General features: G+C 40.6%; 31 protein-coding genes and 1 pseudogene. 6 read left to right on the plus strand and 26 right to left on the minus strand.

Features of this window, described 5'->3' with window-relative positions:
* Positions 1-422: 422 nt before the first annotated feature.
* From ACLL8Z_RS10845 to ACLL8Z_RS10880, 8 genes are all read right to left on the minus strand, one after another.
* The gene (locus ACLL8Z_RS10845) at positions 423-2,234 is read right to left on the minus strand and encodes a serine hydrolase domain-containing protein (RefSeq protein WP_411274806.1); all 1,812 of its coding nucleotides are present in this window, start codon (positions 2,232-2,234) and stop codon (positions 423-425) included.
* Between the two features lie 25 nt (positions 2,235-2,259).
* The gene (locus ACLL8Z_RS10850) at positions 2,260-2,358 is read right to left on the minus strand and encodes a hypothetical protein (RefSeq protein ID WP_411274835.1); all 99 of its coding nucleotides are present in this window, start codon (positions 2,356-2,358) and stop codon (positions 2,260-2,262) included.
* A gap of 248 nt (positions 2,359-2,606) precedes the next feature.
* Positions 2,607-2,768: a hypothetical protein gene (locus ACLL8Z_RS10855; RefSeq protein WP_411274807.1), complete on the minus strand. Its 162-nt coding sequence runs from the start codon at positions 2,766-2,768 to the stop codon at positions 2,607-2,609.
* Between the two features lie 463 nt (positions 2,769-3,231).
* A complete protein-coding gene (locus tag ACLL8Z_RS10860; RefSeq protein WP_411274808.1) occupies positions 3,232-4,317 on the minus strand; it encodes a hypothetical protein in 1,086 nt (361 codons plus the stop codon).
* A 109-nt stretch (positions 4,318-4,426) separates the two neighbouring features.
* Positions 4,427-5,512, minus strand: coding sequence for a Gfo/Idh/MocA family protein (locus ACLL8Z_RS10865; protein WP_411274809.1), 1,086 nt, complete (start codon positions 5,510-5,512; stop codon positions 4,427-4,429).
* Between the two features lie 234 nt (positions 5,513-5,746).
* Complete coding sequence (locus ACLL8Z_RS10870) at positions 5,747-6,802, minus strand: dihydrodipicolinate synthase family protein (protein WP_411274810.1); 1,056 nt, start codon at positions 6,800-6,802, stop codon at positions 5,747-5,749.
* A gap of 21 nt (positions 6,803-6,823) precedes the next feature.
* Positions 6,824-7,840: an NAD-dependent epimerase/dehydratase family protein gene (locus ACLL8Z_RS10875; RefSeq protein ID WP_411274811.1), complete on the minus strand. Its 1,017-nt coding sequence runs from the start codon at positions 7,838-7,840 to the stop codon at positions 6,824-6,826.
* Positions 7,841-7,923: 83 nt separating this feature from the next.
* Positions 7,924-8,688, minus strand: coding sequence for a DUF1080 domain-containing protein (locus ACLL8Z_RS10880; protein WP_411274812.1), 765 nt, complete (start codon positions 8,686-8,688; stop codon positions 7,924-7,926).
* 171 nt (positions 8,689-8,859) lie between these two features.
* On the opposite strand from ACLL8Z_RS10880, the gene ACLL8Z_RS10885 reads away from it, so the two are divergent.
* The gene (locus tag ACLL8Z_RS10885) at positions 8,860-10,425 is read left to right on the plus strand and encodes an aminotransferase class V-fold PLP-dependent enzyme (protein ID WP_411274813.1); all 1,566 of its coding nucleotides are present in this window, start codon (positions 8,860-8,862) and stop codon (positions 10,423-10,425) included.
* Between the two features lie 83 nt (positions 10,426-10,508).
* Here ACLL8Z_RS10885 and ACLL8Z_RS10890 read toward each other — a convergent pair whose 3' ends face one another.
* Complete coding sequence (locus tag ACLL8Z_RS10890; RefSeq protein WP_411274814.1) at positions 10,509-11,057, minus strand: RidA family protein; 549 nt, start codon at positions 11,055-11,057, stop codon at positions 10,509-10,511.
* A gap of 185 nt (positions 11,058-11,242) precedes the next feature.
* Here ACLL8Z_RS10890 and ACLL8Z_RS10895 point away from each other — a divergent pair, with 185 nt between their 5' ends.
* The 3 genes from ACLL8Z_RS10895 to ACLL8Z_RS10905 all read left to right on the plus strand — a co-directional run bounded on the left by ACLL8Z_RS10895 (position 11,243) and on the right by ACLL8Z_RS10905 (position 14,014).
* Positions 11,243-11,614 (plus strand): BlaI/MecI/CopY family transcriptional regulator, encoded by a 372-nt coding sequence (locus ACLL8Z_RS10895; protein WP_411274815.1) that lies wholly within the window; start codon positions 11,243-11,245, stop codon positions 11,612-11,614.
* Complete coding sequence (locus ACLL8Z_RS10900) at positions 11,611-12,936, plus strand: M56 family metallopeptidase (protein WP_411274816.1); 1,326 nt, start codon at positions 11,611-11,613, stop codon at positions 12,934-12,936. Before ACLL8Z_RS10895 ends, ACLL8Z_RS10900 begins: the two co-directional genes overlap by 4 nt.
* 160 nt (positions 12,937-13,096) lie before the next feature.
* Positions 13,097-14,014: a sugar phosphate isomerase/epimerase family protein gene (locus ACLL8Z_RS10905; protein ID WP_411274817.1), complete on the plus strand. Its 918-nt coding sequence runs from the start codon at positions 13,097-13,099 to the stop codon at positions 14,012-14,014.
* Between the two features lie 63 nt (positions 14,015-14,077).
* On the opposite strand, the gene ACLL8Z_RS10910 is transcribed toward ACLL8Z_RS10905, so the two are convergent.
* On the minus strand, positions 14,078-15,205 hold the full coding sequence (locus ACLL8Z_RS10910) for a GAF domain-containing protein (RefSeq protein WP_411274818.1): 1,128 nt from the start codon (positions 15,203-15,205) through the stop codon (positions 14,078-14,080).
* Positions 15,206-15,336: 131 nt separating this feature from the next.
* Between ACLL8Z_RS10910 and ACLL8Z_RS10915 the strand changes: the two genes are divergently transcribed.
* A complete protein-coding gene (locus tag ACLL8Z_RS10915) occupies positions 15,337-15,699 on the plus strand; it encodes a response regulator transcription factor (RefSeq protein ID WP_411274819.1) in 363 nt (120 codons plus the stop codon).
* A gap of 95 nt (positions 15,700-15,794) precedes the next feature.
* Here ACLL8Z_RS10915 and ACLL8Z_RS10920 read toward each other — a convergent pair whose 3' ends face one another.
* A complete protein-coding gene (locus ACLL8Z_RS10920; protein WP_411274820.1) occupies positions 15,795-16,619 on the minus strand; it encodes a murein L,D-transpeptidase catalytic domain family protein in 825 nt (274 codons plus the stop codon).
* 114 nt (positions 16,620-16,733) lie between these two features.
* Positions 16,734-17,143, minus strand: a pseudogene (locus ACLL8Z_RS10925) (heavy metal translocating P-type ATPase); the annotation flags it as partial.
* Between the two features lie 84 nt (positions 17,144-17,227).
* Between ACLL8Z_RS10925 and ACLL8Z_RS10930 the strand changes: the two are divergent.
* Positions 17,228-18,115, plus strand: a complete 888-nt coding sequence (locus ACLL8Z_RS10930) for a dienelactone hydrolase family protein (protein WP_411274821.1) — start codon at positions 17,228-17,230, stop codon at positions 18,113-18,115.
* Positions 18,116-18,191: 76 nt separating this feature from the next.
* Here the strand turns inward: ACLL8Z_RS10930 and ACLL8Z_RS10935 are convergent, their stop codons facing one another.
* The 14 genes from ACLL8Z_RS10935 to ACLL8Z_RS11000 form a co-directional block, all read right to left on the minus strand.
* Positions 18,192-19,583 (minus strand): amidohydrolase/deacetylase family metallohydrolase, encoded by a 1,392-nt coding sequence (locus tag ACLL8Z_RS10935; protein WP_411274822.1) that lies wholly within the window; start codon positions 19,581-19,583, stop codon positions 18,192-18,194.
* Between the two features lie 216 nt (positions 19,584-19,799).
* Positions 19,800-20,006: a heavy-metal-associated domain-containing protein gene (locus ACLL8Z_RS10940; RefSeq protein ID WP_411274823.1), complete on the minus strand. Its 207-nt coding sequence runs from the start codon at positions 20,004-20,006 to the stop codon at positions 19,800-19,802.
* Positions 20,007-20,034: 28 nt separating this feature from the next.
* On the minus strand, positions 20,035-22,305 hold the full coding sequence (locus ACLL8Z_RS10945; RefSeq protein ID WP_411274824.1) for a heavy metal translocating P-type ATPase: 2,271 nt from the start codon (positions 22,303-22,305) through the stop codon (positions 20,035-20,037).
* A 99-nt stretch (positions 22,306-22,404) separates the two neighbouring features.
* Entirely contained in the window at positions 22,405-22,980 is a 576-nt protein-coding gene (locus ACLL8Z_RS10950) for a helix-turn-helix domain-containing protein (RefSeq protein WP_411274825.1), read from the minus strand.
* 42 nt (positions 22,981-23,022) lie between these two features.
* On the minus strand, positions 23,023-24,015 hold the full coding sequence (locus ACLL8Z_RS10955) for an FAD:protein FMN transferase (RefSeq protein WP_411274826.1): 993 nt from the start codon (positions 24,013-24,015) through the stop codon (positions 23,023-23,025).
* Position 24,016: 1 nt separating this feature from the next.
* On the minus strand, positions 24,017-26,212 hold the full coding sequence (locus ACLL8Z_RS10960; protein ID WP_411274827.1) for a PepSY domain-containing protein: 2,196 nt from the start codon (positions 26,210-26,212) through the stop codon (positions 24,017-24,019).
* A 6-nt stretch (positions 26,213-26,218) separates the two neighbouring features.
* Positions 26,219-26,710, minus strand: a complete 492-nt coding sequence (locus ACLL8Z_RS10965) for a DUF2271 domain-containing protein (RefSeq protein WP_411274828.1) — start codon at positions 26,708-26,710, stop codon at positions 26,219-26,221.
* Between the two features lie 2 nt (positions 26,711-26,712).
* Positions 26,713-28,185 carry an ankyrin repeat domain-containing protein gene (locus ACLL8Z_RS10970; protein WP_411274829.1) on the minus strand — a complete coding sequence of 491 codons (1,473 nt, stop codon included), beginning with the start codon at positions 28,183-28,185 and terminating at the stop codon, positions 26,713-26,715.
* A gap of 403 nt (positions 28,186-28,588) precedes the next feature.
* Positions 28,589-31,987, minus strand: coding sequence for an MBG domain-containing protein (locus ACLL8Z_RS10975; RefSeq protein WP_411274836.1), 3,399 nt, complete (start codon positions 31,985-31,987; stop codon positions 28,589-28,591).
* Between the two features lie 583 nt (positions 31,988-32,570).
* A complete protein-coding gene (locus ACLL8Z_RS10980) occupies positions 32,571-33,605 on the minus strand; it encodes a response regulator (protein ID WP_411274830.1) in 1,035 nt (344 codons plus the stop codon).
* A 62-nt stretch (positions 33,606-33,667) separates the two neighbouring features.
* Positions 33,668-34,030 (minus strand): response regulator, encoded by a 363-nt coding sequence (locus ACLL8Z_RS10985; protein WP_411274831.1) that lies wholly within the window; start codon positions 34,028-34,030, stop codon positions 33,668-33,670.
* 75 nt (positions 34,031-34,105) lie between these two features.
* Complete coding sequence (locus tag ACLL8Z_RS10990; protein WP_411274832.1) at positions 34,106-35,377, minus strand: sensor histidine kinase; 1,272 nt, start codon at positions 35,375-35,377, stop codon at positions 34,106-34,108.
* A gap of 20 nt (positions 35,378-35,397) precedes the next feature.
* The gene (locus tag ACLL8Z_RS10995) at positions 35,398-40,974 is read right to left on the minus strand and encodes a PAS domain S-box protein (RefSeq protein WP_411274833.1); all 5,577 of its coding nucleotides are present in this window, start codon (positions 40,972-40,974) and stop codon (positions 35,398-35,400) included.
* A 334-nt stretch (positions 40,975-41,308) separates the two neighbouring features.
* Positions 41,309-42,619 (minus strand): cation:proton antiporter (locus ACLL8Z_RS11000; protein WP_411274834.1); only part of this gene is annotated, 1,311 nt, incomplete at its 5' end.

Here is a 42,619-nt window from a genome sequence, read left to right on the forward strand (position 1 = left end):
AGTATCGAAGTTAACATCCAGAGCAGATGGCTGACTAACTGAAAAAGACAATACATCAGATAAAGTGATGTTTGCATTAGCATTTTGTGCAAACGAAGTATTGCTGATTATTGATACAGTAATGAATGCGATTAGGAATAATATTTTTTTCATGTTGCTACTTTTAGATTTAATTCTGTTTCTATAAGATATACTCAGACAAACCGAGTACCAGATACGGAAACCCTCTCAAACAGCTTAAAGCAAGTATATTTACAAATATGTTGCAAAATGAGATGGGATGGTATTGCCCAAGTGGGGAATTATATACTCGTAATAAAACAGTTCTATCCTCATACCTGAAAAATTCAAGGAGCATCTATCGAGATTCTTCTCTCATGGTCAATTAACTCTCGGCAAGGGCAATCTCTACACCCTTATCGTTAATATTTAGGGGCTTCGCTCGGATCGTTTTGCACAGCCTTATATATTACATCCTGTATACGGCTCCTTATATTAAGCTGATAAAGTTTATCGGTAATCTTTGGATGCACCCTATTAGACAGAAAAATATAGATCAGGTTATATTTTGGATCTACCCATACGCATATTCCTGTAAAACCAGTATGTCCATACGTTCCCGGCGAAGCCAACTTCGATGGGTAAACTTTTGTTGTGTCGGGATCCTGCATATCAAAACCCAAAGCTCTTCGGCTAACCGCAGAATGTTTGGAAGTAAAAAGTGTAACAGTTGCAGGTTTGAAGTAACGATCGCCACCATAAGTGCCATTATTCAGCATCATTTGGTAAAGGATACCCAAATCGTTAGCACTTGAAAATAGGCCGGCATGGCCTGAAACACCCCCCAATAAGGAAGCCCCCGGATCATGCACGTAACCATGTAAAAGAGATTTGCGGAAATTATCTTCATCTTCAGTAGGCACAATCTGTTCCTTTTCAAACCGATTTCTGGGCGAAAAGCCTGCTGTATACATTCCCAATGGCTTATAAAATTGATCCTGTACATATTTATCGATGGGGGTACCTGATTGCCATTCGACAATTTCCTTCATCACATACATGTTCATATCTGTATAAGTGTATGAACCGCGGTTTCTCAATGGAGCCTTTAAAAACGCTGGCCAAAACATCTCTCTGAAATATCCGGGTTTAAAAAAATAATTATCAGCAACTTTCACAGGATAGGCCTTCGATGAATCGGCGCTATATTCTTCAGGTTTTAGCTTAAGATAAAATGAAACGGGCGTAACACCTGATTGGTGAGCAAGCAGCTCTTTGATTTGAAGATCTTCTTTGTTAGATTTTCTTGCATTGGGAATATAGTCACCGATGGTTTTATTAAGGGAGATTTTACCCTGCTCGTAAAGTTTCATAGTCGATATGGTAGTCGCAGAAACTTTAGTTAACGAGGCAAGGTCGAATATGTCAGACAACCTGGTTTTCTCATTTCCCTCGTAGGTATGCGATCCGTAAGCTTTATTAAATATTACATTACCATCTTTAATCACCATTACTACTGCACTTGGTGTGGCTTTCTCCCGAATAGCCTCAGCCGCAATCAAATCAATACTATCAAGATCAGCTGATTTTAAACCCACTGCTTCAGGTGAGGAGTACCTTAGCCGTGTTTTTTCAGTCGAGTATCCTGCCCCAACTTTATATTTGGCACTTATGGTTTGCTTCAGGGTACCCTTTGCAGCAATTCCGCCAAAAATTAATTGTGCAGAATTGTTTGCAGCTTCCGCATCCGTTGCGGTATTCCAGATCACGGGTCCAGTGGCAAAGTCAAGCTTTTTAAGTGAGCTAAGCTCGCCGAAACCCGCAATTATAATACTTTTTCTCAACTGATTCTCCGTAATAAACCGGATTATTTCAGGGTCATTCAGTGACAGGCTGGTGACCTGAATGATCAGGGTGTTATAAAATTTTAGATGATCCCCGGCAAGGTTGTCCAGGTTCAAAGAATCTGTTCTAAAGGATGAAGTTTCGTAGCGTTTCACGTCAGCGTATTTTCTTACAAGACTGTCGAAGATTGTTGAAAATTCTAATCCAGTGTTAACACTTGCAATTTTGCGATCAGCGAGACCACGAAGGGGAATCACGCCAGTATTATTATGGAATAAAAGAATAGAAGGGTTTGAAGGGGAAGCCGGTCGGGTTTGGCTATATGAAAACCTTCCACTTGCAAAAAATGTCACGATAAATAAAATTATTTTAATTACGAATTTGTTCATTTAATATAAGTTAGGTTATGTAGTTTCAAGGATAAATAAGATACTTCTTGCGCATTTCTTTATACGCCAACAGTCCGGGTTCCCAGCTTTTGCGGATAGCAGCTTCAGAAACTCCGGCAACAATTTATTCTTTGAGATTTTTAGTCCCTGCAAGACGGTCAAAATATGGCCGAAAGAAATCATCTTTTTCCGGGTATTTTCTGGCAAGCGAATAAAGTTAATTATTAATCAAAAGAATAAGGCAATGAATAAAAAAGGAATTTTAACGAGCTTCAATTAAATGGAAGCTTTAAAACATCGGCCGTAAGTGATTGATAAAACATGATGAAGCCGGATATTCAACAGTAGCTGTTACCGATAAAAGTTTAAGTTTTAAAAGGGTTTCACATCTTTGTGCTGCTCAGGCGGCAAGTCTGACCTATCAACAGTTTCTTCAAAATTCTTTTGATCTTTTTGGTTCCTTTTGATTAGAACAATAATTATGACAATAGCGATAATTAAAATCAGGCCTACTATAAGATAGTTAAATTCCATATTGTTCCGATTAAACTGTTCAGACTGATGAAAGATTGGATTTATAAAGTTAAGCTATAAAACTGACTCTGCACTATTGTTAAATTTAGAATTCTCAACCTGATCGTAATAAAAGCACCTATGGTTAGCAGGTGATTTACAAGTGATATTAACTAACCAAAACTAATTATTTTAAACCTTAGCAAAGATAAATCTCTTAGAACTATTAACAACTAAAATTATATCAAGCTGGTGTGATGGTTATGTTAAAATCATTGCATCATAGCGACATACTAGTTTCTATCGCCTTTTAGCCCAACAAAAAAGCTCCTGCAGGCTGTTTCCTACTGATAAGTAAAATGGCTTATATCTGTATGATCTGAGGAGAAAACAAGACGATAATTTTTTTTTATTATTTGTATGAATTATGAAAAATTTATAAATTTATTTGGTTTAAGTAAAAAAGTGATTCGCTTCTATTTCCTCAATTCTGCACTAGTTTTAGTTCGGCTTCAATCTTCCTGTTCCAAAACTCCTGGAGTATAGCAGAGGTTCCGTGGGATGTCTGATCATCATACTCCTGCTGAATCTTATTCATTTCCCGATAGAATTCCAGGTATTCGAAATTGACGATGCCCTGATAGTTATCGGGAGTAAGTTTCTCTGAAAGAAGTTTTTTCTCAAATCTTTCGGCAACAATCTTAACCAGGTCAAAATGCCTCTGTTCATGTTTCAGGCTATAATTGCCCATTGTGCCAGCACCAACCCAAGAAGCACTTTTGACGACAAAAACCTTCATGACTAGTTCGACTTTAAGAACACCATTTTCTATTTTAGAGCGCTGGTCATATCCAAAAGAAGGGAAAACCGAGGCTGCAAACCGGCCACCAGAACGTTTTTCCTGAAAGTCATCCCATATCAGCGGACGTAAGGGATGATAATATACTGTATCCTGATGTTGCTCCAGGTAATCGCTGAAGCTTAATTCGATGGTATGTGAAAAAGCTGGATTTGTACTGGCTTCCGTATTGATCCAGCTATTAATGAATGTCAGACTATTGCCGAGGACATTCTGTAAAGTAGCATCCACAGTATTTAAATTGTTGAGCAGACGAGTATATCTTGCAGTACTTCTATATTGTGTAAGAGGAACTGATCCACTTTCCTTCTCAAGATCGAACAATAATATCAGGCTTATCTCGCCTTTAACACGATCGATCCCTGTCAGGTTCTCCTTTACATTGCACACTTTAATCCGAATACTCAATGGCCGCGAAGAAGTATCTCTCGCTAAGCTATCAGTTAGAATTTTTGAAATTCCTTTTAATGTTCCGCTCTGAAATGGGATTTTATGCATTATTGATAATTCATTCGAACGAAATAATAATGTGCCGATAGAATCCGGACCCGCCCGCTCATCGAATATCGAACTAACATGAAATACGCCCGGCAAAAGCGCATTTTTCCTCGTAGAATTTGTTGGTAATTGTATTGTGACCTGGGCTTTTGTTTCCGCTAGGAATACTGCCAGGTATCCTAACATAATCAACGCTACCAGGGTCTTTTTCACGTAAATTGAACGACAAGTTTAGAAACTTTTTGTTAGTTATGATAGTAGAATAAATCAATCAGGCAGACATTACGAGTAATTACATTTACGATTGTATTGATATAATTAACTAAAGAAGCGAAACGACATTCCCAGTCCTTACAGACTCGTCGCATGCAAATGCTATACGCAAACTGTTTATCGCATCCTGAACATGATCTTCAAGATCCAGATCCTCTTGTATGGCTCTTAGAAAATATCGCTGCTCACGGTTACACAGTTCCTGGTGGTCAGGTTCATCGGAAAGATCAATCCAGGTGTCTTCTTTTACAAAGTTATTTTCATTATCAAGAGTAGAATGATGAAATCGGAGTGATTCAGTTTTTGTATGTGCTTCAACTGAATCTGATTTCCCCGATGCCCCTGCGTCCTTCGCAACAATAGAAACTGAACCTTTCGGTCCAATTACATCCTTCACAAAAAAGGCCGTTTCACTCATCATTGGCCCCCAGCCTGCTTCGTACCAGCCAACTGAACCATCTTCAAAGCGTATCTGAAGTTGACCGTAGTTGTAATTTCCTACAGGTATATCTTCCGTAAGGCGCGCTCCTATAGCGCATACCTGGATGGGCTTTGAGCGTGTCATCTGGCACATTACGTCGATATAGTGAACACCGCAATCGACGATAGGGCTAAGGCTTTTCATCAGGTTACGGTGCACATTCCACATATTGCCATGACTTTGCTGATTCAAATTCATTCTCATCACTAATGGCTTCCCAAGTTCCTGACTAAGTTCTACAAAAGTTTTCCATGATGGGTGATGCCGGAGAATGTAACCAATAACAAGTTTCTTACCTGCTTTTTTTGCGGCTTCAGCAACTCGAATGGAGCCTTCGACTGAATCTGCGACAGGCTTTTCAATGAATACGTGGCAGCCCTGTTCGAATGATCGGATAGCAAATTCTTCGTGGGTATCGGGGTACGTTGAAATGCAAACGGCGTCAGGCTTTGTTTTAACAAGCGCTTCTGCGAAGTCATCAAATAGTTCATACTTGTTGTCCAGCGCATTATTCAATACGCTTTTACTTTCACCAGGCGATACCAGTCCGCAGATTTCGAACCCATCTATTCCATGGAACGCTTTTGCATGGGAAGCGCCCATGTTTCCGCAACCAACTACCAGTATTCTTAATTGTTTTGATGTTTCAGACATAATTTAATATCATTATCAATTTTTACAAGTTTTTTATTGACTAAATCATCTCATTGCGCCAAAAAAATTGCGGAGAAATAATTTCAATAAATTTAGTTCAATTGCGATAAAATTCCGCATTCTCTTTCATAAGAATATCGATGACGCATTGCCATTGGATTCCGAATGAACCTTTTAACAAAATCTCATCTGCTCATCCCCTACTTCGGACTAAATAGTTCAGATACTATTCTTTTAGGGAGTAAGTAGTGCTTTGATAAAATAATCGTCCGTTAGTTCAGGATAGGCATTACATACCCTATCGATCTCTTCCATTTGTCCCGGAGATAATTCTTCGCCTGGATTGAGACACCATCGCCCTTCCAATAAACCTTGTCTGCGTAGCACTTCATGAATACCTGGAATACAGCCATGAAAACCATGTGCTGGATCAAAGATCGCGGCGTTCATATCGGTTACGTCAATGCCTTTTGTAAGAAGTTTGGCGGCGCCCTTATAATCTGTGGTTTTGCAAGACTTTATTTCTTGAAGGAGTTCAACGGCTTTTTTTGTCCATACAGCCCAATGGCCGAGCAAACCGCCTACGAATTCCTTACTTACTACTTTACCGTCTACTTCAAAGCTGTATTTAGTCAGAAGATCTGCGACAATATTATCATCATTACCGGTATACAGATCAATTTGCTGAGCCCGACTCGACGAACAAACAGCTCTCACTACATCCAGAGTTTGATATCTGTTAAAAGCTGCAACCTTAATCGCCTCAATGTTGGGAATCTCTGCAAACTCTCTCCAAAACTCATAAGTAAATATTCGGCCTCCCACAGATGGTTGTAAATAGAAGCCGATAACAGGGATCATTGCAGCGATGTGTCTAACTCGCTCAAGTATTTCTTTTTCTGTCCAACCCTGTAAGCCACCCATGCTCAGCAAACCCAAATCGTATCCATATTTTAAGGCCAACTCGACCTCCGCACTAGCTTGATTAGTTGGACCACAAATTCCTGCAACCTTTATAAAGGGTCTTTCTAGTTTGGCCTGGTCGATCTCCTCTGAAGCGACCTGTAAAACAGTCTCCAAGAGGTTGATTGCTGGATTTCTAATTTCAAATTGTGTAGAATGGACCCCAACGGCAACGCCACCAGCGCCCGAGGCCATATAATATCGCGTCAGGCCCCTCTGGCGTTCTTCATCAAATTGCCTTGATCCATTCAATGCTAAAGGGTGAGCTGGAATAACTGTGCCGCCACTTAGCAAGTATTTCAGTTCAGGTCTCAATAATTTTGTCATAAACAAGTATTGAATAATAATTTAGAACTGGCCATTTCTCTCCTGGAAATGTGTGGGTTTATTCATTGTTTTCCCACCGGCCTGAAGCCAAGCAACAGTCAGTTCAATCATCTGACGTACTGTTACCCTCGGATATCCGAATAATTTATGCGCTTTTGAAGCGTTATTTAAAAGTGCATTAGTCTGGGTCTCATTAACGAATGTAGGCTTCTTATCCAGCAACAGACCAAACTGCTGTGCCAGCCACTTTACTGAAAGAGTTTCCGGACCGGTAACGTTCAAAATATTGGCCGGTGTTTCACAGTGAAGTAAAGATCTGATAGCAATTTCGTTCGCATCACCCTGCCAGATCACATTCACATTTCCGGTTGTAATATCGATCGGTTTATCGGCCATCACAGACTTTGCAATTTCAAGCATAACTCCGTATCGAAGATCAACAGCATAATTCAACCGGTAAATGAGAGTCGGAATCTTATACTTTTCAGAGAAATACTGGAATATGCGTTCACGTCCTAAACAAGACTGGCCATATTCTCCCACTGGCGAAGGAATAGTTTCTTCTGAGCATCCTCCAGTATTAACTGGCACAAAAGGATATACATTTCCTGTTGAAAAAGCTACAATACGGGAGTTTTTATACCGTTCAGCCACTCTTCCCGGCAAATAAGAATTCATTGCCCATGTGAAAGGTTCTTTTCCAGTTGTTCCGAACTTAGTACCCGCCAGATAGATAATGTTAGGTGCATCCGGCAAGGCAGTAAGCTGTTGCTCATCTAAAAGATCTGCTGCAATCGTTTCGATTCCTCCGGCTTCGAGTTCCTCACGTGTTCCTTCTTCCGAAAATCTTGAAATACCAATTATCCGCTTACTAATGCCTGCTTGAAGTATTGCTTTTCGCGCCAGTCTGGCCATACCTGGTCCCATTTTACCTCCTACACCGAGTATAATGATGTCTCCTTTAATTTTAGTAATATCTATAATCAAAGCATCGCTGGGTCGAAGTAATTCTTGTTCTAAAACTTCTAATTCGGTCATTGAAAGATGTACTTTATAAGTTGATTACTTTTTATATTGTTCCAGGCTATTTCTTCCTTGCCATTTCCCCAATACCGGATATCTTATAATTCCCTTATCTCAATATTTTTAAAATATGCTTTATTTCCATGATCCTGTAACCCAATATTACCCACCGCTGACTGCCCATAATCCGGAAAATCTTTCCACTTACTTGCGGCCTTTCTTTTTTTCCAGTCAGCGCTCCATGCTTTATATTTCACTATGCGTTTTCCATTCAACCAATGTTCCACCCTCCCGCTTTTAAAAATTATTTTGCTTGAATTCCAATCTCCAACAGGCATTAATACTTTGTTACTATCTGCAACATGCATATCATAATCAGAACCGCTAAGTTGGTAAGGTTCAAGCTTAGACGGGTACGTTACATCATCAATCATCTGGTACTCCGGTGAAGTTTCAATTGCCCGTTTATATTTCGAATCTTCTATTACATGATAAAAGACACCACTGTTACTTCCTTTATCTACTTTCCAATCCCAGCGCAACTCAAAGTCTCCAAACTTCTGATCCGTAATAATATCCCCGGATCCACTTGTTCCTTTAGCACCAAGGCAGACTAATGCTCCATTTTCAATTGTCCAATTTTTAATTGCAGCTTTATTATTAAAATGATGCCAGCCATTAAGACTTTTTCCGTCGAAAAGCCGGATCCATGAGCCTTTGGGCGGCTTTGAAAAAGTAATTTCTGGTCGATGTTCTTTTAAATGAATCTTAATCACTGCACTTGCTGAATTGCATGAGAAGAAGAAAGCTGTTATAACCAAAAGGAAATTTTTAAACATGGTAATATTGACGTGTGCGGACATGAAATATATTATTTAAAAAATTGAAAATAAGAAAAGGCGTCTGAATTATGTGGCTGTTCCTATTTTTATTTCAGAGCATGGGGAATTTAGCACACCTCGAGATGATTTGTTTTTTCTTCCACTTACAAGGAAAAAGCTTGATATTTAACCAACTTCGTTAATACAATTGTGATGAAAAGAAGAGATGTTATTAAAAGTCTGGCTATTCTCCCGGTTTCGGGCACCGTGGCTGGCGCTTTAGATTCAAATTCGTTTAGGGCTGTTCAGACACCAAAACGTAAGAGTGTGTATGAACCATTGGGAGTAAAGACACTGATAAATGCCAGAGGGACAGTAACAGTAGTGGGCGCCAGTAAGGTATTGCCTGAAGTACGGAATGCGATGGACGCTGCCATTGACGAATACGTGCAAATAGATGAATTGATGGATGGTGTAGGAAAACGACTTGGTGAATTAATGGGTACGGAATCAGGCTGCGTAACTTCAGGTGCTTCGGCTGCGATCACAGCAGGTACTGCAGGTTGTGTTACAGGCGGAGATCCGGATAAGATCTGGATGATTCCTAACATTACGGGCATGAAGGATGAGGTTGTGGTTCCCTCATATTCGAGATCTGCTTACGATGCAGCTTGTAAGGCAGTTGGGGTACGAATGATCGAGGTGGCCAATGTTGAGGAACTAAAAGCCGCTTTAGGGCCGCGAACTGCCATGGTGTATTTATTAGCAGGAGCCGGATCTGAGAGTGGCGCTTTATCATTAAGAGTAATTTCAGAACATGCGAAACCCCTGGGCATTCCCATACTTATAGACGCTGCTGCCGAAGGGCCTGAAAACCCTAATCCGCATATTATTCAGGGAGCAGATCTGGTTGCTTACAGCGGCGGCAAATATTTAAACGGACCGCAATGCGCCGGATTGCTGATCGGCCGAAAAGATCTTGTAATGGCTGCAAGAATGAATACCGGCCCTCATCATGGGTTCGGACGCGGATTCAAAGTCGGGCGTGAGGAGATTATCGGTATGCTCACCGCTGTAGAAATGTGGTTTAAACGGGATCATGCTGCAGAACGAAAATTGTGGACTGCGCGACTAGAAAGCATTGCTAACCGACTTAAGTCAATTAATGGTGTCACCACTATTATACGGCAGCCAACGGGGCGGTCAAACCCGAGTCCCGGCCTTTCCGTGTCCTGGGATCAAACGAAAATTCCTTACATCGGGCAGGATGTTGAAGATTTGTTATGGGATGGTACACCACGAATTTCAGTTGGGGCCGCGGGAAGTTACTTTCAACCTAATCAAATGCCAAGCATCTCGGTAAACTCCTCCCAACTCAGTGACGGAGAAGAAAAGATCGTTGCAGACCGGATATTCGAAGTGCTGTCCAAACCGATGGCTTCGTCCCGAACTGGCGGTGCAGCTGCAGCCAACCTCAGCGGACAATGGGATGTAGAGACGAAATATTATGCTGCAACCGTTAATCAGACATTTATGATCGAACAAAAAGAAAATGATCTAAAAGGCACTTATATCGGGCATATAGGGGCAAGAGATCTCACCGGAACAATTCACGGAAACGATATCTTAATTCGCAGTACCTATGGAGTTGATGGCGCGCGAGTCCATTCTTTCTTCACCGGAAAACTGGTTGGCGACACTTTGCAGGGTCACCTAAGTGTTGGAGAATATGGTGAAGGTACATGGACGGCTAAGCGGCATGTTTTTAAGATGTTATGATACAAAAATTGAGAATGGAGAATTGAAACGGGACATCCGTCCAGCCTACAACTCGCATTCTCAATTCTACACTTTCAACTCTCTCAATAAAGCTCCACAATCATCTCAATCTCAACAGCAATATTATTTGGCAGGGCATTGGTTCCTACCGCAGAGCGTGCGTGTCTCCCATTCTCACCCCAGATCTTGACTATCATATCAGAAAATGCGTTCATAACCTGAGGCTGTTGCGAGAAAGCTGGCGTGCAATTTACCAAACCAAGCACTTTAACAACTCTTTTAACCTTTCTCAAATCCCCAATTTCCGCTTTCAAGCTTGAAAGTAAAGCAATACCCGTAAGTCTTGCAGCTTCTTGTCCTTGTTCTAAGGTAAGATCACCGCCTACCTTCCCAAAAATCTGACCGCCTCCTGGTTTATCCGGACCGTGCCCCGATGTGTACACCATATTCCCTACTCTAACAGTCTTTACAATACTGGCTGTAGAAGGTGTTACAGGAGACAATTGAATGCCAAGTTCCTTAAGTTTGGCTTCAACATCAACGGTTCCGATCGCCGTTGACTGAGCAGAAGGCAAAGTCTTACAGGAAGCCAGCGCAAATACGATTGCAACCAGAAAGATATATTTTTTCATAATGATTAAAGTTTAATGAGCTTAAAGTTACACGCAAAAATCCAGTTTGATAAATTTTTTAAGAACACAATATGTGTCCGGTCATTTGGAGGCAAGACTTAATACCCGATATAAATTTTCAGATTAATTTGGATTTACAGATTATGTTTCTACATTTGTAGAACAACAAAACTAACTGTAGAACAATGCAGCTGACAAAGGCAGAAGAACAACTGATGCAATACCTCTGGGAAAAGGAAACGGCGTTCATGAAGGATTTAATCGATGCGTACCAAGAGCCCAAGCCCGCAGCCACAACGATTGCAACACTTCTAAAAAGAATGACGGATAAAAACTTTATTGGTTACAAGTTATATGGTAATTCGAGGGAATATTATCCGATAGTTCTAAAAACAGATTACTTTTCGAAGCATGTTGCCAGACTTATTAAGACTTTTTTCAATGATTCGGTATCACAGTTCGCATCGTTTTTTACCAAAGAAACGGCAATGACTGAAGCCCAGCTTGAAGAATTAAAAAAAATCATTGATCAGGAAATTAAAAGAAAAAGACCATGATAGAATATTTAATAAGATCAGGGCTGGTTTTAACAATCCTTTTGGCGATTTATCATTTGTGGCTTGAAAAAGAAAAAATGCAGTGGTTCAACCGGTTCTATCTAATGGCTAGTATGGGGCTGGGGCTGACAATACCGCTAATCAAGATCACGCTACCTGGCAAGGATTTAGTACACACGCAATTGCAATTGAGTGAATTTGTATTACCCAATATTTCTACAATGGTTCCGACAGAAATTAATAGGGTTGCAGTACCACAACATATAGACATCATAACTCTGGTGTATGGTCTGGTAGCAGCAGTCCTACTGGCCAGGTTTGCCATCAATCTAATACTCTTAATGAGTATTGTCTACAAAAGCCCTAAAAGAAATACCCCCGAAGGAACTATTGTCCTCATAAAGGAAAAGCTGGCACCTCATAGTTTTTTATTTTACATTTTCTTGAATGAAGTTGACTATTTGGACCAAAGAATAGAACAGGAAATCATAACTCATGAATTCACCCATGTCAGGCAAAGACACTCTGCCGATCTGTTGTTTATGGAGCTTCTTATCTCAATATTCTGGTTCAATCCCGTTTTTATTTTCTACAAGAAAGCCATTCAGCTAAATCACGAATTCCTTGCTGACGAAGCCGTAATTGAATCCTCCTGTAATATTTCAATATATCAACAATTACTATTGCAAAAAGCCACGCTAAAATCTGTTAGAGTAGCCAGCAATTTTAATTTTTCAGTCACTAAAAAAAGATTTAAAATGATGAAAAAGCAAACTTCAAAAACTTGGAAGATGGTGAAAGCTGTATCGCTGCTCCCCGTGGCAGCAGTGTTGATCCTGGCTTTTGGCGATATAGTTTTCGCCCAGGGGACTTCGGCAGCAACAGAATTAAGGATGGTATCCGATAACATCGGGCAACTCACCAAGGACGAATATTATAAAGGCGCCTATATGCGCTTCATCGATAATGCCGGAGTTAAAATCAGAAAGCGATACGAGCAGTTGACTGCCGAAGAAAAAAGCCATTACCCGGCACCTGTTCAACCAACCGAGGCACTTATGGTAAGCTGGAAGAATGCACAAAAGTTCGTGGTATTGATAGGCTATGAAAAACCGCGGGAACCACTGGCTAATTACAAAGCAAAAGATTTCATATCCTATTACTCTTTAAAATCAGAAACAGATGAACTAACATACGTGTATCTGATCAACAAGGACTTTCTCGAAAAAATAAAACAACTAGGTGGTGATTTTAACCGGGAAGGGAATGATATATTTTTAGCTCCTCCACCTCCGGTAATTATGCCACCCAAAGAAAACTAATCTTCACGGGAGGAAATGCTAAGATTGACAAAGAGTTCATTGTCAATTTTGGCGTTCCCAACGGTTTGTTAATAAGTCTGATTTTTCCCTAAACTTTTTTAGAATCATAGCTAACATATGAAATGCTTTTATCAATTTTATAGTTCATAGAAGTACGAACATGACTTACTCCAGAAAACAATTCCTGCAAAACTCGGCTATTTTAGCTGCGGCGTCGTTAACAAGCTCATCATTTGTTTTACTTAAAAACAAACCACTTTTAGCATTCTCGACAATCGCTTGTCCGGACTGGACCTTAAAACAGGCAATAGATTTTGCTGCACAGCATAATTATTCAGGCCTGGAGATCCGGGGAATAAAAAGGCAAATGGATCTTCCTAATGCAACAGAATTTAACAGTCCTGATAACATGGAATCTACGCTGGCGACGATGAAGGAAAAGGGATTGAAATTTGTTAATCTAGGGGCATCGGCTGCATTTCATATGCCTGACGGTCCCTTACGGGATAAGCACATGAAGGAAGCTAAATCCTTTATTGACCTTGCTAGTCAAATCAATTGTCCTTTTGTGAGGGTGTTTCCCAATGAGTTTCCAAAAGACCAGGATAGAAATAAAACGATGGAATATGTCGCTAAAGGACTATTGGCACTTGGCGATTACGCGAAAACGCGTAATGTTACAGTTCTGATGGAAACACACGGTGATTTTTCCCATTCCGATGATATCTTAAAAACAATGAAAGCTGCTGATCATTCGAATATCGGGCTGGTCTGGGATATCTCCAACATGTGGACAGAAACCAAAGAGTCTCCAGCAGTAGTTTATAAAAAATTAAAAAAATATATACGGCACACACATATCAAAGATGCTAAAATACTGGCCGGCAACAAACTTCAATATGTATTCATAGGGGAAGGTGACGTGCCCATTTTCGATGCAATAAACATCCTTGACAAAGATGGTTATAAGGGTTACTACAGTTTTGAATGGGAAAAACTATGGCATCCAGAAATAGCAGAACCCGAATTGGCTTTAGCGGATTACGCGAGAGCCATGAAGAAACATTTTCGGTATTGAGGGGTTCTGGTTAATCATTATTTTGAGTTGTATGTCAGATAGCTTTAGATAAAGCAATAGTTGTTATGTAACCAAAAGTGGCTGGCCAACTTCAATATGCCATCCATCTGTCTCAGAAAAAAAATGAAACTCAGATTCCACTTGTTCGGGCGGATATAGCTGTGTTGGATCGGGCGAAGAATTTGAATTACTTTTAATAGAAATTTTTAATAAATATTTATCAACTAAAACACCTATATCGAGTTTTACGAAGATTGCAGATCCAACTTCGCTGGAATAAAGAGTACCGGATATTGGGTAATTCAACGCAGAGAAAATGCCGGCGCGAGAGAAGTAAATGTGATTATTTAATTCGTTTATCGTTATCTCAAGCTTCTGTTCTCTGCTGCGTGCTAATGGCCCGTACAAAGCAACTAACTTTTCTTTTAGTTGAACCAAACAAATACCTGAAGAATCCACCTCATTCCCGCTTTCGCTGAAGAGCTTTCTAGTAAGTTCTATCATGGATTTGCCCCGTTCATTGATCAAAGTAACAAAACCTTCTGCATCTGCAGAAGTATGAGGCATGTCCTTATCAATGAGTACTTCCGAAATGCCAATGATACCAGCTAAGGAGTCCTGCAGCTCCAGAGCGATGGTCTTTTGGTCTTTAATCTGGTTGTCCAGATCATTCTTAAGTTCCCGGACCAATTTATACGCTTTCAGTTTATTTACGACCTCGTCGGCAATGATCTTCAGGAATTCAATCTGCTCATTGCTTAATGTTTTCAGTTCTTTGTCCAGAACGCATAAAGAACCAATATGCACTCCGTCACTTGTTTTAAGAGGCACCCCAAAATAATACCTTAAATGCGGATTGCCTGTCACATAGAATTTATCCTTATGATTTTCATCGAGAGAGAGGTCCTTCACTTCGAAATGATCTTTTTCAAGGATAGTAAATTGACAAACAGAGTCTTCTCTCGACATCGATTTAACTGTTAACCCATAGTTAGCAATGGTCCACTGCCTGAAAGTGTCTATCAAATTAACTAGCGACACATCCATTCCCGTCGTTCTGGAAACCAGTTTCACGAAGTTTTGGAATTCGTCTTCTAGCTCGCTGTAATCGAGATCCAGGGCGCGCAGACTTGCCAGTCTCTCAGACTCATTAGAAGGAAGTTGGGCTTTACTCATTTTAAATTTTCTCATAAATATAATTGAGATTAACCTAATTTTCGCTTCGTTTGAAAAAAAAATCTCTTTATTATTCTTATTCAATAAATTCGGGCGTTTCAATTATCTTTATAAAATTAGCTGTCACCAAATTGTAAGAATAGAACATGAAGATTTTGATTGCTGAAGATGATGAGCTGATGCTTAGGACTTTGGAATTCCGTCTTAAGAAAGACGGACACGTCATTTTGATAGCGAGAGACGGACAACAGGCGATAGCGCTGATCGATGAGCATCAGCCTGAACTTGTAATCACTGATATAATGATGCCCTACTCGTCAGGAATGGAGATAGTTGGTTATATCCGGCAGAAATATCAGCAGAAAATCAAAGTGATTGTTTTATCCGGCATGGGCCAGGAGAATGTTATTCTGGAAGCTTTCCAAATGGGCGCCGATGACTACATCACCAAGCCATTCAGCCCAAATGAGCTGTCGGTAAGAGTTAACAGGTTCCGTCCCCGCCAATAGAAATTAAATCTCATAAGATCTAACTGGCGGTGGAAGTAGTTCCGCTGTGTTGTATTGCTCTTAAAATATCACCTTAACTTTGGGTTAGGTTTAAACTATATACTGATTTCTCCCGCCTGGATTTTAAAAGCTGCTAATTTTCCGACATTAAGATTTTGTTCAATGCCTTTCAAATACTGCGACTTCTCTACGCCTTCCCCATTAATAAATAAAAGTGTGTTGTCTTTTATATCGTTAATGATATCACTAAACAAATCCATTGGCAATGCCGGGCAACCTTGACTTCTCCCCAGACGACCGGTAGCATCAATAACTTCCTGGCTTACATACTCGGCGCCGTGTATTACAATAGCTCTGCCCCTGGCATTGTGATTCAATCCTGCATCTAATCCATCGAGTCTTAATGAACGTCCGTGTTTTCCCGTGTACACTTCAGCAGTTGTAAAGAATCCAACGCTGCTTTGATTTGATGATGGAGTATTGGAAAATGTCTCAGCCATTTTTTCACCACTACCCCTGCCATGGGCTACCAAGGTATTGAAAAGGATTTTGTTTGCCGTTAAATCTATAACCCACAATCTTTTCTGAGTACTTGGCAACGAAAGATCTACTACTGAAAGTATAGTCTTTGTAGCCGGTATAACATCCAAATTTTTAAGATTTTGATATCCGGTAAGGCCTTTCAGGAATACCTGGTAATCAAGACCACTGTTCGAAAGGCCAGCAAGTTTGTATATCGATAACGCATATTCATCAAAAAGTATATCTGCTGATTTTGCAGGCTTAGATTTTACCGTTGAAGCACCTACAGTTTGTTCAGTATTAACATCATTATCTGTTGTGGTGCTCTTAAAACTTAACGTAGCAATAGTAAGCAATAAAATGCCGATTATGGTTCCTGTTTTTAGTCCTTTTCTCATACAATACCTGTTATTATGATTGTTATATAATTACCTATATAAGCTCTAATATCGTTCCATAAATACCTGAATACAGAGACATTACAATTGAAAGACAATCGAATTGACGGTATTTTATACGGTCATTTTCTGTATTCTCACAGCATTAAGAATGGCCATTAATGCTACCCCCTGCATCGGCAATTACTGCCTCCCAAAATGTTGCTATCCGCCAGCTCCATGCCCTAAAACAATTACTTTGACCGCCATTGCTAGAATAATATTTTGCCATACGACATTCCTGGTTATTTTCCCTATCAGTATAGCAGAAACAATTTTCGAAGGCTGATCATTTTGTATCACAATTTCAGCAGTTTCAATGGTAGCGTCGCTGCATCAGCCAGGGCAACCACGGGCGCATCGTTCACTCCATCGCCCACGAAAGCCACATGCATACCTGCGTTTTTAAGCTCTACTACTTTCTGCACCTTCCCTGCTGGTAAAAGATGTCCATAAGTCGTTTCGATACCAAGCTTTTTCGATAGCCCACATAAAGGTTCCTCTGATTCCTATACCTGGAGGGAATTCATCTTAGATTCCATCAAGATTTTTTTTAGCTTAGCACTGTTATGGATCAAATCAGGAAAGAAGACATCAAACAGGAAGTGTTTGACCTTTATGACGACTACGCGCACAGCCGCATTGACCGCCGATCATTTATGCAGCAATTATCAGTTTATGCAGTAGGCGGGCTTACCTTAACATCGCTAATGAGTTTCCTTATGCCTGATTACAAAGGCAATATCCAAGTAAAGGCAGGCGATCCCAGACTTAATTCCGGTTACATCAACTATGAATCTCCAAAGGGGGGCGGTACTATTAAAGGCCTATTATCCAAACCTGTTCGTTCAAAAAAGAAACTTGGTGGAATTATCGTAGTTCATGAGAATAGGGGGCTGAACCCCTATATTGAAGACGTTTCCAGGAGAGCAGCGCTAGCAGGATTTATTGCTCTTGCACCTGACGCATTAACGCCACTGGGTGGTTATCCAGGGAACGATGATGAAGGACGAAATATGCAAAGTAAACGGAACGGCGCTGAAATGCTTGAAGATTTTATTGCGGCCTTTGAGTACCTTAAAAGCCATAAGGATTGCAATGGCAAAGTAGGTGTAGTTGGTTTTTGCTTTGGAGGAGGAATCTGTAATGCTATGGCTGTCCGGATTCCGTCGCTTGCTGCATCAGTACCTTATTATGGAGGCCAGGCTGTAATCGCGGATGTACCAAAAATCAAAGCACCTCTACAGCTGCATTACGCATCGCTTGACACACGGGTAAATGCTGGCTGGCCGGCATACGAAGCTGCATTAAAGGAAAATGGCAAAGAATATGAAGCTTTTATTTATGAAAATGTAAACCACGGCTTTCACAATGATACTACTCCGCGATATGATAAAGCAGCTGCTGAACTCGCGTGGAAGCGGACAATTAAATTTTTTAACAAGAACTTGAAGTAAGTTGGTTGGCATGGATTCTACAAAAAAACGTCTCCCAAACTGGAAGACGTTTTTTTACAAATCATATACTTGATTCTTAACGGCCTGAGCTAGCAGGTGCCGGGCCGACAGGCTGTCCTATTCCGTCAAGATCGTAAACCACATTACCATTGCGAATAGTCATTTCAGTTTGCAGTCGCTGCTTTCCGGCAATCTTTCCGCCTCTAACGGGCCAACCGTAATTTCCTACAGTAACTTTGAATATAGCGATATCAGCCACAGATCCTTGTGAAAGGTTGCCAAGTCCTTCGCGTTTGATGGCTTTTGCAGGATGCCATGTACTTGCAGCGATAACATCTTTTAAAGGCATACCGGTAGCCATAAACAGGCTCATGATGTTCTCCATTGACTTCATCGGTCCGTTCATACTTCCTGTGTGAAGATCTGTACTAATAGTAGTAGGATAAAAACCTGCCTTTACAGCTGGAACCCCCTGATTGTATAGGTAACTTGCACCTCCAAAACCAATATCGAAGACAACTCCTCTTTGCCTGGCTTTATACACAAACGGCTTAACTTTACCATTCATGTCAACAATCGATTCCCTCCCATCAGGACTCGATGTTCCGTTGCCGCCAAAGGCGTGAGTGTAGATATCGCCAGAGCGAAATTTGACATTAAATAAAGAATCAAGCGGTAGATAAGGGGCCGCAGAACCGAAATCGACCATGATTGGAATATTTGCAAGTCTTCCTGCTTCAAGTGCGCGGTCAGTTGGAACCCACGTCCGCCCATTGAAATGTGCTAGCTTCACACCAACAATATCATTTGGATATTTTTTAGCCATATCGGCAGTCTTAACTGCATCCATCTCGCCAATATTATTCTCTCCGGCGCCATCCATACCCGTACCTACGATGTTAAGCATTGCTAAAACACGTGTTTGAGAAACATCAATTGTTTGCTTTTTAAAAAGTTCGAAATCTCTCCAGCCGCTGCATCCCGCATCTACTACTGTCGTTACGCCGGTTCGAAAAGTGAAACCATCGGCTGGCAAGGCTGTGGGTGCATTTTTCAAATAGCTCCCTTCGTGGCCCCAGAAAAAGTGCACATGAAGATCAATCAATCCTGGGGTTACATACAATCCCTTACCGTCAATGATCTGGTCTGCCTGATCTGCAGGAATATTCTTTGCGACCTTAGCAATTTTACCTTCGATTGTGGGAACAGCAGCCCGCGCTGCTACAGCTTCACGGGCCGGACGATTGCCCTCTGCTGGTTGGGCTTCCATGGCTTCACGTGCGGGCAATCCCCGTATTCCGGATGTCACGGCGACATCCATTACTTCATTTATGTTATTTTTTGGATCAATTACATGCCCTCCCTTAATAATGTAACTATAAGGTTTGCCGGATGGCCGCGGCTGCTGCGCCCACGCCCCAATGCTCATGCTAATAAGTGAGCATAGTAATAAGAATTGTTTTTTCATTTTTGGTTTTTTAGTTCAGTACTGGAATATAGAAATAAACTTAAAGTGTAACAAGATGATTGAAGTCATCAGCTAAAATTTCACATACCAGGATGTTCTTATTCACATGTGGATCAGCGGGATAGACAGAATACACTCTAGTGTAACAATAACATTATAGGCGTGTGAATTTCTATAACAACCCAGTGGTGTCCCGGTGTAGTTATAACTGCAGCCTCAAACTTTCTCAGCTTCAAATCCCGATTTCACTATCGTGTCAATAATTTCGCCTTCAGAAATATTAGCCTCAACAGTCAATATCTTTTGTGGATTATCAAGATCTACGTTCCAATTATTTTCTCCGGCGAGGTTATTCAAAATAGGCGTCATTACAGAAAGGCATCCTGTGCATTTAATATTGGTCTTAAATTTTAGTTTGTTCATAATTTATAGTCTACATTGTTTTTTAAATTCAAAGATCTGCTGCTTTTAAGCGCAAGCTGTTCGTTATTACGGAAACAGAACTCAAGGCCATTGCGGCCCCTGCAATCATGGGGTCAAGAAGGAAGCCATTGTAAGGGTACAACGCTCCTGCAGCCAGTGGGATCGCAATAATATTGTAAATAAATGCCCAAAACAGATTTTGTCGAACGGTCTGGACGGTCCTTTTTGAGAGTTTTAATGCTTTAGGTATTGCTAAAAGATCAGAGGTGATGAGTGTCATCTTCGCTACGTCCATAGCAATATCAGAACCTTTGCCCATAGCAATGCTTACATCTGCCTGTGCTAGTGCATGTGAATCATTAATCCCATCGCCAACCATGGCTACAATCTTTCCCTGCGCCTGTAGATCTTTTGCAAAGTCGGCCTTTTCTGAAGGTAAAACTTCAGCTTTGAAATGTTCTATTTTTACTTCGCGCGCGACTGCGGCTGCGGTTTCCTGATTATCTCCTGTAAGCATGTAAACTTCAACTCCCATATTGCGAAGGAGTTGGATGGCTTTTGCAGATGTCGCCTTTACCTTATCAGCAATTGCAATTACCGCCAGAACATCCCGCTGGTCTGCAAAATAGATGACCGTGTTAGCCTGCTGCTGATATTGGTCAGCCATATCTTTTAGCGTGCCATCTATATGAATATTATTCTCAGAAATCATTTTGTGATTACCAGCGTAATATGTTTTTTCACTAAAAGTACCTTTAACTCCGCGCGCGGTTATACTCTCAAAAGATAAAGGCTCTATGCCTGTAAATCCGGTCTCTTTCAAATAGTTCACTACCGCATCAGCAAGCGGATGCTCGGATCTTATTTCAAGGCTGTAGAGAATTACTTTCAGATTATCAATGCTACCCGCATCCGAACACCATTTTATGGCATTTACAACTGGTTTCCCTTCGGTAATAGTACCCGTTTTATCAAGTATTATGGCATTAACTTTGTACCCCAGTTCAAGGCTTTCGGCATCTCTTATAAGTATGTTATTTTCTGCTCCTTTTCCAATTCCAACCATAATCGCTGTGGGTGTTGCCAGTCCTAAAGCGCATGGGCATGCAATTACAAGTACAGTCACCGACGTTAATAAGGCGTGGGTAAAGCCATTTTCACCGCCAAAAAGCATCCATAGTACAAACGTCAATATGGATATTCCGATGACCACAGGTACAAATATTCCTGAGATCTTGTCAACCAGCTTCTGCACCGGGGCTTTACTGCCTTGAGCCTCCTGAACCGCTTTAATAATTTGTGCGAGCAGTGTATCACTGCCTATCATATCCGCTCTAAACTGAAAACTTCCTTTCTGATTGATTGTTCCCGCAAATACCTTCGAATTCTTGTCCTTTTGTACAGGAACAGGCTCACCGGTGATGGTGCTTTCATCTATATATGAAGAACCCGAAGTTACAGTTCCATCAACAGGGATTTTTTCACCCGGACGGACAATGATTATATTCCCGCGAACGACGGAGCTTACCGGGACTTCTTCTTCTAAATTGTTTATAAAGATCCTGACAGTTGTGGGCTGCAGGCCCATCAATTTTTTTATGGCTGAAGATGTGTTGGATTTGGCTCTTTCTTCAAGCAGTTTCCCTAAGGATATAAAGACAATTATGACAGATGCTGCTTCATAATACACATGCGGAAATAAGCCCCGCTGATACCAGAATTCAGGGAACAAAGTATTAAACACACTGAACATAAAAGCAATTCCGGTGCTAAGAGCTACCAGCGTATCCATATTCGCTTTACCATGTTTTGCCTGCTTCCATGCGTTGATAAAAAACGAACGGCCAAACCAAAACAAAACAGGAGCAGTTAACAACATGGAGATCCAATTCCCGTTTGACATTCCTCCCTCCCGGCCTGGTTGTTCCATGAAGAACATGCCAATAACAACAACCGGTAGGGTTAGTATTGATGCAAGGACAGTCCTGTTTATAATCTCTCTGTAATTCGCCCGTTGTAGCTCTTCCTGTACCTGCGAAGGATTTTCAAGGTCAATCAGAATATCATAACCTGCCGAACGTACTGATTTCTGCAACTCGAAAGGGTTGGTTTTATTCTCGTCATACTCAGCCCAGGCAATCTGATTAGCGAAGTTCACCCCAGCGTCAGCAACGCCTGTGGATAATTTTAACATCGACTCAACACTGACTGCACAGCCTGCACAAGTCATTCCCGTTACGGGGAAATTTTTCCGGATGGTTTTTGAATTTAATGTTTGTGATGCGTTAAGTACTGACATGATAATCATTTTAATATAACCCAAAGTTAGGCTAGTAAAGTGATTAGGCATTACAGAATTCCATGAAAGACTTATACAACTTTATGACCGAGTGGCGATTCAGATTGCATCTAATGGTCTTCGCTTCATATCAATTGCCCTTGTTTTTTTGAACTGAGATGGAGTTTGACCTGTAATTTTTTTGAACTGGGCAGAGAGGTGTGCGATACTGCTATAACCTAATTTAAAACCAATCTCACCAAGACTAAGTTCATCATAGAACAAAAGCTCTTTCACCCGTTCAATTTTTTGGCGGATGATATATTGCTCAAGAGTAATTCCCTCTACGGATGAGAACAAAGTGCTCAAGTAGTTATATTCATGAAAAACCTGGTCGGAAATAAATTTAGACCAGTTTACCTTGACGTCTAAATATTCTGAACGGTGAATTTTTTCAATGATGAGATTTTTAATCCGACCAATAAGTATGGTTTTGCTGCTATCGAGCAACACAAAACCAAGTTCTATAAGCTTATTAGCCAGTTTGAGACGTGTGCCATCATCGACTTCATTCTCCTCCAAATGCACCACACCCATTTCGACCACACTTGGGTGCAAACCAATTGACTGGAGTTCTTTCCTTACAGCGGTTATACAGCGGTTACACACCATATTCTTTATGTGAAGCTCTAACATTAGATTAAAGGTAGTAAGTAGAGGGCGGCTATCATAATTTGATCAATTTATCTGCCCGACAAGTTCAACACCCAGATTTTTTGTAGCGGTAACTCTTCCTTTGTCGTCAACGAGAATCCCCCGATATTGGATATGATCCCTTAAAAGTTTCAGCCCCTTCCTCTTCCCAAGTACCATAATTGATGTACTAAGTCCGTTTGCAAATTCGGCGCTAGGGCCCAAAACAGTAACACTTGATAATCCGGAGGCCGGGTAACCAGTTTTAGGATTGATAATGTGGGCATACCGTTTACCGTTAAACACGACATATTTTTCATAACTCCCTGATGTAACTGCAGCCTCATCTTCAAGCGGTAATATGGCAAATAATTCATTGTCGTCGATCGGGTTCGTCACACCTATTTTCCAGGTGTCTCCAGATGGATGCCTTCCCCAGCTGTTCATATCGCCCGAACCGTTGACAATGCCCGCCATTACGCCTTTTTTAATCATTATCTCACGACATTTGTCGGCTGCATATCCCTCTCCAAGCGCTCCGAATCCTATCTTCATTCCTTCTTTCGTAAGAAAAATTGTGCTGTTAACTTTGTCCAATAAAATATTCTTGTAGCCTATTTTTTCTACTGACCTTTTTATCGCTACCGGAGAAGGCATTGCAGTCATCGAGCCATCGAATTTCCATATTCTGTCCATTGCCGCAAAACTGATATCGAAAGCACCATTGGTAATGCGTGAAAGATATAACGCACGTTCAGTAAGCTCAAAGACTTCCTGGTCAACTTTGACGGGTCTGATTCCAGCATTTCTGTTTACTTCCGAAATTTGAGTTTGAGGCCTCCAGTCGGAAATTAAATTTTCAATCCGTGTTACTTCGGCAACCACAATGTCGATAAATGCGTTAGCTTTTGCAGTATCTTTTGACACAATTGTAATATCAAACCTACTTCCCATAAGGCGTACCGCCCTCTCCTGAAGCACCTGAGCACTACAACCCAGCGCCGAAATTAATAACACAACGATTGTAAATGCTCTCATATCAATAACAGTCCGTAAGTATTTGGCCCCGGGCCTCATAAAAGCTTATACCTTTGTGACCAATTCTCTGGCAAATCCCTTCAAGCAATTTGATTACGTCCCGCTGCATAGCCAAAGACCCGCAAATCATAATCACTCCCCCTTCACTTAAACATCGGGCTACAAACGTTTCGTCAGGGGCAAGAATATCTTTAACGTATTTTTTCTCGCCCTCACGTGAATATGTCACATGGAGCCCATTTAGTTTGTGCGTTTCCACGCTTTTATCCAGGATATTTCTATAAACGCTAAATGACTGATCATTTCTGAAACCACAATACAAATAGCAGGGTTTCATTTTCTTGTTCTGGTCAATCATTCCGAGAAAGGGCGCAATACCTGTCCCATTCGAGATCATTATCACCATAGAAGCATCCGGCGGAAAATGAAAATGTGCATTTTTGTCTATACGTGCTTTAACCGTTTGTCCTGGTTTCAAATTGTACAAAAATTGTGATCCTAAGCCCATAGCATGATTCTTCACACTTAACTGAATAGTGCCGTCTATTTTTCCAATTGAATAAAGGCGTTCGCGATGATCATTTGCTGGGTGAATAGCGAGCAAATCGCCAGAAGTGTATTTAACACGGTTCAAAGGTTTCAGCTTAATGAGAAATGCACCTTCTGAATTTGCCAGTTCAGATCGCTCGACCACTGTTAATGTTTGCGGTCGTATGGGTTTCATTTTGAATTCTTTTGCAGAAATATTCAGGGGCACTTGTGCAAGCTGCGACCATAATGAAGCCCACTGCATGAACTCTTCAGGCGATTTATCATTAACCGTATGGATATCTGAAAGAGGCAGGGCCCAGTCTTGTTCCATGAGATTGTTATTAACTTCATAAGCATACTTACAGAAATCAGGATAAGCATGCGAACCAAAACCTATTACGGAGAAATAAACCTTATTAGGCTGCTTTGTTGTTCTGAGTCTATCCAGGAATTTTATTGCATTTGTTGGAGCATCACCAAGTCCGTAAGTAGCAGTAAGAATTAGAAGATGCTCGGCCTTGGTATATAATTCGAAGCTATTCATTTCTCCTATATAGCATTTTTGATTTGCATCCAGCAGTTGCTGGAAGATAGACTTGGCAAATAGAAAAGTACTCCCATTTTCAGAACCGACAAGAATGATAAAACGGCATTCGTCAGCTTTGAATATGTTTTTTAACCTGGTAGCCCGTCGCCTAAACGTAATTGCAAAACCAGAATAAATAAAGAATAAAATGTTTACAGTCGCTATTGCAAGGATTATTGCCCAGATGCTGTTTGTACGTCCGGTGTGAAGGTCGAGGCTAAATTCGGTAAACAATGTGCTACGAGAGTACGATACCTCACTCAGAATATTCCCGTTAAGCTGATTAACCAGCAATTCCCGGTCATCCATTTTCAAAGTGTAATAATCTTCCGGATCTTCAGAAAACGGAAATTCTATACTCTTGACGTCGGAAAGAAGCGTGTTTCTGAAAACTGTAAATTGCGCTGGATCTAATTTATCATCAGAGCTTATATTGTGGGAATTGATTTGGTGGGAAATTTGTTGGGGTTTAAAAACCTCGAACCTTGCCAGTGATAAATAAGTTCCCGTAAAAGCAACAATAATTATTGGTATCAGTGAAAGCCGTCCCAGCACCACATGGTAATATTGAGTGAAATTCTCCTTCACAATTTTTGTAAAAAAGCGCTTTATCCCACGCTGGCGCTGAATAACCAGCACCGTGCCTGACAGCGCTATAAGAAGAAGTAAAAATGATGTGATGCCTATTAAAAATCTCCCTGTTTCCTTTAAAAAAAGTGAACGGTGAAAAGCAGTAACCCATTGAAAAAAGTCGCTTTGTACCGCAGGTGTACCCAGAGACTTTCCTGTCCGTGGATCGATAAATAGAGATATATTTTCGCCTTCGCTATTCGTACCATTAAGAATAACAAATTTATTATTGTCAACTGCGATATCGGTGATTACCGGATACGCTTTTCGTATCGCCGGCAGCGACTCAGCCAAAGTAATGCTATTGAACTCGTGAACACGATATGGAAGGGTCTTTTGCGCAACAGGATCGAACGCCAGAATTATCCCCGTAAGGGATGCAACCAGAATAAACAAAAAAGAAGATACTGCCAATGAGAGATGGCTGTATCTCCAGATTGAAATAGTCATAACATGTTAGTTAGGACTCATCCGGACATAACGTATAAATCCTGTTCCATCAATTTTACCTGAAACATTGGCGCTTGTCAGAGGGACTTCCAGGTCGTTTTCATGGTATTCCTTATCCTCAACAGCTACCTCAAATCGTAACTTATAACCTTTGTTTATTTTTGAGTCCTCAATTTCGAAAACCTTTATACTTCGATCACCCCCGGCTACAGACGCACCGGTAATAGCACTGATATTTGCTGGGTTTTTTTTATTGAATTTATGCCACTCTTCCAGATCTTTATACCATTTTTTATCTTTTGCGAACATGTAAACAGTCTTTTCATAGACTCCCTTGGGATTAATTAGCGACACTACGATATATGCTTCCTCTCCCGCATAGTTTGTCATTTGAATCATACACTTATATTTTTTACTGCCTGCTTTCTGCGCGAACGTACTTATTCCGCTGCATATAAGTATTATTAGAAGTAATATTAGGTTAAGAACTTTAGCCATGATTATTTAAGAAAGTCTATTGATACTTTATTATTAGATAAAAATTCATTTTCATCGGCTAAGTCGTAAGCAGTTTCACCAAATTCGGTTTTTGCATCCTTTTTTGCTCCCGTCGCCAAAAGGTATTTAATAATACTGTCATCTTTCGCACCCATTGCAGCTTTATGTAAAGCGGTATAACCTTCCCCATTCTTAGCATTTTTATCGATGTTCAAGTTTTCAATCCTCTTCATAAGCCCCAGATCATTTTTAGCGATCGCTAAATGATATAGTGTGTTACCGCTTTTTTGAGGAGTTGCCAGGTCCAGTCCCTTATCCTGCAGCATTTTCATCTTCGCATCAAAGGCTGCTGCGTTCTGAGCAGTGAATGACTGAACTAGATAGTAGGCCAGGTTATCACCGTTTGCGTCAACCACGTTCACATCAGCACCTTTAGCAATAAGTGCTCCTGCAATCTCCGGATTATTACCTTTAACAGCAAAGGCAAGCGCAGAAACTCCACTTTTGTTCCGTTGGTTGACATTCTTAACGCTTGTTGCGAAAAGTTCAATTGCATTAAGGTCTCTGTTCGACGCTGCTGCAATCATTAGAGCCGTATTTCCGTCATTGTCAGCTTTGTTCACATCCACGCCCTTTGAAATAAAATATTTTATTATCTCGGATTGCTTATCTCTTCTTGCAAGGCCATGCAGGGCTGTCTGCCCGTTTTTAGCCACCACTGCGGGGTTCAACTTCAAGCTTTCCAGCAACTGAAATAACTCTATTGTATTGGCTCCGCCTCTCCCACCTTGCGAAGCAAGAATAAAAGCGCTATCATTAAATTTTACGCCCCTTTCAATCAGTTTAGCTAGCACATCTATTCTGCCCGCCCGGGCTACATAATTAAAAATCGTATTACCATTGTCATCGGTACTATTAATATCCAGGCCTTTCGAAGTAAAGTAGTTTAACAGTGCAAAATCTTTATCTGCACCTGCACTTAGCAATAAAGCATTTGCACCATCCTCGTTGACATCTTTTTTAATATCTGCTTTTTTATTCAAAAGAAGATCATACACCTTTGTGTTCGCCTGGCCGGAACCGGCAGCGAAATTTACTGCGCTTGCACCATGATCATCGATCAAGTCTAACTTTGCACCATTTTTAAGCAGGTATTCCATCAATTCGATATTTCCAGCAGAAGCTGACCAGAAAATATAAGTTCTGCCATCGTGGGTTAGCTTGTTCACATCGTTTCCTTTTTGCGACAGAAGGAACATTATGGATTCATTCGGAGCCTTCTCGGAAATTGCAAACACTACCGGATCATAACTCGCATTGTTTAATTCTGCAGGGTTATTCCCCTTCTGTATCAGCTCCTGGATTGACGCAACAGACGGTGCCGTTTTCCAATAACCACGGTCCAGAAAAATGTTAGTTTGAGCGGTGGCACCAATGCTTCCAAGTGCGATCAGGGCTGTAAATAAGTATTTCATTCCTTTTATTTCTTTTTATTTCGATATTATTAACACCTTCCACAAGCCATATCTTCAAATCAATTGCAAGTTAATAAGAATAATTCTAAATAACACGATTTACTGACAAATTCATGCTTTAATCACCTAATTAGAATCTTTCTGTTTGTAGAAAAATCACGAACCAAGACTTATTATTGAGATTTGTGAAGTGGGATGGAAAATAAACTAACGTTCGTGTTAATTGATCGAAGAGAGTCCAAATTAGCCATACCATTTAGACCATAGTACTAAACGAAATTCCGGATCAGGAATGCAAGTCACAAATGTAAATAAAGACGGGTAATGAATTTTAATAAGGAAAATTTACCGGTATTTATCTACGCTTTTAGTAGAATCGACCGCGACAAGATTTTGTTTTAACTCAATCAACAACAGAAATATAGCCTTTTAACTTTGCTGTTTTATTTTCCAGTTCAAGAAGGTAGTAATAAGTACCGGCAGGCAAAGTGCCACCCTTGTGAGTCCCTTTCCAGCTATTAACGTAATTTTTCTGATTGAAAACCTGTTTTCCGCTTCGGTCTAGTATCCAAAGCTCATTTCCCGGGTAGTATTCGATATTTCTAATAATGAAGGCGTCATTAATGCTATCAAAGTTGGGGGAAATCAAATTAGTACAGGTAATAATCGGGCTATCTGTTACAATAATGTCCATTTTCGCTTCATTTATACACCCATCTTCACTGATTAACCGCACACTAATCGTCCCGCTTTGCTCAGCTGTTAAATTTATCGAATTATCCTGCTCTCCCGCGATTCGTTGATTATTAAAATACCATTGAAATTTTCCTGACCCCTGGACGGTCATAACTAATGCAATCCCCCGGGGCAGTAGAGTTCCTTTTTCGGAGATAATATGAACTGGTTTATGGCGGACTACAGGTAATGCATAGGTAAAAACTGCGGAATCTATGCCCCCATTTGCATTACCACCATTGTCTGTAAGAACAATTCGGAGATTTAAAACACTGCCAAAACCAGCTGCCTGATTATATTTTAATTGTGAAACTCCATTTTCCGGCTGGCTTACTTCCAGGTTTCGTTTGGATTTTAGATCCATTACCCGAATCGTTACTTCCTGATTTTTTTCAGGCCCGGCAGTGATTCCTGTCAATTTTATGAGCCCATCTGAACAAACAATTCCAATCGGAATTTTAGTCATTTCAGGAGGTTCATTCAGATCTAAAAGCGTGATGGGTATTTTTTTTTCAGTTAATTCACCGTATGCATCTTCCGACCTGACTCGGATAGAAAATACACTCCTTTGCTCGTAATCCAACGGATTAACTGAGACAATTGAGGTACCCTTAATTTTGAATAAATTATTGTCCTCATCACCATCTCCTTTTGTAAGAATAAAAGTAGACCTCTGATCGTCATGGTTGCTTTGATAGAAACTGGCCGCAAGAATACCTGAAACCATGTTCTCAAAGAGATTGTAATATTTAACATTAAAATCAGTGCTTCCCTTCGGCGAGATAGTTAAAATTCCGGGCTGATAGGTTATAGCATAATTCTTAGCCGCGGCTCCGATTAAGTTAATTGAATATTTTCCAATTGGCGAGCTTTCTGATGCTAAACAAGTGAATTGGGGTTTAGATAACAAGTTTTCGACATTATCATCATTTACAAAGCCTTCATAAATCCCAGCGAATTTAGGATTAGCGGAACCGGCAAGCTTTGTTTGGTTGCTAGCTTTTATTAGTAAAGGCGCTTTCTGAACAGCTATAATTTCCTGAAGCAATTTCATATTATAATTACTTTCAAGAGTAAGAGAACCTGCTACAATGGAATATATTCCAACACTATCGCCCTTCGCCTTTTCCAAATTGCCGGCAAATTTATCGTCATTCAACAGAGAACCTGAAATTATTTCGTATCTAATTTGAGGCTGAACAGTGCCATAGGTAATTACCTGTCCGGCAATAGGCTTAACAACCACCGGCCGGGCCATAATAGCTATTGGCCGCGCGATCTTTTCTGCCAGATATGCATTGTCACCACTTTGAAATGCAATGATACTAGTTTTGCCTGCTTTCAATATTCTTGCGGAGTCGCCCTTAATGAATAGGATTGCAGGATCCTCTGCGGAATATTCTACAGTCAATCCGGCAGACGATTGAATAGGACCCAGTTTGAAAACCGGGTCACCGTAGATCTTGTTGCTCAAACCCGGCAAATCAATGGCCTGCTTTTCTTTTTGAATGGTTGTAAAAAGCCAGGAAGCTAAGGGAGAGAGATTCTTGTCAAACAAGTTATTAGCTCTATCCTTCACAATTCCGTTATCTACTGAGATTCGTAGTGTGGCAGCAGCAGGTAGATTTTTTAACTTAAGAGTCAATGACTTATGGTCATCTGACAATTCTATGTATTTATCGATAATCGCCTGGCGAACATTATATTTTACAATAATTTGACTTGCATTTGATATAGTTATTGACCCTGAGTCACTTAACACCACTGCCTCGTCGAATGTGATAAGAGCATTCAATGTACGAGGAATTCCTGAGCTAAGGTCAGCCGGGAAGGTATTAACAATCGTTGGGCCAATACCATCTTTTACAGTCAGTTGGCCTGACTGAACGGAAGTTCCAGACTCATTTGAAATTCGTAAAATGATTTCATGAGAACCAACGTGGGATCTTGATGGTTTGCCTGAAAGTGAAATATTAAAGGCAATTTCTTTGACATTATAGTTGTGATAATCCGCAACAAGTACGTTACCGTCATTGTTCAAACAAATACCTGTTGGGTTATTAAGATTCGAAGCAGTTTTCCCTTTTTTCACGTCATCTTCGCCGCTTACAGTAATAGATATGACTTTTCCGGAAGGGCTAATCCTGCGAATACGATGGTTCAGCTGATCAGTTACATACAGATTTCCTACAGAGTCGGCAACAATACCTGATGGATATTTAAATGCAGATTTAATGCCTTCTCCATCGCGAAATTCGAACTCTCCGGTTCCTGCGAAAGTGCTAACTTCACCTTCAGCGCTTATTTTACGGATTCGATTGTTTACCTGATCTGTTACGTAGATGTTGCCGGACCTATCGACGGCAATCCCGGTAGGTGTGTTAAACTTTGCAAGCTTACCTTTTCCTTCAGCAAAACCTGCCTGCCCGCTGCCGGCCAGGGTTGAAACTTTGCCTTCTGGTGAAATCATTCTAATTCGGTTATTACCTCTATCGGCAACATAAACGAAACCTCTCAAGTCTACACTAATACCTGCAGGGCTATTAAACCTTGCAGCAAATGCATCTCCATCAACATATCCCGGCGTCTGGCCGCCCGCTAATGTACTAACTACCCCTACAGGGCTTATTCTACGGATTGAATGGTTTTGCTGATCAGAAATATAAACATATCCGTGATGGTCAACTGCAATGCCTGAAGGTGTATCGAACCGGGCTTCAACGCCTGTCCCATTGGCAAATCCTGCGGCCAGGCTACCCGCAAGAGTCGTAACTTCGCCTTTAGGGCTTATTTTCCGAATGCGATTATCGACTTGATCAGCAACATATGTAGTGCCTTTTGAATCTGATGCCAGTGCATAAGGGGCAAAGAATCGCGCCGTATTTCCAGTGCCATTAGCTGACCCGGCGGTTTCACTTCCTGCCAGGATCCTTACCTGCGGATCGCTGTGTAATTTAAGCCATTCGGGTTTACTAATCGCCATAATTTTGGTTTCTAAACGATCAGCAGTTGCGATCTTGATCACATTGGAGTATTCTTTATCATATTTTACCTCTCCGGAAAGCACACTCAAAATTTTTGGCGGGCCGGATGTAATTATTGAATCCCAACCATTTAGAGTGATTGTCGATTTTGAAACCAAAGGTTTGCCGGAGGAGTTGTAAGATGTAGGTTGTTTACCACGAATACAATATGGAATTTTTTCCAGGCAGTAAAGGGAGTTGCCATTTATAAAAACCAGCACTATCAATACAACAAGAAATGGACTTCGATTTCTCTTTGGACAAACTCCAGGGTTTATGTTTCTGAGTTCTGGACGACCTATCCAAAAGTCCCAAAAAATACATTTCACCAACTGACTGATACCCGATTTGATTTCCACAATAGTCCTTCTATTCAAATCCTTGGATTGGACCAATTATTTCACTTCTACCGTTAGTTTGAGAAAATGTTACAACTATTTAATGCTTAAATTAAAGGTCTCAGATTATCAGCCTATTGGGACTAAAGTTTAATACAACGGGGGGTAGAAGGCCAAACTGAGCGATATAAAATTTTTATTGATTCAGCTCAAAATCAGGAAATAAAGAGCAGAAATGGTACGGGTGATGGAGATTAAGGTTTTTTAGGAATAGTAGGACCGGGATGGTTTATTTAGAGTCTCTGCTGAGACTAATCTCCTCTGCTTTATGTGTTATCTCCCTGACTATGTCATCGAGTTCATGGGCTGAATCCAGGACGTAACCAAGCAATTCCAATTTAAGCTGTTCATCGCTTGCGGGGTGTTTAATAAGACTAATCAATCCCATGAGCCTTGCGATAGGGGCGCGCACAACATGCGATTGGATCCAGGAGATTTCGCCAAATCGTTGATTTTGCTTCTCTATGGCGTCAATATAATTGATACGCTCAGTTATATCATGAGCTACCATTATCTGCGCTATTTTACCTTGAAAAAGAATTTCGCGGGTTTTTTTTTCCACAAAAATCACCTTCCCGCATTTCTTCCTATGACGAAAAATTTCCTTTTGTTGAGCTTTCTCAATATCATGCCATCCCGCTAAATGAGGAGTTGCTTCTAAAACCAAATCTACTTGCGGTTCTAAATCATGGATCTTCATTGACATAAATTCATCTTCGGTAAATCCATATCGTCGAATAGCTGCTTCATTCACATCCAGAAAGTTCTTGCTTTCATCATCATATACCCAGGTAGGATCGGGACTGAGGTGGAATAAGTTACTATATCTTTTTTGCGATTCTTCGAGTTCTGAATGCGTTTTCTTTCGTTCAATGTTGTATATAATGCTCTTATAGAGAGATGAGGCACTCAACTCGTCCTTTAAAAGGTAGTCTGATACGCCCAGAGAAAGAGATTTTACGCTAAATTCGAAATCTGTATATCCTGTCAGTACAATAATTGGGCAATCAGGACATATCTCTACCATATCCCTAATCAATTCCGAGCCGTCGCCATCAGGCAAAGTTAAGTCTAGCATCACCAAATCGAACCTCAACACAGAATCCCCGGTCATTAGTTTTTTTGCGTCCCCTAAACTGGTGGCATGCACAAAATGGGGCATATAAATATATTCCAGAACATAATCTTCGATGAGCAAAAAATCCCCTGGATTGTCTTCGACTATGAGGATATTATAATGTCTCGAATCTTTTTTATGGACCATTCATTTTTATTTAGGAAGCTGGACAATATTAATCCAAAAATCTTCAATCTTTGATATAGCATTTATAAATCCGCGGCTTTTACAGGCTTTGTGATATAACAGTTTGCATGATTCTGATAAGACATGTTTATATCTGATTCCGTTGAAGAAGTCGTTAACATGATTACTGGAATATGTTTAAGACCTGTATGTTGTTTGACGTGTTGGAGTACTTCGTGTCCATTCATTCGGGGTATATTCACATCAAGTATAATGAGGTCAGGCAAAGTATCCCATTTCAAATCGACCGCTAGTAGATCAATGGCAGATCTTCCATCACGCACAACCCGTGTCCTGTCTAAAATCTTTCCTTCTTCGAAGGCCTCGGTCGTCAGGAGTATATCTCCCTCATTATCCTCGACAAGCAATATATCAACTAGCTTCATAAGCCCATAATCAGGATCTATTTAACTATTCAAAAGCTGCTAATATACAGGTTAAAATCCTGCTACTTCAAAGCTTTATTGTTTAGGAGATTCCGCTGCAATAATTGTTCCTTTTGGAATAGTAAAATAAAACGTGCTGCCTTCGCCTTCTTCGGATTCCACCCAAAGTTTGCCCCCAAAATTCGCAACAATTTTACGACAAATCGCAAGTCCCATACCTGTTCCGGAGTAATGGTCTTTGGTATGCAAACGCTGGAAAATAATAAATATTTTCTCGAAATACTCCGATGAGATGCCTATTCCATTATCCTTTACCCAAAATTCCCAGTAATCAGATTTTTCAGTATATCCAATTTCTACCAGAGGAATGTTTCCCGCTGGCTGGTACTTTATTGAATTGGACACCAGGTTTTGAATCAGCTGTCGGATGCTCGCCTTTGGAACGTTAATCGATGGCAGATCACCTATTATAAACAAAGTTTTCGTGTCCTCGATATTTTTTCGAAAGAGTATTAAAATTTCGTTGATAACTTCATTTAAGTTTACCAGTTCACTTTCTGCATCACCACGCCCAACACGCGAAAAATCCAGAAGATCCAGAATGATTTGGCGCATGCGCTTGGCACCATCTACAGCAAAATGTATATATTGGTGGGCTTTTGGATCTAGCTGATCATCATATTTCCGCTGAAGCTGCGTTAGGAAACTGGAGATCATCCGGAGCGGCTCCTGGAGATCATGAGAGGCCACATAAGCAAACTGTTCAAGCTCCCGGTTTGAAACAGCAAGCTCTTTAACCTTTGTTTTAAGTACCCGATTAAGCTCTCTGACCTGTATATCATATATTTTCCGCTCCGTAATATCTTTAAAGAAAACTGAAAGGCCATCTATAGAAGGATACGCGCTGACTTCATACCACTTGTGCAAGGAAGGGTAATAATCTTCAAAATGAACAACCTGGTTGGTATCTATTGATTCCTGATATTTCAAATAAGAAGCTGACTCAGTAATGTTTTCTAAAACTTCCTGCAAATGATTTCCCAATGTTTGTTTCTTGGTCATCCCGAGCAGTTTTTCTGCCGCCTTATTCCAATAGCTTACAATCCAGTTCCTATCAACGGCAAAAAAACCGTCACCAATGCTTTCCAGGATCGTATTTCGCTCATAGTAGGCTTTTCTGATCGTCTGTTCGGCCTGCTTGCGTTCGGTTATGTCGGTATGGATACCGTAAACGGCTTTAAGTTGGCCTTCTGCATCGAAGACCGGACCGCCGCTCAAATAATAACTGATGAGTTCGCCGCCTTGAGTCTTAATTTCTACATCTCCCTGCCAGTATTTTCCAGACAACAAGGTGTCGAAAACCTGACCTACAAGTTTCCTGTTGGCATAGATAGTCTCCGGGCGGTCGTGAATGATCGGATCGAAAAAGCTGGATTTAGGTAGGTAATTTTGCCCTCAATATCCGCGATAGCGATACCATCTTTAGAATTGTCAATAATTTTTTTGAATTGCGACAATTCAAACTCAATACTCTTCCTGTTGGATATGTGCCGGAAATAGACCGTTAATCCATCATCTGAAGGAAAGGCACTAGCCTCAAACCACCGGTTAAGCGGTGCAAAGTATTCTTCAAACCGTACAGGTACATTTTCGTTTACGGCTTTATGAAACTCAGAATAAAATTTCAGATCTAATGCAACTTCGAATACGTCCCAAAGATTTTTATTCAAAATCTCAGAGCGCTTTAATAAAGTCAGATTTTGTGCTTCGTGATTCCAATAAGTGACTATCCAGTTCTTGTCGAGTGCAAAAAAACCATCCTGAATACTTTCAAGAATAGTGTTCTTTTCCTCGTAAATTTTCAGAAGCTCGATTTCTGCAACCTTCCGGTGTGTAATGTTTTGAAAACTGCCATATAACTTCACACAACTCCCATTTACAAATTCTGCTTCCCCCAAAGTCCTCACCCATCGTTGATTTCCAATTGCGGTGACGATCTGAAGCTCCATGTCCCAGGCTGTTCCGTTTTTTTGACTTTCCTCGACAGCATTTCTAATGGAATCCCTGCTATATCCCTCAGTATAGAAATTAATTGCTGTGTCGATGTCAGGTTCAAAATCAGTGTCTGTTTCATGGATCTGTTTTGTAACCGTAGACCAATAGAGAGAATTATTTTGAATATCAATTTCCCAACTCCCAATTTCAGCAAGGCTATTTGATTTTTCCAGGAGTACTTCGAGATTTTTCTTTTCTGTTATATTCTTTGCAACAGCAAACATAAGGTCCTCTTCCGGCGATGGAGTGCTGGTCCATGCGAGCCAGATTACTTTGCCAGATTTGGTTATGTAACGGTTTTCGAAATAGAAAGTATCGGTATTAGTTATGAAACTACGAACAACCTGCCGTGTTTTATGTTGGTCCTCCGGATGTATGAAATCTTTTACAGGTTGTAACAAAAGTTCTTCTTCACTATATTCCAGCATCTCGCATGCAGCAGGGTTTATCTTTTTGAAGAAACCATCTGTACCAATCACTGAAATCACATCTGGCGCAAAACTGAATATCTGTTTGAGCTCCTGATCCAGTTGCTTCCTTTTAATTTCTGAACTCAAATGCTGACAAAAGCCAGCGCGGAAGGCTACATGTTCCAACAGACTTTCACCTCCACCCTGATGGAAGAGTACAAATACTCCAATAAATTCATCGTTATAAACAAGTGGTAAGCCAACAGCTGTTTTTAAAGCTGCAATTTTAGCCGCAGTATGCCGGATAAATTTTGGATCCTTATCTATTGCATCCCATAACTGTACTTCGCGGCTCTCCCAAACTTTTCCGGGCAATCCTGTCCCGGGTACAAATCTTTTAATGTCAAAAGTTTCCTCGTAGAAGACGTCGAAGTTCGCGCCTCTGGTACTTCGGGAGCTTAAGATAATTTGCTGTTTATCAGAACTCAGCAGCCATATCTCAGCAATTGCTATATCCCCGAAATCTAATATATGCTTGAGAACCCGCTCCAATATATCGTTTAATTGAGCTTCGGGCTGATTGAAGAGCATGCTTGTCTCTGCATGCAATAACTTTTGCTTTTCGGCAATCTTACTCTCACTTATATCCTGCATTGCTCCCACCATTTTTATGGGGGTTCCGCTTTTATCTCTGATTAAAATGCCTTTGTCCTGTACGAATGCAAATTTACCGTTAAACTTTCTAAGTCGATATTCCAGGATCCATGTTTCCTGATTTCCATTTATGATTGTTTCAATACTACGGAGAACATCATTAATATCTTCGGGATGAATGTGCTCTTTCAGAAAAGTGCCACGACTTTCAACCTTTTCATAAGAGTATCCAAATAAAGTTTGGAATCCGCTTCCCCGATACATTTCATCAGTTCTAAGATCCCAATCCCATATCGCGTCTGAGGTAGCGCGGGTAACATACTCATAACGTGCGTTACTCTCTTCCAGTTCCTCCTGAGCCCTTTTCCATTCCGAAACATCGATCCCCACACACTGTATCTCGTTCGGCTGACCCTTCGAATCGGTAAGGCATATAAAATCCCATACAGTAGTAACTACGCCTATCCCGTCCTTCCGGGGTTTATCAATGAATACCTGAAAGACTTCATTCAGTTTTGCAAAACACTTATTTACGGTTTCAGCTACCCGTTCACGGTGATGTTCAAGAATTGAAGTCATGCCATTTTGACCAAGGATTTCTTCGCCCTCATACAACCATCCAAAATCCTGCAGGAATTTATTGTTAACAAAACTATAGTTACCGTCCAAATCCGTACGAATCATATAGTTAGTCTGCGAGTCGAAAATACTCCGGTGACGTGCTTCACTGATAAGCAGCTTTTCGAGTATAAGTTTATCTTTAGTTATGTCCTGAACGGTTCCTTCAAAGACTTTAATTTCACCCTGTTCATCCTTAATTAAATTACCGAGGGCATGGACCCATTTAATCGACCCGTCAGTGAGTATAATTCGATGTTCCAGATCATACTCGAGTCCCTTTTCAAACGCCTTTTCACGGCTCCTTAAAAACTCTTCACGATCATCAGGGTGAATGGTATTGAAATAAGTATCGTAATCTAAATTAAAAGCTTTTTTATCAAGCTCCCATATATTGTAAACCTCATCCGACCAATACAATTCCTTACTGCCAGGGAAGGACTGCCAATAGCCAACTTTAGCGATTTTTTGGGAAGCAAGTAATTTAGACTCATTTTCTTTAATACGCTGGAATGCTCTTTCCTTTTCGGTGACATCATTACATGCTATCAGCATACAGTGCTGGCCTCCAAAATTAATTTTATAGCCTGAGATATTGGATTGAATGAGGTCGCCGTTCTTTTTGAACTGCGCAAAAATTCCGAAGTTTACCGCACGGTCTGTGAATTGACTCTGTTTATGAAGCTCAATAATTTTCTTTCTTTCGTGTTCAACCGTAATGTCGAGAATGGACATGCTTAGTAATTCGGATCGTGAAAACCCGTACTGTTCTGTAGCGCTATCGTTAACATCTAATATTTGAAAATCGGCAAGATCATAAACGAAATTTGGGAGCGGACTAGACTGGAAAAGAAGTTTGTAACTCTCCTCCGAATCCGTCAATTTCTTCAGCACCAATTTTCTATCCGTTATGTCAGCGGCTGTTACAAATGCACCGATAATTTCGCCTGAAGAATTTTTGGCGGGCTTAAAGTTTATCGAGAAAGTCCGCTTTTCAATAGTAGATGGGTCCACTACATCCATTTCTGAATTCTCAGTTTCACCCAGGAGCACTCTCTTGTAAATGCCCGCAACTATCGGACGCCTCTCGGGCTGTGCGTAAGTCAAAATAGACTTGCCTTTTTCTACAACCTTGCTAAAAAAGTTCTTATATAACTTAAAGAATTGATCATTGAAGGTAACAATTTCAAGATCCATATTAAGAAGTACAAAAGATTCCTCCGTATTACTGATCAGAAGGTTCTTCTCAAGTTCTGTCTCTACTCTTTCCGTAATGTCTCTGAAATTATCGACAATTCCATTGATCATTGGATCGTGCAGCATATTAGTGAGAGATGCTTCAATCCATCGCCATGAACCATTTTTATGCCGGATTCTGGAAGTGCAGCCGATTATCGTCTCACCCGGTTTTCGAATCGATTCTTCACGTTTAAGTATAGCTTCCTCCCGGTCATCCGGATGAAACAGACTGTTGATGTCCATCTCAACTATTTCTTCCTCACTGTAGCCCAAAATGCGCGTTACCGAAGGCGATACATAGGTCGCGCGACCCGTTATATCCAAAATTACTAGAGAGTCAGCCCCGTTTTCAACCAAACTGCGATACCTCTTTTGACTTTGCAGCAGCCGATTTTCTGCGAGTTTCATTTCAGTAGCATCTCTGGCAATACAGTACATAATCTGATCTGTATTGTCCCAGCGCGCCGACCATAAGATTGTTACCAGTGATCCATCTTTTTTAACGTAACGGTTTTCGAAATTTGTCGTTTCCGTGCCGCCCATAATATCCCTTGAAGTTTCAATTGTTAAAGCTCTATCTTCTACATACACCAGGTTCATATAGCGTTTTCCGACAAGCTCTTCCGGATGGTAGCCCCAAATCTTCGTTGCCGCTGCACTCACGTTGACGAAACATCCATTCGCATCAACAGTACAGATAACATCAAGAGACGATTCCATTATTTTATGGGTTTCGTTACGGGCTTTTTGCAGAGCAATTAGCGCTAGCGTATCATCAGTAATATCTTTTGAATAACAGGCTGCTCCAAAAATTTCACCTTGGTCATTACGCATCGGGCTGAATGATACAACCAAATAATCGATCCGGTTTTTTAAGGGGTTAAAATACTCTTCTTTAGAAATGAAGTTATCTCCCGCGATAGTTCGATCATAATAAGCTAACCATTTCCTGTTGATTTCATCACCAAAAACATCGTCCAGTACTGAATCACCTTTCTGGAGATCCCTGCCCGTCGTATGCTTTAAGCTTTTGAGGAAAGCCTTGTTTGCCGTAATAATTTTACATTCAGTATTTACCGACCACATCAGGTCGTCGGAACTGTTGATGAGAGCGTCCTGGTTGGCCTTCGTGTTCCTGATCTCTGCAGCTTGTCTGGCCTGCAGTGTAATGTCAATTACCGTCGAGATCATTAAATTCTGATCAAATAAGGGGATATTTTTTGCCTTGATAATTCGCTTTTCCCCTGTAGCTGTGGTTACTTCAATATTATCCCACTCCATCCTGGAAACTTCGCCCGAGTTGATATCATCAATAACCATTTTAAGGATTTTGGCCCGATACACCGGATCGGGATAGACCTTGTCAAAAAAACTCTTTGTATCAACAAGTTCTTTTTCACTCCAACCATAAGTTTCACTAAACTGATTGTTAATAAAGGTTGCTTCTCCACTGTCAATCTTGTTTACGGCTATTCCAATTGGAAGATTCTGCAAGATGGTTTCAATTAATTCAGCACGGTTTAGTTCTCCATTGATTGTATCAGTGGTTTGAAAGGAGATTTCAGGCGCCTTTTCTTGTTTGATTAAGCTTTGACTGACATATTTGACCACACCTCCTTTTTCAATTGGCGAATGTTCAAAATCGATGTAAACGGTAACCGCAACATCGCTGTCCTGATAACGAATACCTAATTTGCTAATAGGCATTTTATTTGCTATACCGGATTCAAATACATTTTTAAACGATAACTCTAAGCCTGCAATAAAATCGACGTTTACATCGATGTTTTTGGAGCTAAATATATCGGCAGCGGATTTTTTAATAATGGCGCCTTCCCGAATTCCGAGGAGCTCATAATAAGCTTTGTTCGCAAATACTAAATTATTACTGCTTTCAGAAATGCTAAATACCGCAGTTGGCAGTGGTGATGACTGAAGGATATTTAACCAAATATTCGAATCTACCATAAATCAAGTTTGTGATTTTTGGCGAAAACTGTTCACAAGGAACCTTTCCCCTACTTTTTTCTACAATCTGTAAGAATACTAGACTCGGGCAGTTGCGCTACAAAGAATAATAAAGGTGCATAGTTTTTTTATTCTAAACCATTAATTAGTGCATTATAATCTCAAATTCTACACGATAAATAAATCTTGTTCATAGTATACTTGGCGAGAACGGCCTATAAATAAAATTAAATCGTAAATAGTTCCATTGAGTTAGTTTTGCACTAACACTTTCGTGTTACGCGAGGAATGGGATGTCTTTAGGCACTATACACTTCCAGAAAAGCGAATGGCTTTATTCCGGCTCCCTTTCATACGGAATTTCCTGTTTTAGGTGTCTCATAACAGGTGTAGCTGTAATGCCATGGATTAAAATCGATACAAGAATAGTGAACGCTACTATGGCCCATATATCCCTTTCATGTCCAAAATAGTTCTGCTGAAATGCAAAGCCAAGGTAAAAAATTGATCCAATCCCCCTGATACCAAAAAAACTGATCGCTAATTTTTCTTTTATGTGAATATCCGATCCAATGAGGCTGGCAAATGCCGCTCCTGGTCTTATTACAAGTACGAAAGCCAAAGTAAACAATACCATCTCCCAGGTTAGCGGATCTAAAATACCGCTTACTAATGCGCCTCCAAATAGAATCAGGATCATTGCAACAAAAAGACGTTCGGTTTGATCAACAAATGAATGAAGTTCATAGTGAATGTCATGTCGCTTATCAAAGTGCCGCAAAGTTATGGAACTTATGAACACGGCAATGAAACCATAACCGTGTGCAAGTTCTGTTATTCCGTAAACTATCAAAGTCAATGAAATTGCAAGAAATCCATCCCGCGTTTTTAAAGCAGGGAACTTTTCTGAAACGATAAAAACAATATAGCCAGCTACCCTACCCAACAAATATCCTATTATGATCCCCGAAATGATCTTATAAAAAAAGTGATAGCCCAGCCAGGAAAAGACATCACCCTCGCCGATGCTATTATTTGCTCCGGCAATGATAATCGCAAGCCATACAAATGGAAATGCCATCCCATCGTTAAGCCCCGCTTCAGCTGTTAAAGAAAATTTGGTTTCAGACTTAATGCGTTCATTTGGTGGTCCAACTTGCACATCAGAAGCCAGAACCGGATCTGTAGGTGCCAATGCAGCTCCCAACAATAACGCTGACCCAAGGTTGAGACTCAACATCGTATAACCTAACAGTGCCGCAAACGCAATGCACAGAAGCATTGCAATACCGATAAGCCTTAGCGGAGTCGACCAGTTCTTTAGGGAAAACGAACGATCTATCTTCAGGCCTGTACCCATTAATGTAATAATAACTATCATTTCAGTAAACCGCACTGTTAACCCTTCCTTTGACAGCACATCAGGAGCTGGTAGTACATCCGGAAAGAAGTAATAAATGAGTATACCCGCGATGAGATAAATTATCGAGTAAGATATTCCGGTGAGCTTTGATATAGCTGGCATCCAGGCCATCCCAAAAGCCGCCAGCCCGAAAAGAGTCAAAATCAGGAAATATTCATTCATGCAATGGGAGTTCTCAACTACTATACCATTTAGTTTTAATATGCATGAACAGTGTTTTAA

This window comes from Daejeonella sp., assembly GCF_046590655.1.
Taxonomy (GTDB): domain Bacteria; phylum Bacteroidota; class Bacteroidia; order Sphingobacteriales; family Sphingobacteriaceae; genus Daejeonella.

Coding starts and splice junctions, on each gene's coding strand:
- ACLL8Z_RS10845 (WP_411274806.1), bottom strand. CDS start 2,234: ATGAACAAATTCGTAATTAAAATAATTTTATTTATCGTGACATTTTTT.
- ACLL8Z_RS10855 (WP_411274807.1), bottom strand. CDS start 2,768: ATGGAATTTAACTATCTTATAGTAGGCCTGATTTTAATTATCGCTATT.
- ACLL8Z_RS10865 (WP_411274809.1), bottom strand. CDS start 5,512: ATGTCTGAAACATCAAAACAATTAAGAATACTGGTAGTTGGTTGCGGA.
- ACLL8Z_RS10870 (WP_411274810.1), bottom strand. CDS start 6,802: ATGACAAAATTATTGAGACCTGAACTGAAATACTTGCTAAGTGGCGGC.
- ACLL8Z_RS10875 (WP_411274811.1), bottom strand. CDS start 7,840: ATGACCGAATTAGAAGTTTTAGAACAAGAATTACTTCGACCCAGCGAT.
- ACLL8Z_RS10880 (WP_411274812.1), bottom strand. CDS start 8,688: ATGTCCGCACACGTCAATATTACCATGTTTAAAAATTTCCTTTTGGTT.
- ACLL8Z_RS10885 (WP_411274813.1), top strand. CDS start 8,860: ATGAAAAGAAGAGATGTTATTAAAAGTCTGGCTATTCTCCCGGTTTCG.
- ACLL8Z_RS10890 (WP_411274814.1), bottom strand. CDS start 11,057: ATGAAAAAATATATCTTTCTGGTTGCAATCGTATTTGCGCTGGCTTCC.
- ACLL8Z_RS10895 (WP_411274815.1), top strand. CDS start 11,243: ATGCAGCTGACAAAGGCAGAAGAACAACTGATGCAATACCTCTGGGAA.
- ACLL8Z_RS10900 (WP_411274816.1), top strand. CDS start 11,611: ATGATAGAATATTTAATAAGATCAGGGCTGGTTTTAACAATCCTTTTG.
- ACLL8Z_RS10905 (WP_411274817.1), top strand. CDS start 13,097: ATGACTTACTCCAGAAAACAATTCCTGCAAAACTCGGCTATTTTAGCT.
- ACLL8Z_RS10910 (WP_411274818.1), bottom strand. CDS start 15,205: ATGAGAAAATTTAAAATGAGTAAAGCCCAACTTCCTTCTAATGAGTCT.
- ACLL8Z_RS10915 (WP_411274819.1), top strand. CDS start 15,337: ATGAAGATTTTGATTGCTGAAGATGATGAGCTGATGCTTAGGACTTTG.
- ACLL8Z_RS10920 (WP_411274820.1), bottom strand. CDS start 16,619: ATGAGAAAAGGACTAAAAACAGGAACCATAATCGGCATTTTATTGCTT.
- ACLL8Z_RS10930 (WP_411274821.1), top strand. CDS start 17,228: ATGGATCAAATCAGGAAAGAAGACATCAAACAGGAAGTGTTTGACCTT.
- ACLL8Z_RS10935 (WP_411274822.1), bottom strand. CDS start 19,583: ATGAAAAAACAATTCTTATTACTATGCTCACTTATTAGCATGAGCATT.
- ACLL8Z_RS10940 (WP_411274823.1), bottom strand. CDS start 20,006: ATGAACAAACTAAAATTTAAGACCAATATTAAATGCACAGGATGCCTT.
- ACLL8Z_RS10945 (WP_411274824.1), bottom strand. CDS start 22,305: ATGTCAGTACTTAACGCATCACAAACATTAAATTCAAAAACCATCCGG.
- ACLL8Z_RS10950 (WP_411274825.1), bottom strand. CDS start 22,980: ATGTTAGAGCTTCACATAAAGAATATGGTGTGTAACCGCTGTATAACC.
- ACLL8Z_RS10955 (WP_411274826.1), bottom strand. CDS start 24,015: ATGAGAGCATTTACAATCGTTGTGTTATTAATTTCGGCGCTGGGTTGT.
- ACLL8Z_RS10960 (WP_411274827.1), bottom strand. CDS start 26,212: ATGACTATTTCAATCTGGAGATACAGCCATCTCTCATTGGCAGTATCT.
- ACLL8Z_RS10965 (WP_411274828.1), bottom strand. CDS start 26,710: ATGGCTAAAGTTCTTAACCTAATATTACTTCTAATAATACTTATATGC.
- ACLL8Z_RS10970 (WP_411274829.1), bottom strand. CDS start 28,185: ATGAAATACTTATTTACAGCCCTGATCGCACTTGGAAGCATTGGTGCC.
- ACLL8Z_RS10980 (WP_411274830.1), bottom strand. CDS start 33,605: ATGGTCCATAAAAAAGATTCGAGACATTATAATATCCTCATAGTCGAA.
- ACLL8Z_RS10985 (WP_411274831.1), bottom strand. CDS start 34,030: ATGAAGCTAGTTGATATATTGCTTGTCGAGGATAATGAGGGAGATATA.
- ACLL8Z_RS10995 (WP_411274833.1), bottom strand. CDS start 40,974: ATGGTAGATTCGAATATTTGGTTAAATATCCTTCAGTCATCACCACTG.